The sequence below is a fragment of the Vibrio sp. R11-SG3-ISO9 genome, from assembly GCF_059834255.1.
This window is the reverse complement of record NZ_JCBDGU010000008.1, coordinates 1-49,047: the sequence shown is the minus strand read 5'-3', so window position 1 is coordinate 49,047 and position 49,047 is coordinate 1. Positions and strand designations below refer to the sequence as shown.

Sequence of the window (49,047 nt, the reverse complement as noted above, 5' to 3'; positions counted from 1 at the left end):
AGTGATGTGCGACTAAATCACTTTGTGCATGCTGTTTTTACTGTGCATGACTGTAACTAGTTGATATTTAAAGATTGTAATTGCGATGTGATCGATGTCATATCATTTTTTTGTTGGCAGATATCTGGGATGCCATCGGATTTCGCGTAATATTTAACTTGTCGACAGGGAGTTGGCAGGAACAGGAAAAAGCCTAACGGATTAGGTATCTTCAGGATGAAGATTTGATTGCTTAGGATGAGTGGTCAGCAAGGATGTAAAACACTGATTGAGTTTGATGTGGCTAGGATGGTTACTGATGCTGATGAAAGTGAATGTCTCTGGATGAGATTAGCCCGTCAGGATGATAGGCAAGCATGGACACCGCTAGGATGGCGATGACAAAAGGAAATCGGTTAAAGGATTTAGCCAATATCAAGGAAAGATGCAGGGAGCACCTTATCTCAATGAGATAAATAGTGGCAGGAAGGCTACGAAAGAACTTAACCCCGTAGGGCGCAAGCCTCACGGGGTTTCCTTTTATCTAGAGCCTTGAAAAGTTTCTATGGTGTGTAGCGAATCGCATTCACAAACCACTCTTTGTCGCCCTCTGGGGTACGCACCGTGAACTCATCATCCACTTCTTTCTTGAGCAGGGCTCGTGCCATCGGTGAGTCAATCGAGACATAGTCTTTGACACCGCCATAGATCTCATCTGGCCCAACAATACGAAATGACTTGGTATCGCCGTCGTCATTCTCTATCTCAACCCAAGCACCAAAAAACACTTTGCCTTCTTGCTGTGGGGAGTAGTCGACAACCTTTACTTGGTCGAGTCGTTTTCTTAAATAGCGAACGCGGCGATCGATCTCACGTAGGCGTTTTTTATTGTACTGATAGTCTGCATTTTCACTGCGATCACCGAGGCTCGCTGCCCAAGTTACTTTCTTGGTCACTTCAGGGCGATCTTCTCGCCATAGGAAATTCAGCTCTTTTGTGAGTTTTTCATAACCCTCACGAGTAATTAAGTTTGTTTTCATAACTCTGACTTAGTGAAATCATGTTCTAAGATAGAATATATAGAAAGGCAACATACGTTAACAATTCTTTAGGCGACATTTTCTCCAAGAATGTTACATTTTCAATGTCTAAAAAGAATACTTAATCTTCAAGTTTGAGTTTTAATAGGTGGAACCATTACATGCAAGAAAACTACAAAATTTTAGTGGTCGATGACGATGCGCGCCTTCGTGCATTGCTGGAACGCTACTTGTCTGAGCAAGGCTTTCAAGTGCGTAGCGTGGCAAACAGTGAGCAGATGGACCGCCTGTTAACCCGTGAAAACTTCCACTTGATGGTGCTGGACTTAATGTTACCGGGCGAAGATGGCCTCTCAATCTGCCGTCGTCTACGTAACGCCAATAACATGTTGCCTATCCTGATGCTGACCGCTAAGGGTGATGAAGTGGATCGCATTGTTGGCCTAGAAGTGGGTGCCGATGATTACCTACCTAAGCCATTTAACCCTCGTGAGCTACTGGCGCGCATTAAAGCAGTACTGCGTCGTCAAGTGATTGAAGCGCCGGGGGCACCAAGCACAGAAGAGTCTGTGGTTGAGTTCGGTGAATTCCGTTTGAATCTCGGTACACGTGAGATGTTCCGAGGTGAAGAGCCAATGCCTCTCACTTCAGGTGAGTTCGCGGTATTGAAGTCTCTAGTCACCAATGCGCGTGAGCCAATGTCTCGCGATAAGCTGATGAACATGGCTCGTGGCCGTGAGTATTCTGCGATGGAGCGTTCTATCGACGTTCAGATCTCTCGCCTGCGTCGCCTTGTTGAAGAAGATCCAAGTAAGCCACGCTACATCCAAACGGTGTGGGGCTTAGGTTACGTGTTCGTTCCTGATGGAAAAGCAGTGTAACTCTATCAGTCACCATCGTGATTGAAATGTGATTGTTATCGGGTCATCTCATAATTATGTGATGGCCCGTTTTCTATTCAGAACAATGGTTTAGAGTTATAGTTTCTATTATGTCTCTGTTTCTCTACCTTTCACTTTAGGTTTTCTATGCGTATACGTAGCTCCTTTACTCAATCTATCGTTCTCTTCTTAACCTTATTGGTTGCTAGCCAAATATTCTCTTACTACGCGGTGTTTAATTACGCCTTGATGCCGAGTTTGCAGCAGTTCAATAAGATCTTGGCGCATGAGCTGAACTTGGTTTTAGACGAAGGTGATCTTGATATTGAGATGGACGCACCGCTGCGTCAGCGTGTACTTGAGCAGCTTGGGGTAACGGTTCACACCAAAGACAGTGAAACGGCGGGTGAGTTTTACCATGCTGTAGCGATTGATCTGATGAGTGAAGAGATGACCAAGGAGCTTGGTTCAGAGACCGAGGTGAGGCTGATCTTAGGTGCTGAGAGCTATGTACTTTGGATGGATATAGCGCAGCTGCCCAACTCGTTGATTCGAATCCCGCTATCTGAGCTACAAGAAGAAGATTTTGCACCGCTGTTTCGCAATAGCTTGATAATGGCGCTGTTGATCATTGCTGGCGGTTGGCTGTTTATCCGTTTACAGAACCGTCCTTTGATTGCGTTAGAGAAAGCTGCCAAAGGGGTGGGGCGTGGTGATATTCCACCGCCTCTGCCAGTTCAAGGCGCACAAGAGATTCGCTCGGTAACTCGCGCCTTTAACCAGATGTCGAAAGGCATCCAAGAGCTTGAGGAAGACAGGGCGCTATTGATGGCGGGGATCAGTCATGACCTGCGTACGCCATTGACCCGTATTCGTTTAGCGACGGAGATGATGTCACCAGAAGACAGCTACTTAGCCGAAGGCATTATCAGTGATACGGAAGAGTGTAATGAGATCATCAGCCAATTTATGGATTACCTAAAACCTGTTGACCGTAATTCCTTCCAAGCGGTGTTCCTAGAAGATATTGCTGGTGAGGTGGCGAGCTCCGAGGGTGGCTATGAGGTAGAAATTGAAACTGACCTCGCTTCTAACATGAAACCCGCTTTGGGTAACCCAATTGCCATTAAGCGCGCAATCAGCAACTTGGTGGTTAACGCTCTGCGTTACGGTAATGGTTGGGTCAAAGTCACCACTGGCATGACCGCCGACAACAAGCTGGCTTGGGTAACGGTAGAAGATAATGGCCCCGGTATTCCTCAAGATCAGATCAGTAAGCTGTTTGAACCCTTCACTCGAGGCGATACCGCGCGTGGTAGTGAAGGTACAGGCTTAGGTTTGGCGATTGTGAAGCGTATTGTCAGCCAACATCAGGGTGCTGTGGTGGTGAACAACCGCAGCCAAGGTGGTTTGAAAGCGCAGATCAGCTTCCCAGTTAAGTCATAGGCCTTCGTGAGCGTCGGGGGCGGCTATAGATCCCCGACTCGGTCATTCTTCCCTCTCGAGGATGACGGTGTAATGAGTTTTGAAGCTTTTTCCTGTTGGGTTGAATTGACGCGAGAGACAGAGTGAAGTTGGTGGCAGCCATCGGGTTACAAGACGCGTATCTGCTCTTTACGTCATTCCCTATTGCGAGGGACGAGCGAGTAGGGAATCTCGCTCTTAGTTGTTTTTCGAAAGGGTTCATATGCAAAAGGCTTCCATACGGAAGCCTTTTTAGTTCAATCAATTATCAGCAGTCACTACGCCTTAGAGTAAACATCACGCTCACCCAGCCAGCGATTGATGATCGCCTTGGCGTTGTCTGGGTAGCTATCATGGATATGGCGCGCGATACGCTGCACTTCAGGGATTAAACGCTGGTCACGTACCAAATCGGCAATCTTAAAGTCTGCCAAGCCAGTCTGTTTAGTACCAAGCAACTCACCCGGTCCACGGATCTCCAAGTCTCGTTGAGCAATCACAAAGCCATCATTACTCTCACGTAGCACACCTAAGCGCTTCTGAGCAGTCTTAGACAGTGGTGAGTGATACAGCAACACACAATGGCTTGCGACCGAACCACGGCCAACACGGCCACGTAATTGGTGCAGTTGAGCTAGGCCAAGACGCTCTGGGTTCTCGATGATCATTAAGCTTGAGTTTGGTACATCCACACCTACTTCAATCACGGTTGTCGCGACCAATAGGTGTAGTTTGTTCTCTTTGAACTCCTGCATCACCGCTTGCTTCTCGGCTGGCTTCATTCGGCCATGCACTAAGCCAATTTTCACATCGGGTAGTTTGCGTTGTAGCTCCTCTGCAGTGTCAGCAGCGGCTTGCGCTTCCAACACTTCGGACTCATCAATCAGCGTACACACCCAGTAGGCCTGTTTGCCCTCGTTAAGACACGCATTACGCACACGCTCGACAATATCGTCACGCTTGGTATCTGGAATAGCAACGGTTTGAATGGGTGTTCGACCCGGTGGCAGCTCATCAATAATCGAGGTTTCTAAATCGGCATAGGCCGTCATCGCCAGAGTTCGCGGAATCGGTGTCGCTGTCATCACCAGTTGGTGTGGATAATGACCTTGCTTAGCGCCTTTTTCACGCAGCTCTAGCCGCTGGTGGACACCAAATCGGTGTTGCTCATCAATGATCACTAGGCCTAGGTTCTTAAACTCGACGTGTTCTTGGAATAGGGCATGTGTACCCACCACCATTTGCGCTTCGCCACTGGCAATGCGTTCAAGTTCTTTCTCTTTGGCTTTGCCTTTGAGCTTACCGGCCAGCCAACCGACTTGAATACCCATGCTCTCAAACCAATTAGCAAAGTTGATTGAGTGCTGCTCTGCCAGAAGCTCAGTTGGAGCCATTAGCGCGACTTGTTGGCCGTGCTCTAAAGCGCGAACGGCGGCGAGGGCGGCAACTAGCGTTTTACCTGACCCTACATCACCTTGTACTAAGCGCATCATAGGGTGTGGCTTCTCAAGATCGCCCTCAATCTCTTTTACCACGCGTGCTTGTGCATTGGTTGGAGAGAAGGGCAGTTGAGCCAGTAGTTTTTCTTTGAGTGTATGCACTGGCGGCAGTGGGATCGCGTTGTCTTGTTGCCCCTTGCTGCGAACCGATAGCATTGATAGGTTTTGTGCGAGCAGCTCTTCCATGATCAAACGCAGTTGAGCTGGATGCTTACCTTCATCAAATAGCTCAAGGTCGATCCCCGGTGGTGGTCTATGGATGGTATGTAGCGCCTGAGCTAGCGTAATTTGGTGATCGTATAAGCCAGAAGGTAACAGCTCATTGACTGCAGCCTTATCGATAAGCTCCAGTGCTTGGTCGGTAAGGTTACGCAGCGTGACTTGTCTTAGACCATCTGTGGTTGGGTAAACCGGCGTCAGGGTTGCTTCAACGTCAGGTTGCTGCCTTGGAGCAAAGAACTTGTAGTCTGGGTGGACGATTTCTAAACCCATACCGCCACGCTTGATCTCTCCGTAGGCATGAACCTGTTTGCCTTCAGTAAAATTATTTTTCATCCCTGCTGTGAAGTTGAAAAAGCGCAGAGTGATGGTGCCATTACCGTCGCTGATTTTGACCGCCAGCATTTTGCGCTTGCCGAAAATAGTATCGACACTCATCACTTTGCCTTGCACTGCTGCCCAGATCCCCGCATGCAATTTTGCAATCGGGTAGATACGTGTGCGATCTTCATAGCGTAGCGGCAAGTGGAACAGCAGGTCTTGTACGTTGTTCAATCCAACCTTTGCCAGTTTCTCGGCAACCTTAGCGCCCACTCCAGACAGAGAGTTAAGAGGAATAGCAGATAAAAGCTGTGACATAACAAGGCTCACGACGGTAATAGATATCGTCTATTCAAGCATTTTACTGGATTTTTGTACAGGCTGGATTATGGATGAAAGGCAGATACGGGATGAGGGTCAGCGAGATGAGAAAGGATGAGAGCAGATGCGAGATTCGAGTAAGCGGGATGCGAAGAGATTAAGAGCAGGTGCGGGATTCGAGTAAACGAGATATGAAAAGGATAGAGCAGTACAAAAAATTAAAGCAGACTCGACATACGAAAAGTGGAGTTGTGAAAAGCTTTGGCTCTTCGTATCACGACATTCGTATCTCTCATCTGCTTTATCTATCTGCTTTTCTAGCTAGTTCTTACGACGTCTTACCTTCAGCGCATGTGGCATAACACGCAGCTTCTTCATAATGCTCGCAAGATGCACACGATCTTTGGTGGTCAGCAAGATTGTCACTGTGTATAGGCGCCCATCACGTTCTTCTGTCGAGATACCGTGAATGTTTGAGCCTGTTTTTGAGATAACATTGGTTAGCTCGGCCAGTGCACCTTGGTGGTTCTGAAGGTCGACTTGAAGCTCTGCTGTGAACTCTTGGTCGTAATCGTCAGACCATTCCACCGCCATGTACTTGTCTGGTTCTTTTTGGTAACCACGAACGTTTGGACACGTTTCACGGTGAACCACAAGGCCACGACCTGGAGATACATGGGCAATGATGTGATCGTCTGGGATCGGGTGACAACAGTTGGCAAATGTCAGCAATAGACCTTCAGCGCCACGGATAGGCAGCTTCTTCTTCGGTGTATCGCTGTCGTTGTTCACTTCTGTCAGCTCGTCCGCATCACCCAGTAGACGACGGGCAATCACGATACTCATCAGCTCACCTAGACCGATCGAAGCCAGTAGGTCTTCAATCGACTCTAAGCGCAGATCAGATAGAACATGATCGACATTCTCTTGAGCGATATCGCCAATTGAGTGTTCACCCAGTGCATGGTTAAGTAGGCGGCGCCCTAGGGTTACCGACTCTTCACGACGCATGGTCTTAAGAACCTGACGAATCTTGGTACGAGCGCGAGAAGTCACCACATAGTTAAGCCATGCCGCATTCGGGCGAGCACCTGGTGCGCTGATGATTTCGATCGTCTGACCGTTCTTCAGGGCTTTGCTTAGTGGGTACGGGTTCATGTCTACACGTGCGCCAACACACATATTACCAACGTCAGTATGTACTGCGTAAGCGAAGTCGACGGCTGTTGCGCCTGCTGGCAGCTCAACGATACGACCTTTCGGTGTGAAGACGAAAATCTCATCAGGGAATAGATCAGACTTAACGTTCTCGATGAATTCGAACGAGTTACCGGCACTTTGTTGAAGCTCAAGTAGGCTCTGCATCCAACGCTGAGCTTTCACTTGCGCGGTCGTGCCATTGCTACGAGTACCATTGCCTTTGTAAGACCAGTGCGCCGCTACACCTTTATCTGCCATTTGGTCCATGTCTTCTGTACGAATTTGTACTTCAACAGGAACGCCGTGAGGGCCGATCATAGAGGTATGCAGAGATTGATAGCCGTTGGCTTTCGGTACTGCGATGTAGTCTTTCATGCGACCGGGACGAGGCTTATACAAGCTATGAGCCTGACCTAGAGCACGGTAACAGGTGTCTGGAGTGTCTACCACGACGCGGAATGCGTAGATATCCATAATGGTGTGGAAGCGCTGCTCTTTGGTTTTCATCTTGTTGTAGATGGAGAACAAGTTCTTTTCACGACCAAATACGCGAGCAGGTAAGCCAACCTCTTCGAGGCGACCTTCAATCTCGCTATGGATACGTTGGATCATCTCTTTGCGGTTACCACGAGCGGCTTTCACCACTTCTTTAAGAACTCGGTAACGGTTTGGATAAAGGGCTTCAAAGCCAAGTTCTTCTAGTTCAGTCTTGATGTTATGAATACCAAGACGGTGAGCAAGAGGAGAGTAGATCTCTAGAGTTTCACGTGCAATACGACGCTTTTTGTCTGGGCGAAGTGCCCCGAGCGTGCGCATGTTGTGTGTTCGGTCTGCTAATTTGATCAAGATAACGCGGATGTCTTGCACCATTGCGAGAACCATTTTACGGAAGTTCTCTGCTTGCGCTTCTTTGCGATCACGAAACTTAAGCTTATCCAGCTTAGAAACACCATCAACAAGCTCCGCCACTGTGTTACCAAACTGCGCTTCTAACTCTTCTTTTGTAACTTCAGTATCTTCAATTACATCGTGGAGTAGGGCTGCTTGGAGTGTTTCGATATCAAGGCGCATTTCAGCTAGGATACGTGAAACAGCAACAGGGTGGATAATGTATGGTTCACCGCTTGAGCGGGTTTGCCCTTCATGGGCATCTCTCGCTACCACATAAGATTGACGCAGAGCCTCAATTTGAGGCTCTGTTAGGTATTCTTGGGCAACGTCTTTGAGGCTATCGAATAGATACAAATTAAAGGCCCGGAAGGTTAATTAGTTCGAATAACAATGACGCTTTTTGCGAATAAGAGTTAACGAGAGTGAGCGATGCTGCTTACTGCTGCAAGCTCAGCTGCTTCTTGCTCTTGTTGCTCTTGACGCTCACGAGCATCTAGTACGTCTTTAGTGATAAGACCTTCTTCGATTTCACGAAGTGCGATAACCGTTGGCTTATCGTTTTCTTCAGGCACTAGTGAATCTTTACCGCCAGTTTGCATTTGACGAGCGCGGCGAGCCGCAATAAGAACTAGGTCGAAACGGTTGCCAACTTTTTCAACAGCGTCTTGAACAGTTACGCGTGCCATGAGGACTCCAAATAGTTAACTAATAAATTTTGAATGACGAGAAAGTATACAAGCTTAATTAGTGACTTTCTAGATCACCGTATACTTATCTCAATGGAAAATCTAGCCTTGCTAGACTATTCCGCCAGTAGAGCGGTAAGCATGCCGCTGTATTTTGCTGCTTGCTTATCTTCTTTTAAGCGCTCCGCACGGATGATAGCTCTGAAGTCCATAAGGGCTGCATCAAAGTCATCATTCACGATCACATAGTCATACTCATTATAATGAGAGATTTCTGACTTCGCTTCGCTCATGCGTTTCGCAATAACTTCTGCACTATCTTGACCACGAACATTCAGACGACGCTCTAGCTCACCATTTGATGGTGGCAGAATGAATACACTCTTCGCTCGAGGCATCTGTTCGCGGATCTGACGAGCACCTTGCCAGTCGATATCTAAGAACACGTCGATACCGCGCTCTAGGTTCTCTTCAATCCATACGCGAGAGGTACCGTAGTAGTTACCAAACACTTCTGCATACTCTAAGAACTCACCTTTACCGATAAGGTCTTCGAAGTGATGCTTTTCAACGAAGTGGTAATGAACACCATTCTCTTCACCAGGGCGCATACCGCGAGTGGTGTGTGAAACAGATACCTTCATTGCGTAGGTTGGATTGGTTTCTAGCATTGCTGAGATCAAGCTCGATTTACCTGCGCCACTAGGTGCAGATACGATGTAAAGAGTACCTTTGCCCATCTGTATGTTTCCACTGTTGGTTGGATTGAGTGAAGATGTTGCTCTTCACTATAAAAGATAGCACTGACCGAACTCTTGCTCACCTCTGCTGTGCACAGTGTACACGCAATGTGGTGAAAATTAGGTCAGAAAAATGGAGGCGAAGAGTAGCATATTTCAATGATTCAGAACAACTGGCTTGATCGTTATTTATTGGCAAATGATCTTCTCAAGGATCTTTCTAGAAATGCGATAAGTGGCTATTGGTACTTTTTTATGTGATCTAGACAAAATTTGTTGAAGTTTTAATCTTAACCCTTACAATCCGCGCAAACGATTAAATGCTGTATATATCTAGTGATATGGACTAGATGTTTCTACTACCGAGCCTATCTTGGTGACTACAGTTTTTAGTGCAGAAACCTCTCTTTTTCTCGCAGCATTTGAATCTTCAATTTCTTATTTTTTTGCATAGGTTTTGTTGTGAGTACCGATTCCACCCTTAAGGCCCAAAACACCTCATCTGGTTCGCTGGATTCTCTATTTAAGATTTCTGAAAGAAAGACCACGATTAGCACCGAGCTATACGCAGGTTTCATTACTTTCTTGGCGATGAGCTACATCCTAGCGGTGAACCCTGCCATTCTTGGTGGTATTCCAGGTATGGATAAAGGTGCGGTATTTACGGCAACTGCTTTGGCTGCGGCTATCTCAACCCTAATCATGGGTATCTGGGGTAACTACCCGGTAATGTTGGCTCCGGGTATGAGCATGAACGGCTTCTTTAAAGGCCTGCTGCTAAGCGGTTCGGTGGCGGTGCTGTGGAATGAAGCGCTATTTGGTATTTTCCTATCGGGCATTTTGTACCTTGCGTTCTCATTGACCAACATTCGTAAATCGATGATTGAGTCGATTCCAGAAGATCTGAAGTTGGCGATCACGGTATCGCTTGGTCTATTCATTGCTTTCTTAGGCCTTAAAAACGCCGGCATCATCGTTTCTAACCCGTTTGTACTGGTTGGCCTAGGTGACATCTCAGACCCACAAGTGATCATCGCTTACGTGAGTATCTTCATTGCGCTTGGCTGTATGGTTCGTGATATTAAGCTGGCAACGTTTATCTCGTTTGTTTCGGCGATTGCTCTGACTATCATCGCTGATTTGCTCATGGGGACGTCGAATGCACCAATCCCTGATGAGCTAATTTCTATGCCACCAAGCATGGCGGGCAGCTTCGGTGCGATCTTTGATTTCTCGGCCTTTACGCCAGAGAAAATGTTTGATCTACTGTTCATCGTTCTTATCTTCCTGATTGTCGATTTCTTTGATGGCTTGAGCACCATTGTTGGTGTTGGTCGTGATGCGGGTATCATTGATAAAGACGGTAAAGTGCCAAACGCGAAGTCAGCACTAGTCGCAGATGCTGGCGGTACGGTTATTGGTTCTGTTCTGGGTACCACTTCGATTACGGCTTTCTCTGAGTCGGGTATTGCTTCTTCTCAAGGTGCGAAGACGGGTCTTGCCGCTGTAATGGTTGCGGGTCTGTTCCTAATCTCACTATTCCTATACCCAATCTTCTCTATCTTCTCGGCAGCTATGGTTGCACCAGCGATGGTAGTAGTAGGTATCTACATGGTCGGTCGCCTTGGTCAGATTAACTGGGAGAAGAAAGAGTCTCGTATCGCAGCCTTCTTCACTATCATGTTTACTGTATTGAGCTTCTCTCCGGCGAACGGCATGGCGATGGGCTTCATCAGCTACGCATTTACTATGGTTGTAGCGGGTAAAGGCAAAGAGGTGCACCCACTGATTTACGGACTGTCGGTTGTGTTCCTTGTGTACCTAGTGCTTCTGTAGTCGATATTGATGTTTTGATAGTGGCTCTGCATTGTGCAGGGCCATTTTTTTGTATGTTGGATAAGTATTCACATCGCTGTCACGCTCTACGCCTAAAGTTGGTCATAACAGATAACGCCACTTTGATAGAGGCATGCTATTGTATTGGCAAATTTAATTAGTAATTAGAGTGTTTATGCCTTCTCATTTACCAAAAGGTTTTAGTCGACCTTTCTTGAAGATATTCCATATTCTTGAAGCCGTACTGCTGGTGGCCATTACATTGGCGACCCTGTTTGCGATGGTCGAAGAGTTCATGCATGTGTTTGCTGAAAAACGCGTTCTTTTGACTGACATCCTGCTGATGTTCATCTATCTCGAAGTGTTGGCTATGGTGCAGCAATTTGTGGTGAACGGTAAGATCCCTGTTCGATATCCTATATATATCGCAATGATGGCGATTGCCCGATACATCACGCTAGGTATGAAAGAGTTGGATGCGGTGCTGGTGGTTTGGCTGGCGGTGGCCGCATTTATTCTTGCGGCTGCGACACTACTGATTCGAGTAGGGCACCATTATTGGCCATATGTAGATAGACGAACTCAAGAGCCAGATGAGTAATGGTGAGTGAAAGTAGGCTAATATTGAAAAGGGCGACATTGAGTCGCCCTTTTGCTTTCTAGCTAACAGAGTGTTAGTTATTAGAATTTGTAGGTTGCACCTGCGTAGAAGCTACCAAGTTGGAAAGTAACGTCGTATTCAGGGGAGCCCGTATCGATGCTGAATGTGTCAACTTCGTATGCAACACGGAAGTTTAAATGCTCCAGGCTTGCAGGGGTGTATTCAACACCTGCACCTAAACGCAGAGCTGTCTCATCTTCATCTTTTCCGAAAGGAACATCAATTGATACTTGTGATAAACCAACGGTACCGAATGGGCGCCAGCCGCTGTCGAAAGTGTAACCAAGGTTTGCAGCAACAGAAATGGCAGTAGGTTCTAATGCACCAGAAGTTTGCGGTGCTGTTACATCACTATACTTGGTGTACTGCGCTTCGATACCGACGATACGGTTAAACTGGTAACCACCGATTAGTTTAAAGGTTGAATCATTGGTTTCTAGTGTTGAGCCAGACACGTCATCATCATAAGTTGTGGTACCGAAACCACCGCCTAAATAAAAACCAGATACGTCTTTTTCTACGGCTTGCTCTTGAGCACCTGCAAAGGTAGAAAATGCTGCCAAGAGGATCACTGCTTTTTTCATTTTATTAATCTCATCGGGGATAAAAAAACAGTGTGCATTGTGTGTTCACTTTCAATATAAAACTAAAGATGGATTTCATTTAAACTTCACGAATTGTCGGTTTATTGACGCTTTTCTTTTTATTTCTTTTTATATTTATCGTGTAACTCATTGATATATTTAATGGTGTATTTTTTATTGGCACTGTTCTTTGAATTGGTAGTAGATTTCAGACTACCACTTACACCACAGAGTCAGTAATGATAGGATCATAATCACCGCGGTATATTTTTGAGTGAAATTTGCTCAAAGCCTAGTAACAGTGAGCCTATGCATAGAGTCTATTTTTCCAATTTGATACTTGATCCTACCACTCGAACACTCTCGAGTGTGGAAGGCGAGAGCATCCAATTGCGCCCGCTGCCCTATGCCGTTTTGAGCTTGCTGTTAGAGAATCAAGGTGCCCACGTGACCCGTGAGTGTTTGTTTGAAACTTGCTGGGAAGGTGCTCTAGTTACCGACCAAGCGATCACTAATGTCATTTCTGGTTTAAGAAAAAGCTTCGCACAATTAGGCGCTACTGACGTCACTATCAGAACGGTGAGTAAGATTGGCTACGTACTTGAAATTCACTGCGCTGAAGAGCCAGTAAAAAAGAAGGTCGAAGAGCGAACGATTCGAGTAAGCCAAGAGAGCGAGGTTATCCCGGAAACATCAAGCAAAGGCGATGAACCTATCAAAGTTAGCACGCCTATCAAACACAAAGAGAACCTGTATCTGTGGCATGGTGTGGTAACAGTGGTTCTACTTGCCTGTCTGATTTTTGTCTTGCAGGCTAAACCTTTTATAAGAAAACCAGACTTTATCCAACCAAGCGAGTATCAGCACTTTCAAGTTGGTGCGACCGACTTTTACCTTCACGACAGCGCATATTTGATCAGCGACGGACAGCTTCTCGCGTATGAGTTAGCAACTCAGTCTATTCCTACCTGTCATGCAGATGTATATCTGAGAGTAGCAGAGTCGGCTTATGACGATGGCGTTTACCTGATTAAAGCCTTCGCGTTTGCCAAACATGGCAGCAAGAACGCTAGTTATGTGAACCATTCAGTGACAATCGAGCAGATTCCACAGACAGTCGTAAAAGCCATTAAGAGGGCGAGAGCTATATGCGGTTAAAAACAATCATCGCTTTCAACATCGCACTCTTTGTCAGTGTTATCGCTATCGGGCTGTATCAATGGAAGTTTGATCAGCAACATTTGGCGGGTACGCGCTGGGCATGTGTACAACTCGATGAGGGGTTTGTTACGCAAGGCTATAGCGGTTATCAAGAGATCGCTGATCGCTCTATCTTAGAGTTCACCTCAGATAAAACGTTGCTGATTTTTCAAAAGGGTCACTTTAAAACAGCGGCTGAGGGCACCAAACCCTATGAAGTCTATTTTGAAGCGGATTACATCGCTGAAAATGGTCTACTATCGGTTGCCTACCATCATATCGATTGGGATTTAAAGCCTGCCGATAGTGGCAGCCTTGTGCGTGACATGGATGCCTTGGTGAGAGCTAAAATTGAATTGATGTACAAAGTGCAAGGTGAGCACCTGTTCTTGTTTAGCAAAGGGCATGCAGAAGAGAGGAACTATACTTGCTATAAAAAATAGCCCCTGAGATCAGGAGCTATTTTCGAATCATGTTAGGTCGAAACCTAATAGATTATTCAATGTTTTGGATCTGCTCACGCATCTGCTCGATAAGAACTTTAAGTTCTACACCAGATGCGGTGATGTCAGTACTGATAGATTTAGATGCTAGTGTGTTTGACTCACGGTTGAACTCTTGCATCATGAAGTCTAAACGACGGCCACACGCACCACCTTTCTTCAGGATGTTCGTTGCTTCTTTCACGTGAGAATCTAAACGGTCTAGCTCTTCTGCTACGTCAGACTTCTGAGCCAGAAGGATCAGCTCCTGCTCAACACGTGCACCTTCAAGTTCAATCTTCGCTTCTTCAAATTTATTAAGCAGACGCTCACGTTGCCACTCTAGGATCTCAGGCATGCGTGCGCGAACTTTAACAACTTCTTCTGTGATTGCAGTTAGGCGTTGCTCGATTAGAGCTTTCATGTTGTCGCCTTCACGGCCACGTGCGTCAATGAAATCTTTGACTGCGTCATCAAACGCAGCTAGAAGGTCTTTGTTGATCGCGTCCATGTCTTGCTCTGGTGTTTCCATCACACCTGGCCAGTTCATTACTTGGAACGGGTTCAGGCGGCTCTCTTCGCCAGTCATTCCCATTACTTGGTTCGCCGCATTGATCACTTGCTGTGCTAGGCCTTCGTTGATGCTCAGCTCACCTTTTGCTGCAGGGTTTGCTTCAAAGCGCAGGTTACACTCCACCTTACCGCGTGCTAGGCGTTTACGAAAACGCTCGCGAAGGATTGGCTCTAGGCCACGGAACTGCTCTGGCATGCGGAAGTAAGTTTCAAGGTAGCGTTGGTTTACACTGCGGATTTCCCACACTGCTGTACCCCAATCGCCTTTTACTTCTTTACGTGCGTATGCCGTCATACTATAAATCATCGAATTTTCCTGTCTTTTATCATTCTGAAAATAACGCGCACGCATAGTATCACGATACGGAGTGCTATGTGCGTCCATCGCTTTTTAGGTTTATAAGCTTTTCAGGATAAGTGGTGTCTCAGGATAAATAGCTTTGCACCGCAAACTGCTATATAATCTCGCCCCAATCCAATTTGTCTCACCCCTTTCTTAGGTGACAGACACTTTCAATAGTTAAACACCTAAAGATAAGACTAATAAGGTAGATACTTATGCGTCCAAATGACCGCGCCGTAGATCAAGTTCGTCCAATTAAAATTACTCGTAACTACACAGCTTATGCTGAAGGCTCTGTGCTGGTTGAGTTTGGTAACACCAAGGTTCTATGTAACGCAACGGTAGAAGAGAACGTACCGCGTTGGTTGAAAGGTCAAGGAAAGGGTTGGGTTACTGCTGAATACGGTATGTTGCCACGTGCAACGCACACACGTAACCGTCGTGAAGCTGCGAGCGGTAAGCAAGGCGGTCGTACGATGGAAATCCAACGTCTGATTGCTCGTAGCCTACGTGCTGTGGTTGATCTAAAAGCGATGGGTGAAATCATGATCACAGTCGATTGTGATGTTATCCAAGCAGATGGCGGTACACGTACTGCGTCTATCTCTGGTGCGAGCGTAGCAATGGCTGACGCGATTAATCACCTGTTAGAGAGCGGAAAGCTTAAAACGAACCCAATGAAAGGCCACGTAGCGGCAGTTTCAGTTGGTATCGTTGGTGAACAAGCTCTATGTGACCTTGAATACGTTGAAGACTCAGCAGCTGATACAGATATGAACGTTGTAATGACGGAAGACGGTAAGATGATTGAGATTCAAGGCACCGCAGAAGGTGAACCGTTTAGCCACGAAGAGCTGATGCAGCTTCTAGCCCTGGCGAATAAGGGCATTGCCGATATCGTCGAAGCGCAGAAAGCAGCGTTGGCCGACTAGTCATTTTTAATAGCTCCCAAATTGGGGGCTATTTTTTTGTCTGTAAATCCCGAAAGGGGAGTGCAGAGCGTAAGTTAAGTTTTATTGAGTAAACATAGAGGATGAGCATGAAAGCATATCAACGTGAATTTATTGAATTTGCACTAGAGAAAGAAGTACTTAAGTTTGGTGAGTTTACTTTAAAGTCTGGCCGTAAGAGCCCTTACTTCTTCAATGCTGGATTGTTTAACACAGGCCGTGACCTAGCGCGCCTAGGCCGTTTTTACGCAGCAGCATTGGCTGATTCTGGTATTGAATTTGATGTACTGTTTGGCCCTGCATACAAAGGCATCCCAATCGCAACGACAACTGCAGTTGCACTGGCAGACCACCACGATGTAGATACGCCTTACTGTTTTAACCGTAAAGAGGCTAAAGACCATGGTGAGGGTGGCAACCTAGTTGGTAGCGCTCTTGAAGGTCGTATCATGCTAGTAGACGACGTAATCACTGCAGGTACAGCGATTCGTGAATCAATGGAAATCATCCAAGCGAACGGTGCTGACCTAGCGGGTGTTTTGGTAGCGATTGACCGTCAAGAAAAGGGCAAAGGTGAACTGTCTGCGATTCAAGAAGTTGAGCGCGATTTCGGTTGTGCAATCATCTCAATCGTTAGCCTGACTGACCTAGTCACTTTCCTTGAAGAGAAAGGTACAGACAAAGAGCATCTAGAAGCTGTAAAAGCGTACCGCGCTGAGTACGGCATCTAATACGATTCTGTTCAGAATATAAAATGCACAAGGGGCTGATGAATCATCAGCCCCTTTCCTTTTGATTAAAGCTCAGTTATTTGTAGCGAATGCCTTTTGGCACTTCTGGGTCTTCCATGGTTTTATAGCGCTTGTGCAGCCACATCCACTGTTCTGGTGCTCTTAAGATGGTTTTCTCTAGGTAGCGGTTCATGTAAGCCGCCGCAGCTTTCTCATCTTTTTGTGGGTAATCTGCTTCCACGGACTCATTGGCGATGATCTCATACTTCCCATCTTCATTTCTAAAACCAGAGCCCGGAACCAGTGCACACTTACTGGTGTAAGCCAGAATGCTGGTACCAGTGGTGGTGCAGGCATCTTCGACAGCAAAGAAAGGCACAAATACCGACTTATTACGGCCGTAATCATGATCTGGCAGGTAGAAAAGGATCTCTCCTTTGCGCAGTACTTTGATCATGCGTTTAACGTCTTTACGGTGAATCAAGCGGTTGCCATTTTGAGTTCTGCCACGGTACTGAATAAATTCGTAAGCAGGGTTGTTGTGTGGGCGATAAACACCAAGACCCGGAATACCCAGTACCGCCATACCGCGAGCAGTGATCTCTAGATTGAGGGCGTGCACACAGCACAGTAGCACGCCTTTGCCATTCTGCTGATGAGTACGGAGCGCTTGGGTGTCTTTGTCTACCAGTAAACGCTTAAAGCGCCACGTAGGCCAAAACCAAGTAATGCCGGTTTCAATCAGTGCCATGCCCGTATTTTTGAAGTTCTCTTGCACCATGGCAGCGACTTCATCGATGGGCTTGTCTGGAAATGCGAGCTCTAGATTGCGTGCGGTGATCGCAACGCGCTTTTTGCCATAACGAGCACCAAGAGCACCAAGAGAGCGGCCAAGCAGCAGGAGAGCGCGATAAGGCAGCACATTAACAATGAAGGCAAGCAAGCCAAAACCGAACCAAACGCCCCAATATTTAGGGTGCAGTAGCGAAAGCTGAAAAGGTGGTTTGGTGATTACGTGTTGTGTCGAACTGGTTTGTGTCGTCATAAGCACCGCTTAGGTTAATGAAATTATTTTATTTGAGCACTCAGTAGCGCCCAGTAGGCATCAAAGTTTTCAGTCGGCTGATATTTGAAGTCTGAACGCACAAAGCGATTGAGACTGCCTTCAACCTGACCAAGTAGTTGAGCTGCAAGAATTCTTTCATCCACAGGGAAAGATTTACCTTCACGAATCTTACGCTCACGCAGGATCTGACGCAGTTGTGTTTCGATACGTTCAAACAGCTGGTTGATGCGATCGCGTAGGCGTTCGTTTTCAAACATTAGAGCATGACCAGACAAAATACGAGTCAGGCCAGGGTTACGTTCTGAAAAAACAAGGATCAGTTGGAGCACTAATCGAATACGTTCTAAGGTATCTTTCTCTTCATCAAGGATGCGATTAATACGCGACATTAGCGCCTCTTCGATGAACTCGATTAACCCTTCAAACATGCGCGCTTTACTTGGGAAATGGCGATAAAGTGCAGCTTCTGATACGCCGACCTGCTTGGCCAGTTTCACCGTTGTGATACGAGATGCGCCTTCTGCTGACTCCAGCATTTGCGCAAGCGCTTGTAGAATTTCTTCACGACGGTTTGATTTACGGGTACCAGCCATCTGTTTACTTCCTTTAATAGAGAGGATGATGAGTGAAGAGGATTATAAACACCAATCAATTCTGTTCATAGTTCTGTAAGCATTAGGTCAACAGAATCGAGAGGTGTCAGGGTATTGTCAGCGCAAAAATGCGGCTACGCTTCAAGAAGTGTTTCGATTTGCTCCAAGATCTTGAAGCTTAATGCCTCTTTGCTCTCTAGCGGGAGCGACTTATCACCATGGTTCCAGTAAAGGTTAAGAGCGTTGTTGTTGCTGTTGAAGCCTTGCCCTTCAACCGATACATCATTGGCACAGATCATATCGAGGTTCTTCTTCGCTAGTTTGCCGCGTGCGTACTTCTCTACATCTTGAGTTTCTGCAGCAAAGCCAACGGTGAATGGGCGATCTTGCGTCATGCTCGCCACAGAAGCGACGATATCTGGGTTCTTAACCATCTCGATTGACATATCATCGGTACCGTCGACCTTCTTCAACTTCTGCTCGGCTACCGTGTGTGGACGGTAATCAGCCACAGCTGCACAACTGATGAAGACATCATGGCGTGGTGCTGAGCCCATAACGGCATCGAACATCTGCTGCGCGCTCTCGACGTCAACTCGTGTTACACCTTCTGGCGTTGCTAATGCAACAGGGCCGCTGACCAATGTTACCGTTGCTCCGAGCTTAACCGCTGCTTCTGCCAACGCGTAACCCATCTTGCCTGAGCTGTGGTTAGAGATGTAGCGAACAGGGTCGATCGCTTCTCGGGTAGGACCCGCAGTGATCATTACGCTACGCCCTTCAAGAGGTTTTGGCTGAAAGAAGTTCTCACAACGGTGAACGAGCTGCATTGGCTCTAACATACGACCCATGCCAACATCACCACACGCTTGCTCTCCAGCCGCTGGGCCCCAAATATGGCAGCCACGACGCTTCAGAGTCGCAATGTTCTCTTGTGTTGCTGGGTGTGCATACATCTGTTGATTCATCGCAGGAGATACCGCGACTGGCGAATCGGTTGCAAGAACGAGTGTGGTCAATAGGTCATTACCCATGCCAGCTGCCATACGAGCAATCAAGTCTGCAGTCGCAGGAGCAAGTAGCACTAGATCAGCCCATTTTGCCAATTCAATGTGACCCATCGAAGCTTCCGCCGCAGGATCAAGCAAGCTATCAGACACCGGTCTACCCGAGACAGCCTGCATGGTGAGTGGGGTGATAAACTCCTTCGCTGCGTGCGTCATCACCACTTGGACCTGTGCACCTCTTTCTATTAGGCGACGTGTTAGCTCCGCACATTTATACGCGGCAATACCGCCACTGATGCCGAGTAGAATTTTCTTTCCTGCTAGTGTTTGCATCTTAAATCTCCAATTTTCTGGCGACGAGTTTAGCACAACTGAATCTCTCATCGCCCCCGCAAATCTGATGAGAAGCTAATCGATATCAAACTACAGAATATTAATTGCTGAGAGTTATATAAAACTTTTGCTTACTTCACAGACAATCCTTGCCCGTTCTGCAAGATCGGAGGGGAAAAATAACAATAATGAGGTAGTGGAATAAGATGGTATTGAAAAGTCGAGGGAAATTGCTGTTGGTGACTCTGATCCCTTTGTTGTTGATCACCACATTGATCTCGGTGGTCTATTACATAAACGGCAGTAATAGCTTAGAAGCGGAATTGGCTCGCGATAGACAAGAGTTGATCGATACACGTAAAAAAGAGCTGCAAGCCTACATGATGATGGGGGTTACAGCGATAAAGCCACTGTACGATACAGACGTCAATGGCAACAACAAACAAGCGGCAAAAGAAATCCTTAAAGCGATGCGCTTTGAAAGTGATGGTTATTTCTTTGCGTATGACTCAAAAGGGGTCAACACGCTGCATGCGATTAAACCATCTCTGGAAGGCAAAAATCTCATCGGTTTGAAAGATGAAAATGGTGTGGCAGTTATTGCTGGGCTGATTGATGCGTCTAAAAACGGTGATGGCTTCCTTTATTTCTCTTGGCATAAACCAAGTATTGATGCGCAAGCGCCAAAATTAGGTTACGCCGAGTATTTACCTAAGTGGGACTGGGTACTTGGTACTGGGATCTACATTGATGATATTGATCAGCAAGTAGCGATGCAGCGTGAACTGCGTACTCAAGAGTTGAATGAACATACACTGTCAGCGATAACAATCTCGGTCATCGGCCTTATTATCACTAGCGTGCTGACGAGCATTATTGTGTCTAAAGGCATTAAACCACTACAGCATATTGCTAAGTCTTTACAAGATGTGGCGGCGGGCGGCGGTGACTTAACGGCGCGTCTGAAAATGGAAAGTAAGGATGAAGTGGGTGAGGTGGCATCGGCATTCAATGAATTCATGGACAAGCTTCATCCGTTGATGCAGGACATTCAACGTTCTGCTGATACCGTGCAAAGCGTCTCTGGACAACTGGATCAGCAAACGTCTCAAGCCAGTACTCAAATGCAAAACCACTGCCTTGAAACCGATAAAGTGGTGACGGCTGTGACGGAAATGAGCATGACAGCCAAAGAGGTCGCAAGTAATACCCATGCAACGGCACAGGCGATTGATGATGCAAACGGACAAGTGACCGAAGCACAGCGCGAAGTGGATCAAGCGATTGATGGGATCAGTAAGCTGGTTGATGAAGTGAATAGCTCCTCGGAGGCGATTGCTGAACTGAGCCAACAGACCGAGCAAATTACTAAGGTGCTCGATGTGATTGGTGAAATTGCTGAGCAGACCAATTTACTTGCATTGAACGCAGCGATAGAAGCTGCACGTGCTGGTGAGCAAGGTCGTGGCTTTGCTGTCGTAGCTGATGAGGTTCGCTCGCTAGCAAGCCGTACGCAAAACAGTACCCATGAGATTGGTGATATGCTCAAGCAGCTGCAAACGGGCGTATCAAGAGCAGTGACCACTATGTCGGCGAGCCAGGAGCGCGGTGCGAAGACAGTTGAGGAGTCGTCAATGATTCAGCAATCTCTGTCCGGCGTGCACCAATCTATCGGTATGATTCGAGATAGAGGTATTCAAACAGCCTCGGCAGCAGAAGAGCAGAGTGCGGTTGCTGAGGATATCAATCAGAACCTAGTGGCGATTCAGCAAATCGTGAATCATATCAATGACACGCTTCAATATGCAGAAGGCATCAGTACCCAGTTATCGCAATCAGGATCTGAAATTCACGATCTGGTTGGAAACTTTAAGCTTTGATGGATCGCTTAATTACATAGAAAAGTAGTGGTTAACGAAAAAAACGAAAGTCAGATACGACTTTCGTTTTTTATTTTGTTCAATAGGTGCTTATTCACCAACAGAGCCGCCTAATGACACTGAAAGCTTTGCCCAACGATTCTATGCCGAGAGAAAAACTGTTGCAGCGCGGACCACAGTCGTTGTCGGATGCCGAGCTACTCGCTATATTTTTGCGGACCGGTACCCGAGGTATGAACGTTATTGAGCTGGCCGACTTTCTTATCCAAGACTTTGGTTCGCTACGCCAGTTGTTCTCTGCTTCAGAGAAAGAGTTTTGCCAACATAAAGGGCTAGGGCAGGCCAAGTATGTTCAACTGCAAGCGGTGCTGGAGATGACGCAGCGCTACCTTGCCGAGACACTGAACCGAGGTGATGCTCTAACGAGTCCGACCCACACAAAACTCTATCTTTCGAGTGTTTTAAGGGATCGCCAGCGTGAAGCCTTCTATATCCTATTTTTAGACAATCAGAACCGGGTGATTAAAGATGAGGTTATGTTTGAAGGCACCATTGACGCTGCGTCTGTTTACCCCAGAGAAGTCGTTAAACGGGCTCTGTTTCACAATGCAGCTGCGTTGATATTAGCCCACAACCATCCTTCTGGTGTCGCAGAGCCCAGCCAGGCAGACAGAAGAATTACGCGCAGATTAACCGATGCGCTGGCGCTGGTGGACATTAGGGTGCTCGACCATTTTGTGGTTGGCGACGGCGAAGTGGTCTCTTTTGCTGAACGTGGGTGGATTTGAATCACATTTTGGCTTGTTAGTTGCTAGAAATCTGCTATGATTCGCCCACATTTTTAGACCTTAAATCAGCTCTGATTACTCAAGCAAGCTGTGTTGCACAAAAAAAGATCACGAAATCCTTAAAAAGGATCTGTTCGGGTCTTGAGCAATGCGCGTCAAGTTAGTATAATGCGCGACCTTTGATAGCCTTGTATGGGTTTTCCATAACGGTTTTTACCTTCTATTTTTTACAGATAGAGAGGTTCGGCCACCAAGGTTGATATCGAGCTGAAACGATTGGAGAAGACATTCATGTCCCGAGTATGCCAAGTAACTGGTAAGCGTCCAGTAACGGGTAACAACCGTTCACACGCACGCAATGCTACTAAGCGCCGTTTTCTGCCGAACCTACAAACTCATCGTTTCTGGGTAGAGAGCGAAAAACGTTTTGTTAAACTACGTCTAACTGCTAAAGGTATGCGTATCATTGATAAGAAAGGCATCGATGCTGTTCTTGTTGATATCCGTGCACGCGGCGAAAACGTTTAAGAGGAATTAAGCAATGGCTAAAGGCATTCGTGAGAAAATTCGTCTAGTATCTTCTGCAGGTACTGGTCACTTCTACACAACTGACAAGAACAAGCGTAACATGCCAGGCAAATTTGAGATCAAAAAGTTTGATCCAGTAGTTCGCCAACACGTTATGTACAAAGAAGCGAAAATCAAGTAATTGATGCTTTTTTGGCTCTTCTTAAGTAGAAGAAAGAATTGAAAAACCCAGCTTATCGCTGGGTTTTTTTATACCTATAATCTGCCGCAACTCTTGCCCACATATCTACCGCATAGAATATCTCGCCACTTTCACGCTATACTGAGTCTTCTTTGTACTGATAACTTATGAGCAAAAGCAATGAGATACCGTGGTCGCCGCTGGAACAACATTCTAATTCTAAGTGTGATTGCCTTTATTGGTGTACTCAACCTGCCAACGATCATTAAAACTTATTTGTTAGAGCCAGAAGCCGAAATTATGTCTGAAAGTGGCTTTCCTTACCTACTGAACCCATCAGACCAAATCACCGCAATGCACTTCTCTCAGTGGTCTATTGTGTTGAATGAGGATGGCTGGGAGTATCAGGAACAAGGCCGGTCTCTAAAACTGACAGAACCAAGCGCTCAAACCCTCTCACAGCGTTGGCAGCAGCTTGTCGGTACCGAAGTAGACTCTGAGACATATCAATCCCTTAGCGCATCTCTCTCCTCACCACAGACCATTGAGGTGTGGTATCAAAACCAAGAAGAGCCTCAGCGTATCACTTACTATCAACTTCCGGATTTTTGGCTCTTAAACAACTGGCAAGGTAAGTGGCTAGCGGTGTCGGTTGAGTCTGAGTACTTGATGCCCTAACAACCCGAAATCTATTACTTTTTTCTTTTTTGTTTTGTCGCTAATGCAATTTGCTTCCTACACTTGAAAGACAGCTCAACTTCTAGAGTTTGTTTTTAGGGATAGCAATATGAAAAGACGATACGTTGTTTTATTAAGCTTGTTACCATTCTATGTGCACTCTCACACCTTTGAAGTCAGCACCAACCTTTTAGACGGTACTTATGTTGGTGAACCGGGTTTCTATCACACCAAAAACAGTGTTGAAGGTGGCTTAGGTATCCGCTTTATCTATGAGCTTGAAGCTTGGGATATCTTCGCTAAGTACGCAATGGGGAATTCAGATTTTCGTGATTCAAAAACCTACGCGGGCGGTGTTCGATATCGAGTCAATGATCAACATTGGATCTCGGCTGAGTACAAAGGGCTATATGCGAAAGAGCAATACGAAGTCGATGATAGAATTTTAGACCCTACCCATCAGAATGCTATTACCAATGGTGAATGGGGGACATTTGCTATTGTGCGCTATCAATACAACTTAGCCAGTGAGGATTACCCATTTTACTTTGGTTTTGAACTTGCAACGGATACGACTACCACTGCATTAGTCGAAGATGATGCGTCGGTTTTGGCTGGTTACAACAATGACAAGTATTTTGCGGAAGCAAAAGTTGGGGAAGAACTAATGTGGCTCTCTTTAGGGTTAACTTTTGAGTTGTAATCTATGGGCTTACGCGAGAACATCGTGTTAAACCTTTGTGATTAAAAAGAGCGTAATATGCCAGAGTTACCAGAAGTTGAAGTAAGCCGTATGGGCATAAGCCCGCACTTGGTTGGTCAAACGATTAAATCTATTACTTTTCGTACGCCAAAATTGAGGTGGGATATTCCTCAAGAACTTAAACAGTTGGAAGGTGAAGTAATAGAACAGATAGCTCGTCGTGCGAAATATTTGATCATTCAAACTCAGGCGGGTAATGCGATTGTCCATTTAGGCATGTCTGGCTCATTAAGGGTTCTTGATGCAGAGTTGGCTCCTGGTAAACATGACCATGTCGATCTCAAATTGAGCAACGGAAAGATCCTGCGATACAACGATCCTCGTCGATTTGGCGCTTGGCTATGGTCCAAACCCGATGAGGTACATCCAGTGTTACTAGGCTCAGGTCCTGAACCTTTAACCGAAGATTTCAATGCCGCTCACCTTTCTGAAAAGGCGAAAGGACGCAGAGTTGCGATTAAACAGTTTATTATGGACAACAAAGTCGTGGTTGGTGTCGGTAATATCTATGCTAATGAAGCTCTGTTCTCTTCGAAAATCCATCCTCTTCGCCCTGCTAACAAAGTGACATCTGCAGAGTGGGATCTAATCACAAAAGAAATAAAGCAAGTATTGGCAACTGCGATTAAGCAGGGTGGAACAACGCTGAAAGACTTCGCTCAGGCGGATGGTAAGCCTGGCTATTTTGCGCAAGAGTTACAGGTGTATGGCAAAGCGGGTGAGCCGTGTCCAAATTGTGGTGAAGAATTGCAGGAGCAGAAAATAGGCCAAAGGAACACGTTTTTCTGTGATTCTTGCCAAATCTAATATCTTTGGAGCTCCCATTTTTCCAATATGATCCGAGCATGGTATTGAGCTGTGATATCATGCTGCGTTTGATTAGACCATCCCATCCAGAAGCGTGAAACATGGATTTTGACCAAAACTATCGTAAGTTAACTCGCACACTTATCGTGCTCTTTATTGCGGGTATTGCACTCCTGTCTCTATCTCGTGCATTGTTCTATTTTCAGGTTGTGAACCCTTCAGAATTAATTGGTATCGAAACAGATGTTTGGCGGGCTTTCTGGGTTGGATTTCGTTTTGACGCCAAAGTGGTCGCAATTGGATTTGCCCCTTTGTTACTGGTGGGGCTGATTCTTTCTAGCTTCTCTTCTATTTATAAAAAGTTTACTCGAGTTGTTCCTAGTTATAGCGCCTTGATATTTTTCTTATTGTCGGGAATGTCGATTGCCAATTATTACTATTACGTCACTTACGGGACATATATTGATGTCTTTGTTTTTGGGTTAATAGATGATGATACTGAAGCGGTACTAGAAAATGCTTGGGCAGATTACCCAATCCTACGCTCTTTTTTGACGGCTATCTTTGCTGGACTATTAGGCTATGTTGGCTCAAGTAAGCTCATTGCCTATTTCGAGAATAAAAGCTGGGGTACTCGTCATTGGTGGCAAGTTACTGTGTCTGTTGTCGCTATGATTGCTGTGACAGTGGTTATTGCTCGAGGTTCTGTCGGTACGCTGCCTTTGAAGCGCTATCATGCCAACGTATCTCAATATGCACCGCTAAATAACATTACGCCCAACGCGTTTATGGCGCTTGATTGGGCTAAGAGTGACTATAAAAAACAATCCAAATTTGAGCCTATTTCTAAGCAAGCGCTCGAGCAGCAAATGATCAAAGTATTAGGGCAACCTGATCCGATTTATACGACGCCTAAAAATGATTACCTAGAAGCTCATCAACCTCATGTTGTTATGGCATTGATGGAGGGGCTTGGAAACAATGTGCTTGTGGAAGATGATCCAGAAAACAATGATTTGTTGGGTTCTTTAAGGAAACACTTTGATGAAGATTTTGTTTTTGAGCGTTTCATGGCGGGTACATCTGCGACGATAGACAGTATTGTTATGATGCTGTTCCATAGTGATATACCGACAATCAGTCACTCAAGTGCACAACGTGTTGAGTTACCAAGCTCTGCTGTCTTACCGTATAAACAGGCGGGCTATGACGTTGTGTTTATATATGGTGGTAACAGTATGTGGCGAAATCTCGCTAACTACTTACCTCGCCAAGGCTTTGATACTGTTTATGACGAAAATAGCATTATTAAAGCATTCCCAGAAGCTAAAAAGGAAGCGGATACCTGGGGAGTCCCAGACGAATTTACCTTTAAGTTTGCTCGTAAATTACTTGATGAAGCAGACAAGCCGCAGATGATATACATCATGACTGTGACCAATCATTCTCCATTTAGAGCGCCTTCAGATTATCAGGCTAAGCCAGTACGAGAAAGCGAGCGCTTAAAACAGTTACTCGGTTCAATGGAGGAGGAAGCGAATGATCTACTTCAGGTTTACCAATATGCGAACGACTCTTTGGGGCAGTTCATTACTGGTGTGAAGGCGTCACCGCTAGGGAAGCAAACCGTGATAGCTGCATCGGGCGATCATCGTATGCGTTATCTAGCCACGGATTCTAAAGAGGAGTTTGGTCTTACGTTTGGTGTGCCATTTTACATGTATGTGCCAGATGAAATTTTAGAGCACACAGATTATGAATATGATCAGAATAGAATTGGTTCACATCGAGATGTCTACCCAACGCTGTATCATTTCAGCTTGTCTGATCAAGAATACACTTCTCTAGGTGGCGAAAACATGTTGTCTAAAGACGGTGTGGTTAATATTGGATATAACGCTTCGCGCACGATTACCAATCATGGCGCGTTTGCCAATACAAATGCAGAAAAGCTGTATCCTTGGCGTGATGAAAATAGCTTATTTAACTTGAATAGCAGTGTTGAAAACCCAGACCAGCACTGGGCACAGGAGTACCACAAACTGCAGAACTACTATTTGCGTTATCAGGTTATGGCTGACTCCGAATCTCAGTAGTGAAACGGCCCTCAGAATTGAGGGCCCGTTTTTTAAATATGCTTTTTATTATGAAGTGCTTCGGCGATCACTTTTGGTACAAACTGAGTCACGTCCCCACCATGAATGGCGACCTCTCTGACGATCGTTGAAGAGATAAAGGCGTACTCCTCTGCAGGCGTTAGGAATACGCTCTCTAGGCCAGGCATGAGTCTACGGTACATGTTGGTTAGTCCAAATTCATACTCAAAGTCGACCGTTGTACGCAGGCCTCTGATTAAGACGTTGGCTTCGACTTCTTTCGCGAAATCGACCATGAGTCCACTGAACCCTTGTGCTGTGACGTTATCAAGGTGCTTAGTGACTTCGATACAAAACTCTACACGTTCTTCTAATGTGAACATGGTGTTTTTACTCGGGCTAGCAGCGACAGCGATGATAACCTCATCGAACATTTCAGCTGCTCGCTCTATTAGATCAAGGTGTCCATTGGTGAGTGGATCAAAAGTGCCAGGGTAAAGAACTTTCTTGTTCATAATTATTTCTCAAACTGTTGGTAGAGTGATTGATAAGCTTGAGCCGTGGTTTCGATCTCAAATTTATTTAGATGCTGAGCCGCACCGTCGATGAGTCTATCTCGCAGCTCTTTCGAATTGCAGAGAGATTGAATGTGCGCGCTTAATTCCTTGGCATCTGCGATTTCAAACAGTAACCCAGATTTATCGTGCGTAATAACATCAGGGATCCCTCCCGCTTTTGAACCCACGACTGGCAATCCTGCTGCCATTGCTTCCAAAATAACGGAGCCCATTCCTTCAGTATGAGATGTGTGGATTAGTAAGTCGGCAGCTTCAAACCAGTTACCTATTTCTGCTTGATTCCCCATGAAATGAACATTCGGTGTATTCGCAGCAAGGTCTTTAAGTGCATCGAACTCTGGGCCATCACCAAGTAGAGCGAACTCTATATCTTTGTTGATGTCATTCAGCATGATGGCAGCTTCAATCGCAATATCGAAGCCTTTATGCTTATACATTTTGGCCGCTTTTATAACGAGAAACTTGCCTTCAAATTGCTCACGTATTTTTTTGACCTTAATCGGATCTGATGTGTATCGGGCTGGAGAGTCCGGTATGAAGACTGCGTGAGCTTTGGGATGTCTTTGCTTGACCACCTCTACCACTTTGTTGCTGACGCCTGTAATGGCAGACGCTGAATTATAAGCTTTCAGAGATAGCGCTTTATTTTTCAAAGGATTATCAATACGGCGAGTAATAATGTAAGGAGTATTGAAAAGCAACTTTTGGATGTAAGCCCAGTAGATAGCTCTGCCTTCATGCACATGCATCACTGCACAGTCTTTGGTGATTTTTGAGCTGTGGCCTAGTAGGAAATGCTTCGCAGCAAACACGCGACAATTGAGCTTCTCAACTTCATTAAAAAAAGGACTTTTAGGGTTTGCAACTACTGTTAGAGTGTAGCCGAGCTTAATTTGCTCTTTAATCAACACTAATGTCTGTCGTTCTCCCCCACTAAACCCAGTGGCAAGATTAACATGGCAAATATTCATTGTAGGTTCTCGTTTATTTGGCATCTTATTTTTGGGCATCACGCATGTCATGCTTTTTTGTCGATGTTCTGATCCATAGATCTGAATATTTCACGATAGTGTAGTGTGTTGAGAGCATCGATAATAATAGGCCTTGTTTCCCATCTAGGAAGCCCGCTTTAAGAATGTACATTTTAATAAAACAAGCCAAAGAGTGAGTAAGAATACTCGAAAAGCTGCCTTTCTTACCTTGTTTTGCTCTGTCCGCACTCCAAGCTAGAGCATATGAATTGGATTTTTTGAGGTAATGCTCAAGGTCGTTGTAAGTGAAATGAATCGCGTCACCTGTAAGATCATTAACTACCATCGATTTATCAACTAACACTTTCTCATGAACCTGCGCGGTGTCGTACTGAGTTAGTTTTGTAGGGTATAAACGTACAACTCGATCAGGGTACCAACCACAATGACGTATATAGCGACCAAACACCCAGCTTAGGCGACAAATGCTATAGAGAGTGTTCGGCTCATTCTTTTCAACGGCTTTTTGAATGCTTACCTTTAGCTCATCGGTAACACGCTCATCTGCATCTAGCCAAAGCACAAAATCTGACTCAACATATTCTTGAGCGATGCGTCGTTGCGGACCGAAACCAGGCCAATCCTTATTGACATGGAACTTTTCTGTGTACTCACGAGCAACTTGCTCAGTTTCATCTGTGCTACCGGAGTCGAGCACGACAATTTCATCAACCCAATCGGCAACCGTGTTTAAACAAGCCTCAAGATTTTTTGCTTCATTTTTAACGATTAAAGCAACGGCTAATGTTGGTTTTGCTGAGCTTGGCATGATCTTATTTACCTTGTGTAATTTGTTCGAAAGATTGCACCACAGATGCTACGGAAATATCAGCCATAACATGGTCGCCTTTAACCCGAGTACTCCATGGTAACTCTGATATAGGCTTTTTATGTTGCAGTTCAGCGTGTTTTTCATAAACACTGATAACAGAAGATAGGTCGTTATAAGGACCTGTTCTTCGCGGGTTGCTGTGACCATATAAGCCGATAACTGGTGTTCCCTGAGTTGTGGCTATGTGAGCTGGACCTGAGTCAGGAGCAACAACAACAGCGGCTTCCTTGAGGACTGCTGCGAGCTGTTTTAGAGAGGTTTTTCCGACCAAATTTAAAGCGGGATGAGCCATCTTTTCTATGATCGCATTTGCAAGAGCTACTTCCCGTTCAGCTGGTGAGCCGCAGATTGCCACCTGATAACCTTGGGATATTGCATAATCGGCAAGTTCGGCGTAGCGCTCAGGTAACCAGTTACGTTCATCTTTACTTGCTGCCGGGCTAATCACAACCGTGGGTTTTTGACTTAATGTTTCTTTGGCAAACAGAGTATCCTCGGCACCAATAGGTAAGTTCCATTCGGGGATAGAACGAGGTACACCCAAATATTCGACAAAAGAGTAGAAACTATCTAGAACATGCTGCGATTGAACATCCTCGATTTTTTTATTGGTAAAAAGCCACTGAGCCTCTTTAGCGCGCTTGAAGTTAAAGCCGACTTTATAATTGGCCTTGATGCCCAAAGTGAGCAAGCTTGCTCTTAAAGCTAACTGCATATGAACTAAAGCATCGAACTTGCGGTCAGATAATTTTTTCCATATGTCTTTCATGCCAGCAAAACCAGCTTTCTTATCAAAGACGATAAGCTCTACACCTTCTAGCCCTTCCAGTAATTGGGCTTCAACCTTGCCAATGATCCAGGAGACCTTGGTTGTAGGCCATTGTTTTTGCAGGGCTTGCACTGCTGCGACTGCATGACAAACGTCACCGATGGCAGACAAACGCAAAAAACAAACAGATTCAGGTGCTTGAGTAAAAAGGGGCATAAAAATCGCTCGCAAATTTAATTGCCTAAGATTATGCAGAGAGTGCCGATAAATGTAAAATGGTGCTCGTTTTACACCAATCAAATAGCAGATGACTCACACATGACGATAGAAAACCAAGGAAAACCAGGAAATACCGGTCTGAAACGGATCATCAAAGCAACAGGATACTCAATTCAGGGTTTAAAAGCCGCATTCAAGCATGAAGCTGCTATTCGACAAGAGCTGGTTTTACTGTGCGCCGCGATCATTGCGTTAATTTGGTTAGATGTCAGCCCTATAGAAACAGTTCTCATGTTGGGCGTCGTGGTTTTGGTGTTAATTGTCGAGTTGGTGAACTCTGCTATTGAGGCGGTCGTTGATCGAGTTGGTGTCGAGCACCATGAACTTAGTGGCAGAGCCAAAGATATAGGCTCCGCAGCAGTACTTGTAGCTCTATTATTTGCGGGTTTTACTTGGGCTTTTATTCTGATCAGTCACTACTGGTAATCTAAATCATGATCAAAAAAATCCACGCAAGCAACTCTGTCATATGGTTTGACGATCAGCTGTTGGATCATCCTCCTGAGTCAGTGTTTGATATCGAATACTGGCAAGGTCAAGAGAGCGTGATAGGTCGCGCAACAGGCCGAGGTACAACTTGGTTTGTCGATACTGGGAAATTACCAGCAGCCCTGCGACACTATCGGCGTGGCGGTCTATTTGGCAAGTTGGTTCAAGATAGTTATTGGTTTAGTGGTTGGGACAAGACACGCTGCTATATGGAAATGCAGCTGCTTAATGACTTGATCGAAGCTGGTGTAAATGTTCCGAAACCTATCGCCGCGAGAGCGACTAAAGCAGGATTCTCATATCGAGCGGATTTGTTGAGTGAGAAGATTGCTGGTGCCACAGACCTTGTCGATATCCTGACAAAAACCTCAGTCTCGGCAGACCTGTATCGTGAGATTGGACACCAAATAGCGAAGATGCACAGCGTGGGTGTTAATCATACCGATTTAAATATTCATAATATTCTCATCGATAAGCATGATCGAATTTGGATTATCGATTTCGATAAGTGTGGTTATGGTAAAGGGAGCTCTTGGAAGCAATCTAACCTCGATCGCCTGAAGCGCTCTTTCTTTAAAGAGCTGAATAAACGTCAAATACATTGGCAAGAAGAGGAGTTCGAAGCTCTGCTTGCTGGATACAATGATTACTCTGCGAAATAATCGCTTATACAATTAGTTAGGATAGTAAATATGTCTTTGAAACAGAGGCTACACGCGCACGGATGGTTTATTCTGGTGAATGCACTCGTTGCCATGTTGATCGCGTGCCGTTATTTCTCATTTTTGCCTGAGTTTCCTTCAGAACCATTAGCCGTCGTTTTTATTATTGTCTCTGTTTTTGGGCAGATGACGCTGATTGCGGCGTTAATCGGTCTAGTGGCGCTACCTAGCTTATTCCTACCCAAAACCCCAAGAAACTTATTACAAGCAATCATCGCATCAATTGGTGTAGCAACACTGTTCATCGATACGATTGTTTTTGCACAGTACCGTTTTCACATTAATGCCGTTGTTCTTGAACTGGTACTCTCAGGACAAATCGTCAGCTTCCCACTGATCACTTGGGTGATGGTGATAGGTGGTATTGCTTTACTGCTTGGACTTCAGTGGGGGTTAATTCGTTGGTTAGAAAACGATGCACCAGTACGTTCGTACAAACTAGGTCGTAAGTTTGCTTTTATTACTTTTCTAACGCTATTAGCAACTCATGGTATTCATATTTGGGCCGCTGCGCATGCGTATCAACCTGTGACCATGGTGAAGCGTTACTTACCTCTGTTCTATCCAGCTACATCAAACAGCATGATGAAAAAGTATGGTTGGATCGATGAAGAAGCGATTGCTCGCCAAAAGTCATTAACGTTAAACCGCAAGAGTGACCTTAACTATCCGCTATCTCCTTTGAAAGTAAAGAGTGTCGAAAAGCCGGTCAACATTATGTTGCTTGTTGTCGACTCTTGGAGATATGACACATTTAATGCTGACAATACGCCAGTCATGTGGGAATACGCTCAAGACGGTTTAATCTTCGAAAACCATATGGCTACAGGTAACGCGACTCGTACCGGTATTTTTGGTCTGTTTTACGGTATTCCTGGTACATATTGGCATGGCTTTTTAGCTAATCAACAAAGCCCTGTTTTCATCGATCGTCTACAGGAACTGGATTACGATTTAGGTATCTTTACTGCTGCACAGCTAAGAAAACCTGAGTTTAACCAAACAGTATTTACCAACGTTGAAAACCTTCGTATTGGCTCCAAAGGTAACCGCCCTTCAGAGCTTGATGCTGATCTGACGAAAGATTGGTTAGACTGGTACGAAAAGCGAGATCAGTCGAAACCGGCATTTTCATTCCTGTTCTATGATGCACCACATGGTTATGACTTCCCTAAAGGCTTCGAACCGCGTTATGAACCAATGCTACAAGTGGTCAACTACTTGAAGCTGAATAATGAGACCGATCCACAGCCATTCTTTAATCGCTATAAGACGAGTGTGCGCTATGTTGACACAGTGGCAGCCCAAGTGTTGAACAAACTAAAAGAAACGGGTGATCTTGAGAATACCGTCGTAATTATTACGGGCGATCACGGCCAAGAAATGAATGACAATAAGTTGAATTTCTGGGGGCACAACAGCAACTTTACCGATGCTCAAGTGAAGGTGCCTTTTGCGATATTTGGCCCAGGCATTAATAAACTAGACACTAAGTGGTCTTCGCAAAGCCTGACTAGTCACCAAGATGTTGTGCCAACGGTTATGAAGCATTACCTCGGTGTAACTAATGACGTCAAAGATTACTCAGTAGGAGAAGATCTTCTGGGTGAGCACGTAGAAAGAGATTGGATCATCTCTTCGAACTATAGCGGGTATGCTGTGATTTCGGATGACAACATCTTAGAAGTGGGCGCTGGTGGTCAATATCAATTTATGGACAAAACAAATCGTCAAGTTAAAGGAGAGCAACCTAACTTTGCTCATCTTCAAGGAGCTCTAGAGCAGATAAGTCGCTTTAGTAAGTGATGACGAATATTAATTGGTTTTGAAACTATAATTTCTAATAAATTAAACCCACCGCCAGTTGTCCACTGGCGGGATAAGGAAAATGAATGAAGTTACTTGTAACAGGTGGTGCCGGCTTTATTGGTTCTGCTGTAATTAGACATATTATCGAGAACACATCCGACTCCGTTGTTAACGTTGATAAGTTGACCTATGCTGGCAACCTTGAGTCACTGACCTCTATAACCAACGATGATCGTTATGCATTCGAACAAGTGGACATTTGCAACCGAGCTGAACTTGAGCGTGTATTCGCAGAGCACAAACCAGATGCAGTAATGCATCTAGCGGCAGAGTCCCATGTCGATCGCTCTATTGATGGTCCAGCGGCATTTATTGAAACAAATATTGTTGGTACTTATACGATACTCGAGGTGACGAGAGCCTATTGGTCTCAGCTACCTGATACCGAGAAGCAAGCATTTCGATTCCATCATATTTCAACAGATGAAGTCTATGGTGATTTAGAAGGGACTGACGACCTGTTTACTGAAACAACGTCTTATGAGCCTTCTAGCCCGTATTCAGCCTCTAAAGCTTCAAGCGACCACCTTGTGCGTGCATGGCTGAGAACTTACGGTTTGCCAACAATTGTAACTAACTGTTCGAATAACTATGGTCCGTATCATTTTCCTGAGAAGTTAATACCACTCATGATCCTCAATGCAATCGATGGCAAGCCGCTACCTGTGTATGGCGATGGCATGCAGATTCGTGACTGGTTATATGTAGAGGATCACGCTCGAGCTCTTTATAAGGTGGTCACCGAAGGTGAAATAGGTGAAACCTACAATATTGGTGGGCATAACGAGAAAGCTAATATTGAAGTAGTGAAAACGATTTGTTCATTGTTAGAAGAGTTTGTACCGAAAAAACCGGAAGGCGTTCAGCAATATCAAGATTTGATTACTTATGTAACTGATCGTCCAGGACATGATGTTCGTTACGCAATTGACGCATCTAAGATTGAGCGTGAGTTGGGTTGGACGCCAGAAGAGAGCTTTGAGACGGGTATTCGCAAAACCGTTGAGTGGTACTTGAATAATAAGCAATGGTGGAGCCGCGTACTGGACGGCTCATATAGTCTGGAGCGACTAGGGCAGGGTAATTAATGAAAGGCATTATTTTGGCGGGCGGTTCAGGAACGCGTTTGTATCCGTTAACGCGGGGGGTGTCTAAACAGCTGTTACCAGTTTACGATAAACCTATGATTTATTATCCATTATCGGTTCTTATGCTCGCTGGGATTCGAGAGATTCTGATAATTACAACACCAGAAGATCAAGATGGTTTTAAACGTTTGTTGGGTGATGGTTCTGATTTTGGTATTTCTTTAGAATTCGCTGTTCAACCTTCTCCCGATGGATTGGCACAAGCCTTCATCATCGGAGAAGATTTTATAGGTAATGAATCGGTTTGTTTGGTTCTTGGTGACAACATTTTTTATGGCCAAGGCTTTACTCCAATTTTGCAGAAAGCTGCAAGTCGTAATGTTGGAGCGACGGTATTTGGGTATCAGGTAAAAGATCCTGAACGTTTTGGTGTTGTAGAGTTCGACGAATCGATGCAAGCAATATCTATAGAAGAAAAACCCCAAGAGCCCAAATCGAATTATGCGGTGACTGGTTTGTATTTCTACGACAACAATGTTGTTGAACTCGCAAAACAAGTTCAACCTTCTGAACGTGGTGAGTTAGAGATATCAACATTGAATCAGATGTACTTGGAGCAAGGGAATTTAAACGTTCAGCTACTAGGTCGTGGCTTTGCGTGGCTAGATACCGGAACTCACGCAAGCCTGCATGAAGCATCCTCTTTTGTACAAACTATTGAAAATGTTCAAGGGCTAAAGGTTGCGTGTTTAGAAGAGATTGCTTGGAGAAATGGGTGGTTAAGTGATGCTGATCTAACTAAGTTAGCTGCACCTATGTTAAAGAATGACTATGGTGTATATCTAAATAGTCTTGTTGTAAGTGATTAAGCTATAGATTGCTTTTGTAGAACCAGAGGTTGGTTTCTGTCAATCGGAAGCCAAACCTTGTGTACAAGTTTAAAGCATGAATATTACTCATTTGGGTAGCGACACTTAAGGTTGTGCAGTTTCGTTGCTCTAGATAATGCTCAGCAATAGAGAGTAACTTTTTCCCTATTCCTCTTCCCTGATGTTCACTACTAACGCCGATTAAGCCAATTTGTGCGTAGTTTGGGTGCTCTTTTAGAGTCACGAAGCCGCATATTTTGTTGGCTTCGATAATAACCAAGCAACAATCATCAAAGGTGCTATATACCGCTTTGGTTAACCACTCTTTATAAAACCGATCTCTATCTTGCGCTGTAAACCAAGGTTTCTTGAAACGACTGATTTGATACATGTCGTCAAGCATAGTTAACAGTTCTGGTAATTGCGCCTGTGTAGCTGTTTGGTAACTTACATTTGTATCACTTATGTTGATCTCTTTGGTTAACTGGACATCACCTTCACAATAAATAAATCCATTCGCTTGAAGCGCCTCGATTTTTGTGTGTTCTAATGCTCCAACACGCGTTGTTATGAGATCAAATGTTTCTGATGGAGACTGCAGAGAGGTTTCAATATTCCATTGAACATCCCCGATTTTTGTATGAAAAAATTGAGAGTCCCATTCACGTATTGAAAAATTAAGAGTGCTAATTGTATTCGTTTTCATTGTGACTAGGTTTATTACCTACGAAGATAGATACTGTTATAATAACAAACTATTTGCCATTTTTTATACAGTTTGTGTTGGGCTATTCTGACATCAATGATGAGTACAACTATGATTCCTTTCAATAAGCCTCCGGTAACGGGCAAAGAGATTCAATTTATACAACAAGCAATTTCTGGTAGTAAACTATCCGGTGATGGTTATTTTGCGAAAAAGTGTGAGCAATGGTTTGTTGAAAAAACTGGTTGTGTGAAATCCCTTTTAACACCTTCATGTACTCATGCCCTTGAGCTTGCTGCACTGCTTATCGATGTTCAGCCTGGTGATGAGATTATCATGCCGAGTTATACATTCGTAAGCACGGCTAATGCATTTGCTTTGCGTGGTGCAAAAATTGTATTTGTCGATATTCGTCCGGATACAATGAACATTGATGAAAACCTTATTGAGCAAGCGGTTACACCGAAAACCAAAGCAATTGTACCTGTTCATTACGCGGGGGTTGCATGCGAAATGGATACAATAATGGCTATTGCGGATAAGTACTCACTTTACGTAATAGAAGATGCCGCACAAGGTGTAATGTCTAGTTACAAAGGAAGGGCACTAGGCTCGATTGGTCATTTAGCGGCGTATAGCTTCCATGAAACCAAAAACTACACCAGTGGTGGGGAAGGAGGCTTACTGCTAATTAACGACGAAAAACTGGTAAATAGAGCAGAGATTATTCGTGAAAAGGGCACCAATAGAAGCCAGTTTTTCCGAGGCATGGTTGATAAGTACACTTGGGTTGATATTGGCAGCAGTTTGCTTCCAAGTGAGATACAAGCAGCATATTTATGGGCTCAATTAAACGAAGCTAAAGGCATTAACGAACGACGATTAGAGTTATGGAATCGTTATTTATTGAATTTTAAATCACTTGAAGAGCAGGGCTTGATTGAGCTTCCCTTCATCCCAACTGAATGTGAACATAATGCACATATGTTTTACATCAAGCTAAGTGGGCTATCTGCAAGAGATGCTTTGATTAGTTCACTTCGTGAGAGAAGTATATCTTCTGCATTCCACTATGTTCCATTGCATACAGCACCTGCAGGTCTTCAATGGAGTCGATTTGACGGCCATGATCAGTTTACAACTCAGGAAAGTGAGAAGCTGCTGCGCTTACCTTTGTTCTACTCTTTGACCGATGAGGAACAAGCGCTTGTCTGTCAAGAAGTCATCAATGCCCTATTGGAGTTAAAGAATTAATCATGTTTAAAGACCAGAACGTATTTTTCATTACTAAAAGCGATCGCTTTTTTTATCTTTATGCCGACGCTCTGATCCATAAAGCAAGCACCTCTCCCGAGACTATTAAAGTTGTTGTCTTTGACTGCGTCGAAGGCATCAAAGCCGGAAGTATCGATAAAGTTCCGGGTGTTGAGTATCTTAACTATGACGAGAGCATGCTAAGTCAGCTCGAAGACGCTCGAACTATTACGTTTATGTCTTTGAACCAAGTTAATTCAACGATGGTAAGGAAAGTCATTGATTACTCAGAAAACTTACTCAGAAAAACCTATATTTTTCTGACAGATGATGAAATCGATCGTTGGCATAGCTGTATTGATAAGCATGGTAAAATGGTGCCATCGAAAAAACTAGCGATTGCACAAGATGATATTTACGTATCTCAGCGCATTATTAATTTTATTGGCCATGAAAAGACCTTTTATGAGCGCGTTACCAGTGCACTACAGAGAACAGATATCGAGTTTGTTAACGCTGGCGTGATTTTTGACACACTGCCGACACCGATTACACAATCGTTGGAGAAGGCTATTGTCGATGGTAATCAATGGCTTACTAAAGAGAAGCGTGTGCTTATTGGGACAAAGCAAAAAAGTATCAGCTTTTCAGAGATAAAGGCCTTGTTGAGTGAGTTTTGTAATCAAAAACAAGCTGAAAATTATAAGTTCACGATTTTGTGGCACAAGAAGAATAGGAAGCAACGGATCTTGTTGGATCTTTTTATTTCCTATCTACGTCACGTTAAACGACAAACCCTCGATGTTTCATATGTCACCGCTATTTCTCCCGTAGCCTATACTTCTCTGATAATGTCGTGCTCTCATTTAATCTTGCAACGAAGAGGTGGTGCTAGTACTGCTCGACAATATATAAAGTGGGGGCAAGGGACGCTGTGTACCGCTGCGGGTTCACCGAATGATTTTGGTTTTAAAGAAGCTCTAGGGCTGGATGTGATTAGTTACTCATCGACAAAAGAACTAGTGAGTTCAATCGTTGCAAACCGAAATAATGTAGAAAAAAATGCGCTGAATATGACCCAAGAAGAAGCGCGATCGATTACCGAGCTGCAACAAATTTATGCCACGAGCATCTAATCTTTTACCTAAAGGTCGGTTAGTTTAAAATCAACTCATAACATACAAAAGTCACATAATATGAACGCAATTCTACCTCTTATCGGTCGCACCGATGCATTGTTTACTCAGGACATTGGTCAGTATGAAGCTGAGCTATCTCGCATTGTTTCTGATTCCCGTTTTCTTGTACTTGGTGGTGCAGGCTCTATTGGTCAAGCTGTGACTAAAGAGATTTTTAAACGTAACCCAAAGAAGCTGCATGTTGTAGATATCAGTGAGAACAACATGGTGGAAGTCGTGCGCGACATTCGTAGCTCATTTGGGTACATCGATGGTGATTTCCAGACGTTTGCTCTCGATATCGGTTCGATTGAGTATGATGCGTTCATTAAGGCGGATGGCCAATATGACTACGTATTGAATTTATCTGCACTTAAGCATGTTCGTAGTGAAAAAGACCCTTACACTCTAATGCGAATGATCGATGTGAATGTTTTTAATACTGATAAAACCATTCAACAATCTATCGATGGTGGCGTGAAGAAGTACTTCTGTGTATCGACAGATAAAGCCGCAAACCCTGTCAACATGATGGGAGCATCAAAGCGTATTATGGAAATGTTCCTGATGCGTAAGAGCGAAGAGATTGCGATTTCTACAGCGCGATTCGCAAACGTTGCATTTTCTGATGGCTCATTACTGCATGGTTTTAATCAGCGTTTATTGAAAAACCAACCAATTGTGGCGCCGAATGACATCAAACGTTATTTCGTTACACCCCAAGAGTCTGGTGAACTATGCCTAATGTCTTGTATCTTTGGTGAAAACCGCGACATTTTCTTTCCTAAATTAAGTGAAGCGCTGCACCTCATCTCTTTTGCTGATATTGCGGTGAAATACCTAAAGCAGCGCGGTTACGAACCTCATCTTTGTGACAGTGAAGACGAAGCACGAGAACTGGCTAAGACCTTGCCTGCTCAAGGTAAGTGGCCGTGCTTGTTTACTTCGAGTGATACCACGGGTGAAAAAGACTTTGAAGAGTTCTTTACCGACAAAGAGACACTCGATATGGAACGTTTTGCTAACTTGGGCATCATCAAGAACGACCCTCTTTATCAGCAAGAACTGCTATCACTTTTTGAAGATACAATCGGCCAGATGAAATCTGATCGTGCTTGGACAAAAGAGCAAATTGTAGAGCTGTTCTTTACCATGATCCCTGACTTTGGGCACAAAGAAACAGGCAAATACTTAGATAGTAAAATGTAGGAGCAACTATGAAACCTACATCGTTAGTAGAATTTATACGCGACACATATCAAACCAATGAGTTCATCCCCCTTCATGCGCCTACCTTTGATGGTAATGAAAAGGCTTATGTAACAGAAACGATTGAAAGCACCTTTGTTTCCAGCGTTGGTAAATTTGTCGATGAGTTCGAACAAAAAATTGAAGCATACACTGGCAGTGCCAAAGCCGTGGCGGCCGTAAATGGCACGGCGGCCTTGCATGCGGCGCTTTACATGGCTGGTGTGGAGCGTGGTGACTTAGTAGTCACACAGGCTTTGACGTTTGTGGCAACTTGTAATGCGCTCTATCACATGGGTGCTGAGCCTATTTTCGTGGATGTATCGCCAGTAAGCTTGGGTTTGTGCCCAAAGGCGATGGACCAATATCTAGTACAGCATGCTGAGGTAACAGAAAAAGGTTGTATTCATAAACAAACGGGTAAGCGCATCCGTGCTGTCGTACCAATGCACACCTTTGGTCACCCCGTCGAGCTTGATGAGTTGATTGCGGTATGTTTGAAGTGGCAGTTAATCTTGGTAGAGGATGCTGCGGAAAGCTTAGGCTCTTTCTATAAAGGCCAACACACAGGCACATTTGGTAATTATGCTGCGATCAGTTTTAACGGTAACAAAGTGATTACGACTGGTGGCGGAGGTATGATCCTTTGTAAAACCCAAGAGCAGGGGGCACGTACTAAGCACGTCACAACTACTGCTAAGGTTCCACACCCTTTCGAGTTTTATCACGATGAGCCTGGCTTTAACTATCGAATGCCGAATTTGAATGCGGCGTTGGGCTGCGCGCAAATGGAAGTATTGGATTCCTATTTAGTTCAAAAGCGCCAATTAGCTGAACAATACCAACACTTTTTCGCAGGTTCAGATTTTACTTTCGTGACAGAGCCAGAGTACGCGACGTCGAACTATTGGTTAAACGCGATTATCTGCCCAGATACCGCATCGCGAGATCACATGTTAGATCAGACCAACTCTGCTGGTGTTATGACGCGTCCGATTTGGCAATTGATGCATCGTCTTCCTATGTTCGCGAATGCACTGCGTGGTGATTTGACTCAGTCTGAGTTTATTGAAGCTCACTTGATCAACATCCCAAGTACTCCTATTGATTTATCCAAGGGCGCTTAATGGAAAATAAGACGCAGAAAGTCGCTGTGTTTACAGGAACAAGAGCAGAGTACGGTCTGCTTTTTTGGCTTTTGAAAGATATTCAAAGTGATCCTGACTTAGCATTGCAGTTGCTGGTTTCAGGGATGCACCTTTCACCTGAATTTGGCGAAACGTATCAGCAAATCGAAAAAGATGGATTTAAGATTGATGAGAAAATAGAGATCCTTCTTTCATCGGACTCAGCTGTAGGAACAGCGAAAAGCATGGGGCTTGGTGTGCTCGGATTTTCAGATGCACTAGCGCGCTTGCAACCTGATGTATTGGTTGTTTTGGGCGACCGCTTTGAAGCTTTAGCCGCTGCTCAAACCGCGATGATCATGCGCATTCCTATTGTTCATTTGCATGGTGGTGAGATCACAGAAGGTGCCTATGATGATGCGATTCGCCATGCGATTACCAAGCTAAGCTATTTGCATGGTACATCGACGGACGAATATCGCCAGCGGGTCATTCAATTGGGTGAAGCGCCGGAACGCGTTCAGAACGTCGGTGCAATCGGCCTTGATCACCTTAAACGAGCAGACTTCATGTCGGTCGATGCGTTAGCTGAGTCTCTTAACTTTTCGCTAACCAAACCGTTTTTCTTAGTGACTTACCATCCGGTGACACTAGGAGATGAAGCGCCAGAAGCATCTTTCCAAGCTTTGCTCGATGCCTTAGAGGTTTTTCCTGAGCATCAAGTTATTCTGACTTACCCTAATGCAGATGATGGTGGGCGTCGTATCATTCCGATGCTGGAAGCTTACGCAGCAAGCCAGCCAGAACGCGTATTGGCAATCCCTTCGTTAGGGCAAGTGCGTTATCTGAGCGCAGTGAAGCATGCAACGGCGGTGGTTGGTAACTCTTCTAGCGGTATTATTGAAGTGCCAGCGTTTGACGTTCCGACTGTCGATATCGGTGCTCGTCAGAAAGGGCGCTTGGCCGCTAAGAGCGTTTTGCATTGTGAAGCAAACCACGCTGATATTGAGCGGGCGATGCTCTCAGCAGTGGCTCGTGACTATAAAGAGCCAACTGAAGCGATAGATAACCCTTATGGGCAGGGAAACACCAGCGGTAAGGTCATTGAAATGATCAAAACATTGGATTTTAATCCATGTAAGACATTCCACGATTTGCCGAACTAACAAAGCTGAAAATTTAGCTTTTAGTCACTTAGAAATTAAAGAGAGAGCGGTATGACTCTGATTATTGCCGAAGCAGGCGTGAACCATAATGGTGATGAAAAACTGGCATTTGAGCTGGTTGACGCAGCGCATCAAGCGGGGGCTGATATTGTAAAATTTCAGACGTTTAAAGCGAAAAACCTCGTCACTGAAGAAGCTAAGCAAGCAGACTATCAGGTCACAAATACACAAAAGCAAGAGTCGCAATTAGCCATGCTAAGTCGCTTGGAACTCTCCTATGATGCCCACCATGAATTGGTAAAACATTGTGAGAAACTCGGCATAGAGTTTTTATCAACGGCTTTTGATTCTGAGAGCTTGGATTTCTTAGTCAACGACCTTGGTTTAACCCGTTTGAAGCTACCCTCTGGTGAGCTAACCAATGCTCCTCTTGTTCTAGAGCATGCTCGCACAGGGTGTGATTTGATCGTTTCTACCGGTATGGCGACGCTGTCTGAGATCGAAACGGCACTGGGGGTTATTGCATTCGGTTATACTTCGGATGACAGTGCGACACCTTCAGTGCAAGCATTCCAAGAGGCTTACGCTTCTAATGAAGGTCAGCAGGCTCTAAAGAGTAAAGTGACCATCTTACATTGCACTACAGAGTATCCAGCGCCGATGGAAGAGATTAATCTGAAAGCGATGGACACTTTAGGACGTGCTTTTGATTTACCTGCTGGATACTCAGATCACAGTCAAGGTATCACTATTCCTATTGCTGCCGTTGCTCGTGGTGCCGTGTTGATTGAAAAACATTTCACGTTGGACAACAACATGGAAGGACCAGATCATAAAGCCTCCCTTGAGCCTCAAGATCTAACGGCAATGGTGAGTGCTATTCGTCAAGTCGAGAAAGCACTAGGTAGTCGTGTAAAAACACCAACGGTATCAGAGGTGAAAAATAAAGCGGTGGCGAGAAAAAGTCTGGTCGCAGCTCGTGATATTAACGAAGGTGAAGCATTTTCACCCGAAAACATGACTATCAAAAGGCCGGGCGATGGTATGTCACCTTATCGCTATTGGGACATGCTCGAACGCACTGCTTCAAAGGTATATAGAGCTGGAGAGCTGATTCTTGAGTAACGCCGTTTCTAAGTTACCAATTGTATTAATTGGTGGGGGCGGTCATGCTAGTGTGCTTGCCGACATATTACTTCGCCAAGGGCGTGAGATAGTCGCGGTGATTTGTCCTGATGACATTTCTCAGCGTCGAGTCTTCTCTGGAATCAAGCAGTTTCATAAAGACAGTGACATAGAGCAGTTTTCTTCTCAGAGTGTGAGTTTAGTGTTAGGTATTGGCGCTATGCCTAAATCTAGCTTGCGGGAAAAAATCGCTAAATACTTCATTGAATTAGGGTATCACTTTGAAAGTGTGATTGCTGAAACAGCATTTGTCTCTGAGTATGCGACGTTAGAAAATGGTGCTCAAATTATGGAAGGGGCAGTTATACAGGCTGGTGCATCCATAGGGCTACATAGCATCGTCAATACTAGTGCGCTTGTAGAGCACGATTGCCAGATTGGTGCTCACAATCACATTGCTCCCAAAGCAACATTATGTGGCCAAGTCGAAACTGAATATGGCTGTTATGTAGGGGCGAATGCAACGGTGATACAAGGTGTTACATTAGGCACACTTTCTATTGTCGGAGCGGGTGCTATTTTAACGAAACCCCTACCATCACAAAGCATATGTTATCCTTTTAGAAGCATAATCGAATCATATTAGCTTGCTGTAAGTTACCAAACATTCAAGAAATTAAAATTAGGTGTGCCATGAGTCATTGTTGGAATAACGTGCTAATTAAACCTGATAACACCATTCGAGACGCATTAGAAATCATAAATAATGAAGCGTTGCGAGTCGTGTTGGTTGTAAATGAAGAACAAGTATTACTTGGTGTCGTGACAGACGGTGATATTCGACGAGGCTTGCTAAACAATCTACCTTTGACTGAATCTGTATCAAAGGTGATGAATACCAGTCCAACAACTGCGCTTGAAGGCTCTTCTCGAGAAGAGCTGATTGATCTGATGGAAAAACACGATATTTTGTCGGTTCCGTTACTTGATGCAAGCGGCAAGGTCATTGGGCTTGAGACGCTTCATGGAGCACTTCATCAACCGAAACACCAGAACCCAGTATTTATTATGGCTGGTGGGTTTGGCACACGCCTTAAACCGCTTACCGATACATGCCCTAAACCTATGCTGCATATCGGTAATAAGCCAATCCTAGAAACCGTCATTCGCAGTTTTATCAAAGCAGGTTTTGTTAATTTCTACATTTCTACTCACTATATGCCAGAGCAAATTCAAGCGCATTTTGGCGATGGGAGTGAAATGGGTGTGAACGTTACCTATGTTCATGAAGAGCAGCCTTTAGGTACTGGCGGTGCATTAGGATTATTACCTAAGGATTTACCAAAAGATCTGCCATTGATTATGATGAATGGCGATGTTCTGACTAAGGTCGACTTCCAACGTCTTCTTGATTTTCATGTTGATAACGGCGCTGATGCGACAATGTGCGTGAGAGAATACGACTATCAGATCCCATACGGCGTGATTAATGGCGAAGGCAACAAAATCACCAGTATGGTAGAAAAACCAGTTCAGCGCTTTTTTGTCAACGCGGGTATTTATGTTGTGTCGCCTGAAGTTATTGCTTCGGTACCTAAAAATCATCGAGTGGATATGCCGACGCTGCTTGAAGAGCATATGAATGAGCGTGATAACGTTTTAATGTTCCCAATTCATGAATATTGGTTGGATATCGGTCGTATGGACGACTTTAATCGCGCGCAAGCAGATATTCATACACTAGGGCTGGACTAAGTTTTGAAAACCGTTGCTGTTATCGGATTGGGTAATATTGCTACCCGACATAGAAGAAATTTAAAGCTATTGTTTCCACAGTGTAGACTTCTGGCTATGTCGGCGAGTGGGAGAGTTCCAGCCGCTCCTGTATCGGATTGTGACGAAGTCGTCTCTGATGTTGACGAGATCATTCGCTTAGGTGCGGAACTCGTTATTGTTGCATCTCCTGCACCTTTCCATGCTGAGCATACAATCCCGTTATTGAAGGCTGGTATTCCAACGTTGATTGAAAAACCAGTGACGACACGTATTGAAGATGTGCAGCACTTACAGACTGTTGTTGATAACACGCAAACGCCTGTTGCTGTCGGTTATTGCTTACGTTACTTGCCTTCAAGCCAGGAAGTAAAAGCACTCTTAGACAAGGGGATAATTGGAGAGCTCTATAATGCGTATATTGAAATAGGACAGTACCTACCTGATTGGCGCCCAAGTAAGGATTATCGAAGCAGTGTTTCTGCTAATGCTGAACTAGGCGGGGGCGCACTATTAGAACTCAGCCACGAGTTAGATTATGCACAGTGGCTTCTTGGTGATTTAACCATACGACACGCTCACTTGCGCTCTTCAGATGAACTGGGCTTAGAGGTGGAAGATTTGGTTGATGTTGTCACAACTACCCAGAGTGGTGCTTTGGTCAATATTCATTTGGATTTTTTACAGCGCCAAGCTTATCGACGCTGTCGCTTTGTAGGCAGTAAAGGCACAGTTGAGTGGGACCTGATTAAAAATGAGGTTAAGCAGACGAACCATACTGGTGAAAGTACTGTTTATAGTGACGCAGCTTGGGACAAAAACAAAATGTACCTCAATATGTTGCAAGACTTCATCAATATGACCCAAGACAATAAGCATAGTTGTATCGACCTTCAACAGGCTGGTAAAACGGTCGAGTTAATCGAAACAATTAAGCAGCATGCTAAAACTCAAACCCAAGGTTAGGCGACCCAATGAAAAACTATGCATTTATTTTTGTTCGCGGGGGCTCAAAAGGCTTACCAGGCAAGAACATTAAACCACTTGCTGGTAAACCCCTATTGCAATATTCGATTGAAACAGCGAAAGCCTGTGCATCGATTAGCGATGTTTTTGTTTCAACTGATGATAGCGACATTGCCAAAGTCGCCGTGGGTTGTGGTGCAACATTGATCGAACGCCCACAAGAGCTAGCAACAGACACAAGCCCAGAGTGGCTTTCATGGCGTCATGCTGTTGAGTGGGTACAAGCCAACTATGGCGATTTTGCTCACTTTATTAGTCTGCCAGCAACGAGCCCTTTACGTAGTGTTGAAGACGTGGAATCGTCAATCCTACAACTTCAGAAAGATTCTGCGGATATTTGTATTTCCGTGACTCCCGCAAGCCGCAGCCCATTTTTTAACATGGTAAAGAAAGATGAGCACGGTTTGGTTGAATTAGTGAATAAGCCAAGCGGTGAAGTGGCGAGGCGACAAGATGCCCCAGAAGTGTTTGATATTACGACCGTTGTTTATGCGACAACCCCTCGTTTTGTCTTAGATAATTACGGACTGTTCAGTGGCAAAGTGACGAGCATCGAGGTACCGAAGGAAAGGGCCGTAGATATCGATGATATTTATGATTTTAAACTAGCGGAAGCTATTGTTATGGGTGAAGAGTGATGAATGAACTTCTAAAGAGTAAGACGATATTAATTGCTGGAGCTGGAGGCTTATTGGGATCTCGTTTAGTTCCTGCTGTGCTTGCTCAGGGAGCAAAAGTTATTGCTGCTGATATCAATGTTGATGCAACGAAAGAACGTTTAGAGAGTATGGGGGGTGAGCTGGATAACGAATCACTCTCGTTAGTTGAGCTGGATGTTACTAATGAGCACTCAGTGAAGGCTTTTTTCGAGGGTTGTAATGCGCCGTTAGATGGAGCCGTAAACACGACTTATCCAAGAAACAAAACCTACGGTAAGCATTTCTTTGATGTGAGCTTTGACAGTTTCAATGACAATCTGTCTCTGCATTTAGGGAGTGCGTTCTTGTTTGTTCAGCAAGCTGCCGCTTATTTCAAGCGCACTGAGCATCCTTTATCATTAGTGAATATTTCCTCGATATATGGTGTTGTCGCTCCTAAGTTTGATATTTATGACAACACTCCGATGACGATGCCAGTTGAGTATGCCGCGATTAAATCCGCGATCCAGCATTTGAGTAAATACGCTGCAGCCTACGTTAATGACAGCCGTTTCCGTATAAACTGTGTTAGTCCTGGTGGGATCTTTGATCATCAACCAGAAGCTTTTTTAGAGGCTTATAAAAGCAACACCCACGGTGCAGGTATGCTAGATGTAGAAGAGGTTGTTGGTTCTGTGCTCTTCTTGCTCTCTGAGCAATCTCGTTATGTAACAGGACAGAATATCGTCGTGGATGACGGGTTTAGTCTTTGATTTAAATAAAAAAGGGCCATAGGCCCTTTTTTATTGTTTGGATGTTTTTAGCTGCTCTAAAAACTGCTCAGGTGTATTCATATATGGAATATAGCTCTTGATTTTAGCGTCATCCCAACTCCACCATTGAGTATCTAGCAATCCTTTAATAATCTCCTCAGAGAAGCGATATTTGATCACTTTGGCAGGTACTCCTCCCACTATCGCGTAAGCTGGTACATCTTTGCTTACAACGGCTCCTGCTGCGATTACGGCCCCATCTCCTATTACCACTCCAGGTAGCAGGATCACATTCGCACCTATCCAAACGTCATTGCCAATAACGATTTTTTGGGTGTTCGCTATGTGTGAGATAGACTTATCTTCAGATACAAAACCGGGTTTTTTGCTGTATGTGAAGGTATTTGTCGATACCATGCTTAAGGGGTGGTTTCCAGCTACAGTAACGTTGTCTGCTGAAATATTACAGAACGCCCCAATAGACTCAATTAAGCGTGTTTGGCTCCAAAATTGCTCATAGCCTGTAGAATATTTACCTACAGTAAAACCAAAGAGTTTTTCTGAGATATAACGATACCCTTCTTTAAATTTCCCATGCTGGTCTCGACACAGCTTTCTTCTCATATAGCTGAGTTTGATAGCATGGTAAGGATTGAGCGTTTTCTTTCCGATTCGACGTTTGGCAAGTAGGTGCCCATATTTATCTAAAGTAGCTCGTTCGTGTTGTGAAAGGTTGTAATCTGTCATAACGGCCTTGTCTGCTAGAGTGTCGTTGGAGTTTGCTTTGTCTCAATGATAACGTACTGAATGCTATCGAGTCTCGCTTATATGTTTGTCTAATGATAAAATGTGAGCACTTTCAACTTCAATTTAAAGCAATATTGGTTACAGATGGCTTAGTGTTGATAGTGCCGATCTCTCGTGCTATTTCTCACTAACTAATCGCCCACAAGTGATAGCGATGTGGGTTCCGCTATACACCGAGTTTGCTGCTTTCAGTGCAACGATCGTATTATTGTTTCCAATAAAGTCCTATATATCGCCATACGCCCAACCTAGTGTTAAAATCACACTTTAATTACATCCCATATCGAGATTTCTAAAATGAATACAAAAGAGTCAGTAAAAGAACTAATTGCTAAGGTCCTAAACGTATCAGTTAGCGTTGTTGATGATGAATTAGCGG

48 protein-coding genes and 1 riboswitch are annotated in these 49,047 nt (G+C 44.7%); of the genes, 32 read left to right on the top strand and 16 right to left on the bottom strand.

Features of this window, described 5'->3' with window-relative positions; all coding sequences use genetic code 11:
* Positions 1-542: 542 nt before the first annotated feature.
* Positions 543-1,019 carry a transcription elongation factor GreB gene (greB, locus tag AC6R05_RS02525; protein WP_032551124.1) on the bottom strand — a complete coding sequence of 159 codons (477 nt, stop codon included), beginning with the start codon at positions 1,017-1,019 and terminating at the stop codon, positions 543-545.
* Between the two features lie 161 nt (positions 1,020-1,180).
* On the opposite strand from greB, the gene ompR reads away from it, so the two are divergent.
* Positions 1,181-1,900 (top strand): osmolarity response regulator transcription factor OmpR, encoded by a 720-nt coding sequence (gene ompR, locus AC6R05_RS02520; RefSeq protein ID WP_032551125.1) that lies wholly within the window; start codon positions 1,181-1,183, stop codon positions 1,898-1,900.
* A gap of 147 nt (positions 1,901-2,047) precedes the next feature.
* The gene (envZ, locus tag AC6R05_RS02515) at positions 2,048-3,346 is read left to right on the top strand and encodes a two-component system sensor histidine kinase EnvZ (RefSeq protein WP_331439725.1); all 1,299 of its coding nucleotides are present in this window, start codon (positions 2,048-2,050) and stop codon (positions 3,344-3,346) included.
* Positions 3,347-3,642: 296 nt separating this feature from the next.
* Here envZ and recG read toward each other — a convergent pair whose 3' ends face one another.
* The 4 genes from recG to gmk all read right to left on the bottom strand — a co-directional run bounded on the left by recG (position 3,643) and on the right by gmk (position 9,241).
* Positions 3,643-5,721 (bottom strand): ATP-dependent DNA helicase RecG, encoded by a 2,079-nt coding sequence (gene recG, locus AC6R05_RS02510; protein WP_500646504.1) that lies wholly within the window; start codon positions 5,719-5,721, stop codon positions 3,643-3,645.
* A 324-nt stretch (positions 5,722-6,045) separates the two neighbouring features.
* Positions 6,046-8,169: a bifunctional GTP diphosphokinase/guanosine-3',5'-bis pyrophosphate 3'-pyrophosphohydrolase gene (gene spoT / locus AC6R05_RS02505; RefSeq protein ID WP_032551128.1), complete on the bottom strand. Its 2,124-nt coding sequence runs from the start codon at positions 8,167-8,169 to the stop codon at positions 6,046-6,048.
* A 59-nt stretch (positions 8,170-8,228) separates the two neighbouring features.
* Positions 8,229-8,501, bottom strand: coding sequence for a DNA-directed RNA polymerase subunit omega (gene rpoZ / locus AC6R05_RS02500; protein ID WP_004741437.1), 273 nt, complete (start codon positions 8,499-8,501; stop codon positions 8,229-8,231).
* A gap of 116 nt (positions 8,502-8,617) precedes the next feature.
* Positions 8,618-9,241 (bottom strand): guanylate kinase, encoded by a 624-nt coding sequence (gmk, locus tag AC6R05_RS02495; RefSeq protein WP_500646503.1) that lies wholly within the window; start codon positions 9,239-9,241, stop codon positions 8,618-8,620.
* A gap of 303 nt (positions 9,242-9,544) precedes the next feature.
* A riboswitch (purine riboswitch) is annotated at positions 9,545-9,644 on the top strand.
* Positions 9,645-9,703: 59 nt separating this feature from the next.
* Between gmk and AC6R05_RS02490 the strand changes: the two genes are divergently transcribed.
* Both AC6R05_RS02490 and AC6R05_RS02485 read left to right on the top strand, forming a co-directional pair.
* Positions 9,704-11,077, top strand: a complete 1,374-nt coding sequence (locus AC6R05_RS02490) for an NCS2 family permease (protein WP_500646502.1) — start codon at positions 9,704-9,706, stop codon at positions 11,075-11,077.
* 175 nt (positions 11,078-11,252) lie between these two features.
* Positions 11,253-11,678, top strand: coding sequence for a phosphate-starvation-inducible protein PsiE (locus tag AC6R05_RS02485; RefSeq protein ID WP_032551132.1), 426 nt, complete (start codon positions 11,253-11,255; stop codon positions 11,676-11,678).
* A gap of 80 nt (positions 11,679-11,758) precedes the next feature.
* Here the strand turns inward: AC6R05_RS02485 and AC6R05_RS02480 are convergent, their stop codons facing one another.
* Positions 11,759-12,322 carry a porin family protein gene (locus AC6R05_RS02480; RefSeq protein WP_500646501.1) on the bottom strand — a complete coding sequence of 188 codons (564 nt, stop codon included), beginning with the start codon at positions 12,320-12,322 and terminating at the stop codon, positions 11,759-11,761.
* 309 nt (positions 12,323-12,631) lie between these two features.
* On the opposite strand from AC6R05_RS02480, the gene AC6R05_RS02475 reads away from it, so the two are divergent.
* Both AC6R05_RS02475 and AC6R05_RS02470 read left to right on the top strand, forming a co-directional pair.
* Positions 12,632-13,480 (top strand): winged helix-turn-helix domain-containing protein, encoded by an 849-nt coding sequence (locus AC6R05_RS02475; protein WP_500646500.1) that lies wholly within the window; start codon positions 12,632-12,634, stop codon positions 13,478-13,480.
* Positions 13,471-13,965: a hypothetical protein gene (locus AC6R05_RS02470; RefSeq protein ID WP_500646499.1), complete on the top strand. Its 495-nt coding sequence runs from the start codon at positions 13,471-13,473 to the stop codon at positions 13,963-13,965. Before AC6R05_RS02475 ends, AC6R05_RS02470 begins: the two co-directional genes overlap by 10 nt.
* Before the next feature lie 52 nt (positions 13,966-14,017).
* Here the strand turns inward: AC6R05_RS02470 and AC6R05_RS02465 are convergent, their stop codons facing one another.
* Complete coding sequence (locus AC6R05_RS02465) at positions 14,018-14,884, bottom strand: YicC/YloC family endoribonuclease (RefSeq protein WP_032551135.1); 867 nt, start codon at positions 14,882-14,884, stop codon at positions 14,018-14,020.
* 251 nt (positions 14,885-15,135) lie between these two features.
* Here AC6R05_RS02465 and rph point away from each other — a divergent pair, with 251 nt between their 5' ends.
* Positions 15,136-15,852, top strand: a complete 717-nt coding sequence (gene rph / locus AC6R05_RS02460) for a ribonuclease PH (protein WP_500646498.1) — start codon at positions 15,136-15,138, stop codon at positions 15,850-15,852.
* Between the two features lie 107 nt (positions 15,853-15,959).
* Entirely contained in the window at positions 15,960-16,601 is a 642-nt protein-coding gene (pyrE, locus tag AC6R05_RS02455) for an orotate phosphoribosyltransferase (protein WP_026000307.1), read from the top strand.
* Between the two features lie 76 nt (positions 16,602-16,677).
* Here the strand turns inward: pyrE and AC6R05_RS02450 are convergent, their stop codons facing one another.
* From AC6R05_RS02450 to coaBC, 3 genes are all read right to left on the bottom strand, one after another.
* Positions 16,678-17,646 carry a Kdo(2)-lipid IV(A) acyltransferase gene (locus tag AC6R05_RS02450; protein ID WP_500646497.1) on the bottom strand — a complete coding sequence of 323 codons (969 nt, stop codon included), beginning with the start codon at positions 17,644-17,646 and terminating at the stop codon, positions 16,678-16,680.
* 23 nt (positions 17,647-17,669) lie between these two features.
* Positions 17,670-18,260 (bottom strand): nucleoid occlusion factor SlmA, encoded by a 591-nt coding sequence (gene slmA, locus AC6R05_RS02445; protein WP_032551139.1) that lies wholly within the window; start codon positions 18,258-18,260, stop codon positions 17,670-17,672.
* 134 nt (positions 18,261-18,394) lie between these two features.
* Positions 18,395-19,600 (bottom strand): bifunctional phosphopantothenoylcysteine decarboxylase/phosphopantothenate--cysteine ligase CoaBC, encoded by a 1,206-nt coding sequence (gene coaBC / locus AC6R05_RS02440; RefSeq protein WP_500646496.1) that lies wholly within the window; start codon positions 19,598-19,600, stop codon positions 18,395-18,397.
* 206 nt (positions 19,601-19,806) lie between these two features.
* Between coaBC and AC6R05_RS02435 the strand changes: the two genes are divergently transcribed.
* From AC6R05_RS02435 to AC6R05_RS02400, 8 genes are all read left to right on the top strand, one after another.
* The gene (locus tag AC6R05_RS02435) at positions 19,807-21,480 is read left to right on the top strand and encodes a methyl-accepting chemotaxis protein (RefSeq protein ID WP_500646495.1); all 1,674 of its coding nucleotides are present in this window, start codon (positions 19,807-19,809) and stop codon (positions 21,478-21,480) included.
* A 113-nt stretch (positions 21,481-21,593) separates the two neighbouring features.
* A complete protein-coding gene (gene radC / locus AC6R05_RS02430; protein WP_032551143.1) occupies positions 21,594-22,268 on the top strand; it encodes a RadC family protein in 675 nt (224 codons plus the stop codon).
* Between the two features lie 291 nt (positions 22,269-22,559).
* A complete protein-coding gene (gene rpmB, locus AC6R05_RS02425; protein WP_004728407.1) occupies positions 22,560-22,796 on the top strand; it encodes a 50S ribosomal protein L28 in 237 nt (78 codons plus the stop codon).
* 13 nt (positions 22,797-22,809) lie between these two features.
* Positions 22,810-22,977, top strand: a complete 168-nt coding sequence (rpmG, locus tag AC6R05_RS02420; protein ID WP_002535344.1) for a 50S ribosomal protein L33 — start codon at positions 22,810-22,812, stop codon at positions 22,975-22,977.
* A gap of 180 nt (positions 22,978-23,157) precedes the next feature.
* Complete coding sequence (locus tag AC6R05_RS02415) at positions 23,158-23,655, top strand: hypothetical protein (RefSeq protein ID WP_500646494.1); 498 nt, start codon at positions 23,158-23,160, stop codon at positions 23,653-23,655.
* 109 nt (positions 23,656-23,764) lie between these two features.
* A complete protein-coding gene (locus AC6R05_RS02410) occupies positions 23,765-24,358 on the top strand; it encodes a hypothetical protein (protein ID WP_500646493.1) in 594 nt (197 codons plus the stop codon).
* Positions 24,359-24,415: 57 nt separating this feature from the next.
* Positions 24,416-25,225 (top strand): bifunctional DNA-formamidopyrimidine glycosylase/DNA-(apurinic or apyrimidinic site) lyase, encoded by an 810-nt coding sequence (gene mutM / locus AC6R05_RS02405; protein ID WP_500646492.1) that lies wholly within the window; start codon positions 24,416-24,418, stop codon positions 25,223-25,225.
* 101 nt (positions 25,226-25,326) lie between these two features.
* Positions 25,327-27,321, top strand: coding sequence for an LTA synthase family protein (locus tag AC6R05_RS02400; protein WP_500646491.1), 1,995 nt, complete (start codon positions 25,327-25,329; stop codon positions 27,319-27,321).
* A 32-nt stretch (positions 27,322-27,353) separates the two neighbouring features.
* On the opposite strand, the gene coaD is transcribed toward AC6R05_RS02400, so the two are convergent.
* The 4 genes from coaD to AC6R05_RS02380 are packed head-to-tail and all read right to left on the bottom strand — an operon-like array spanning position 27,354 to position 30,747.
* Positions 27,354-27,836, bottom strand: a complete 483-nt coding sequence (gene coaD, locus AC6R05_RS02395) for a pantetheine-phosphate adenylyltransferase (RefSeq protein ID WP_032551148.1) — start codon at positions 27,834-27,836, stop codon at positions 27,354-27,356.
* A 2-nt stretch (positions 27,837-27,838) separates the two neighbouring features.
* Positions 27,839-28,870: a glycosyltransferase family 4 protein gene (locus AC6R05_RS02390; RefSeq protein ID WP_500646490.1), complete on the bottom strand. Its 1,032-nt coding sequence runs from the start codon at positions 28,868-28,870 to the stop codon at positions 27,839-27,841.
* Between the two features lie 25 nt (positions 28,871-28,895).
* Positions 28,896-29,699: a glycosyltransferase family 2 protein gene (locus tag AC6R05_RS02385; protein ID WP_500646489.1), complete on the bottom strand. Its 804-nt coding sequence runs from the start codon at positions 29,697-29,699 to the stop codon at positions 28,896-28,898.
* Positions 29,700-29,703: 4 nt separating this feature from the next.
* The gene (locus AC6R05_RS02380) at positions 29,704-30,747 is read right to left on the bottom strand and encodes a glycosyltransferase family 9 protein (protein WP_500646488.1); all 1,044 of its coding nucleotides are present in this window, start codon (positions 30,745-30,747) and stop codon (positions 29,704-29,706) included.
* A 102-nt stretch (positions 30,748-30,849) separates the two neighbouring features.
* On the opposite strand from AC6R05_RS02380, the gene AC6R05_RS02375 reads away from it, so the two are divergent.
* The 5 genes from AC6R05_RS02375 to rfbA all read left to right on the top strand — a co-directional run bounded on the left by AC6R05_RS02375 (position 30,850) and on the right by rfbA (position 35,847).
* On the top strand, positions 30,850-31,236 hold the full coding sequence (locus AC6R05_RS02375) for a diacylglycerol kinase (protein WP_032551152.1): 387 nt from the start codon (positions 30,850-30,852) through the stop codon (positions 31,234-31,236).
* Positions 31,237-31,244: 8 nt separating this feature from the next.
* A complete protein-coding gene (locus tag AC6R05_RS02370; protein WP_500646487.1) occupies positions 31,245-31,961 on the top strand; it encodes a 3-deoxy-D-manno-octulosonic acid kinase in 717 nt (238 codons plus the stop codon).
* 30 nt (positions 31,962-31,991) lie between these two features.
* Positions 31,992-33,827 (top strand): DUF3413 domain-containing protein, encoded by a 1,836-nt coding sequence (locus AC6R05_RS02365; RefSeq protein WP_500646486.1) that lies wholly within the window; start codon positions 31,992-31,994, stop codon positions 33,825-33,827.
* An 86-nt stretch (positions 33,828-33,913) separates the two neighbouring features.
* Entirely contained in the window at positions 33,914-34,978 is a 1,065-nt protein-coding gene (gene rfbB, locus AC6R05_RS02360; protein WP_500646485.1) for a dTDP-glucose 4,6-dehydratase, read from the top strand.
* Positions 34,978-35,847, top strand: coding sequence for a glucose-1-phosphate thymidylyltransferase RfbA (gene rfbA / locus AC6R05_RS02355; protein WP_032551157.1), 870 nt, complete (start codon positions 34,978-34,980; stop codon positions 35,845-35,847). Before rfbB ends, rfbA begins: the two co-directional genes overlap by 1 nt.
* 1 nt (position 35,848) lies before the next feature.
* Here the strand turns inward: rfbA and rffC are convergent, their stop codons facing one another.
* Positions 35,849-36,553 (bottom strand): dTDP-4-amino-4,6-dideoxy-D-galactose acyltransferase, encoded by a 705-nt coding sequence (rffC, locus tag AC6R05_RS02350; RefSeq protein WP_500646484.1) that lies wholly within the window; start codon positions 36,551-36,553, stop codon positions 35,849-35,851.
* A 111-nt stretch (positions 36,554-36,664) separates the two neighbouring features.
* Between rffC and rffA the strand changes: the two genes are divergently transcribed.
* Genes rffA through AC6R05_RS02295 form a run of 11 tightly spaced genes read left to right on the top strand, consistent with a single transcriptional unit; the run spans position 36,665 to position 47,861 of the window.
* Positions 36,665-37,807, top strand: a complete 1,143-nt coding sequence (gene rffA, locus AC6R05_RS02345) for a dTDP-4-amino-4,6-dideoxygalactose transaminase (protein ID WP_500646483.1) — start codon at positions 36,665-36,667, stop codon at positions 37,805-37,807.
* Between the two features lie 2 nt (positions 37,808-37,809).
* On the top strand, positions 37,810-38,943 hold the full coding sequence (locus AC6R05_RS02340; protein ID WP_500646482.1) for a hypothetical protein: 1,134 nt from the start codon (positions 37,810-37,812) through the stop codon (positions 38,941-38,943).
* 60 nt (positions 38,944-39,003) lie between these two features.
* Positions 39,004-40,194 carry a UDP-N-acetylglucosamine 4,6-dehydratase gene (locus AC6R05_RS02335; protein WP_500646481.1) on the top strand — a complete coding sequence of 397 codons (1,191 nt, stop codon included), beginning with the start codon at positions 39,004-39,006 and terminating at the stop codon, positions 40,192-40,194.
* 8 nt (positions 40,195-40,202) lie between these two features.
* Entirely contained in the window at positions 40,203-41,360 is a 1,158-nt protein-coding gene (locus AC6R05_RS02330) for a LegC family aminotransferase (protein WP_500646480.1), read from the top strand.
* A complete protein-coding gene (gene neuC, locus AC6R05_RS02325; protein WP_500646479.1) occupies positions 41,360-42,526 on the top strand; it encodes a UDP-N-acetylglucosamine 2-epimerase in 1,167 nt (388 codons plus the stop codon). Before AC6R05_RS02330 ends, neuC begins: the two co-directional genes overlap by 1 nt.
* 51 nt (positions 42,527-42,577) lie before the next feature.
* Positions 42,578-43,651, top strand: a complete 1,074-nt coding sequence (gene neuB, locus AC6R05_RS02320) for an N-acetylneuraminate synthase (protein ID WP_446577188.1) — start codon at positions 42,578-42,580, stop codon at positions 43,649-43,651.
* On the top strand, positions 43,644-44,297 hold the full coding sequence (locus AC6R05_RS02315; protein ID WP_500646478.1) for an acetyltransferase: 654 nt from the start codon (positions 43,644-43,646) through the stop codon (positions 44,295-44,297). The genes neuB and AC6R05_RS02315 overlap by 8 nt, the downstream gene beginning before the upstream one ends.
* A 47-nt stretch (positions 44,298-44,344) precedes the next feature.
* Complete coding sequence (locus AC6R05_RS02310) at positions 44,345-45,406, top strand: nucleotidyltransferase family protein (RefSeq protein ID WP_500646477.1); 1,062 nt, start codon at positions 44,345-44,347, stop codon at positions 45,404-45,406.
* Between the two features lie 3 nt (positions 45,407-45,409).
* Positions 45,410-46,390: a Gfo/Idh/MocA family protein gene (locus AC6R05_RS02305; protein WP_500646476.1), complete on the top strand. Its 981-nt coding sequence runs from the start codon at positions 45,410-45,412 to the stop codon at positions 46,388-46,390.
* Between the two features lie 8 nt (positions 46,391-46,398).
* Positions 46,399-47,088, top strand: a complete 690-nt coding sequence (locus tag AC6R05_RS02300; protein WP_152468005.1) for an acylneuraminate cytidylyltransferase family protein — start codon at positions 46,399-46,401, stop codon at positions 47,086-47,088.
* Positions 47,088-47,861 (top strand): oxidoreductase, encoded by a 774-nt coding sequence (locus tag AC6R05_RS02295; protein WP_500646475.1) that lies wholly within the window; start codon positions 47,088-47,090, stop codon positions 47,859-47,861. Before AC6R05_RS02300 ends, AC6R05_RS02295 begins: the two co-directional genes overlap by 1 nt.
* Before the next feature lie 30 nt (positions 47,862-47,891).
* On the opposite strand, the gene AC6R05_RS02290 is transcribed toward AC6R05_RS02295, so the two are convergent.
* Positions 47,892-48,608: a CatB-related O-acetyltransferase gene (locus tag AC6R05_RS02290; protein WP_500646474.1), complete on the bottom strand. Its 717-nt coding sequence runs from the start codon at positions 48,606-48,608 to the stop codon at positions 47,892-47,894.
* Between the last annotated feature and the right edge of the window lie 439 nt (positions 48,609-49,047).

Excerpts from the sequence above, each read along its gene's own strand:
- pyrE (WP_026000307.1), top strand. The coding sequence starts at position 15,960 with ATGAAAGCATATCAACGTGAATTTATTGAATTTGCACTAGAGAAAGAA.
- rpmG (WP_002535344.1), top strand. The coding sequence starts at position 22,810 with ATGGCTAAAGGCATTCGTGAGAAAATTCGTCTAGTATCTTCTGCAGGT.
- envZ (WP_331439725.1), top strand. The coding sequence starts at position 2,048 with ATGCGTATACGTAGCTCCTTTACTCAATCTATCGTTCTCTTCTTAACC.
- AC6R05_RS02370 (WP_500646487.1), top strand. The coding sequence starts at position 31,245 with ATGATCAAAAAAATCCACGCAAGCAACTCTGTCATATGGTTTGACGAT.
- AC6R05_RS02485 (WP_032551132.1), top strand. The coding sequence starts at position 11,253 with ATGCCTTCTCATTTACCAAAAGGTTTTAGTCGACCTTTCTTGAAGATA.
- greB (WP_032551124.1), bottom strand. The coding sequence starts at position 1,019 with ATGAAAACAAACTTAATTACTCGTGAGGGTTATGAAAAACTCACAAAA.
- AC6R05_RS02400 (WP_500646491.1), top strand. The coding sequence starts at position 25,327 with ATGGATTTTGACCAAAACTATCGTAAGTTAACTCGCACACTTATCGTG.
- mutM (WP_500646492.1), top strand. The coding sequence starts at position 24,416 with ATGCCAGAGTTACCAGAAGTTGAAGTAAGCCGTATGGGCATAAGCCCG.
- rfbB (WP_500646485.1), top strand. The coding sequence starts at position 33,914 with ATGAAGTTACTTGTAACAGGTGGTGCCGGCTTTATTGGTTCTGCTGTA.
- coaBC (WP_500646496.1), bottom strand. The coding sequence starts at position 19,600 with ATGCAAACACTAGCAGGAAAGAAAATTCTACTCGGCATCAGTGGCGGT.
- AC6R05_RS02450 (WP_500646497.1), bottom strand. The coding sequence starts at position 17,646 with ATGACGACACAAACCAGTTCGACACAACACGTAATCACCAAACCACCT.
- rfbA (WP_032551157.1), top strand. The coding sequence starts at position 34,978 with ATGAAAGGCATTATTTTGGCGGGCGGTTCAGGAACGCGTTTGTATCCG.
- radC (WP_032551143.1), top strand. The coding sequence starts at position 21,594 with ATGACACTGAAAGCTTTGCCCAACGATTCTATGCCGAGAGAAAAACTG.
- AC6R05_RS02475 (WP_500646500.1), top strand. The coding sequence starts at position 12,632 with ATGCATAGAGTCTATTTTTCCAATTTGATACTTGATCCTACCACTCGA.
- AC6R05_RS02470 (WP_500646499.1), top strand. The coding sequence starts at position 13,471 with ATGCGGTTAAAAACAATCATCGCTTTCAACATCGCACTCTTTGTCAGT.
- AC6R05_RS02310 (WP_500646477.1), top strand. The coding sequence starts at position 44,345 with ATGAGTCATTGTTGGAATAACGTGCTAATTAAACCTGATAACACCATT.
- rph (WP_500646498.1), top strand. The coding sequence starts at position 15,136 with ATGCGTCCAAATGACCGCGCCGTAGATCAAGTTCGTCCAATTAAAATT.
- AC6R05_RS02385 (WP_500646489.1), bottom strand. The coding sequence starts at position 29,699 with ATGCCAAGCTCAGCAAAACCAACATTAGCCGTTGCTTTAATCGTTAAA.
- rpmB (WP_004728407.1), top strand. The coding sequence starts at position 22,560 with ATGTCCCGAGTATGCCAAGTAACTGGTAAGCGTCCAGTAACGGGTAAC.
- coaD (WP_032551148.1), bottom strand. The coding sequence starts at position 27,836 with ATGAACAAGAAAGTTCTTTACCCTGGCACTTTTGATCCACTCACCAAT.
- AC6R05_RS02435 (WP_500646495.1), top strand. The coding sequence starts at position 19,807 with ATGGTATTGAAAAGTCGAGGGAAATTGCTGTTGGTGACTCTGATCCCT.
- rffC (WP_500646484.1), bottom strand. The coding sequence starts at position 36,553 with ATGAAAACGAATACAATTAGCACTCTTAATTTTTCAATACGTGAATGG.
- AC6R05_RS02390 (WP_500646490.1), bottom strand. The coding sequence starts at position 28,870 with ATGAATATTTGCCATGTTAATCTTGCCACTGGGTTTAGTGGGGGAGAA.
- slmA (WP_032551139.1), bottom strand. The coding sequence starts at position 18,260 with ATGGCTGGTACCCGTAAATCAAACCGTCGTGAAGAAATTCTACAAGCG.
- rpoZ (WP_004741437.1), bottom strand. The coding sequence starts at position 8,501 with ATGGCACGCGTAACTGTTCAAGACGCTGTTGAAAAAGTTGGCAACCGT.
- AC6R05_RS02465 (WP_032551135.1), bottom strand. The coding sequence starts at position 14,884 with ATGATTTATAGTATGACGGCATACGCACGTAAAGAAGTAAAAGGCGAT.
- AC6R05_RS02480 (WP_500646501.1), bottom strand. The coding sequence starts at position 12,322 with ATGAAAAAAGCAGTGATCCTCTTGGCAGCATTTTCTACCTTTGCAGGT.
- rffA (WP_500646483.1), top strand. The coding sequence starts at position 36,665 with ATGATTCCTTTCAATAAGCCTCCGGTAACGGGCAAAGAGATTCAATTT.
- neuB (WP_446577188.1), top strand. The coding sequence starts at position 42,578 with ATGACTCTGATTATTGCCGAAGCAGGCGTGAACCATAATGGTGATGAA.
- AC6R05_RS02415 (WP_500646494.1), top strand. The coding sequence starts at position 23,158 with ATGAGATACCGTGGTCGCCGCTGGAACAACATTCTAATTCTAAGTGTG.
- AC6R05_RS02340 (WP_500646482.1), top strand. The coding sequence starts at position 37,810 with ATGTTTAAAGACCAGAACGTATTTTTCATTACTAAAAGCGATCGCTTT.
- AC6R05_RS02330 (WP_500646480.1), top strand. The coding sequence starts at position 40,203 with ATGAAACCTACATCGTTAGTAGAATTTATACGCGACACATATCAAACC.
- AC6R05_RS02335 (WP_500646481.1), top strand. The coding sequence starts at position 39,004 with ATGAACGCAATTCTACCTCTTATCGGTCGCACCGATGCATTGTTTACT.
- AC6R05_RS02295 (WP_500646475.1), top strand. The coding sequence starts at position 47,088 with ATGAATGAACTTCTAAAGAGTAAGACGATATTAATTGCTGGAGCTGGA.
- neuC (WP_500646479.1), top strand. The coding sequence starts at position 41,360 with ATGGAAAATAAGACGCAGAAAGTCGCTGTGTTTACAGGAACAAGAGCA.
- ompR (WP_032551125.1), top strand. The coding sequence starts at position 1,181 with ATGCAAGAAAACTACAAAATTTTAGTGGTCGATGACGATGCGCGCCTT.
- AC6R05_RS02365 (WP_500646486.1), top strand. The coding sequence starts at position 31,992 with ATGTCTTTGAAACAGAGGCTACACGCGCACGGATGGTTTATTCTGGTG.
- AC6R05_RS02300 (WP_152468005.1), top strand. The coding sequence starts at position 46,399 with ATGAAAAACTATGCATTTATTTTTGTTCGCGGGGGCTCAAAAGGCTTA.
- gmk (WP_500646503.1), bottom strand. The coding sequence starts at position 9,241 with ATGGGCAAAGGTACTCTTTACATCGTATCTGCACCTAGTGGCGCAGGT.
- AC6R05_RS02375 (WP_032551152.1), top strand. The coding sequence starts at position 30,850 with ATGACGATAGAAAACCAAGGAAAACCAGGAAATACCGGTCTGAAACGG.
- recG (WP_500646504.1), bottom strand. The coding sequence starts at position 5,721 with ATGTCACAGCTTTTATCTGCTATTCCTCTTAACTCTCTGTCTGGAGTG.
- AC6R05_RS02290 (WP_500646474.1), bottom strand. The coding sequence starts at position 48,608 with ATGACAGATTACAACCTTTCACAACACGAACGAGCTACTTTAGATAAA.
- AC6R05_RS02410 (WP_500646493.1), top strand. The coding sequence starts at position 23,765 with ATGAAAAGACGATACGTTGTTTTATTAAGCTTGTTACCATTCTATGTG.
- AC6R05_RS02380 (WP_500646488.1), bottom strand. The coding sequence starts at position 30,747 with ATGCCCCTTTTTACTCAAGCACCTGAATCTGTTTGTTTTTTGCGTTTG.